A 56,937-nucleotide genomic window follows, 5' to 3' on the forward strand; every position below is an offset into this window, starting at 1 on the left:
TTCTCCCCACTATTGGGCCTCTTTAGTATTGATTGGAGATAGCGGAACGTTATTGCCTGCTAGTAATAATATGATGTTTTTATGGATTGGATTAGCCCTGATTATAATATTTTTTACCGTATACTACTTCTATATTAAGAAAAAGAAATTTTTATAATTTCAATTGACATAATTTACCAATAAAAATTGCTGAAATTTACATCCTAATTTATCCAATACTTATTTTTTTTTAAGAAAAGTAAGTTTTTATAGTAACATTTTACCTTTTAAAGAACATTATACTATAAGAACTAATTAATAGATCTTATTATGAAACAAGTATTAATCTTTTAATTAAAAATTATGTTAAAAAACATTTTAAAAGTAAACGGAGTATCATCAATTAACAAAAACGAACAGCAATCTATTAAAGGAGGAGCTGGAATTAACAGATGTGGTAACTGTTATGAGGTTTTATGGGAAGATCCAATTACTGGAAATCAATTCTGCGGATTTCCTACTGGTGCCTGCTAAGTCTTAAACAAACTTCATTTCTCCTATTGGTAGGAGAAATGAAGTCTGCAAATAAAAATACTATTCCCTTTTAAAATATTAACTAAAAATCTAACAACAACTCTTCTCTTAAACAACCACTATCAACACTCTCATCTTCAAAAAACTTATTTTACACATCAAACCATCTGATTTTTAACAAAAAAGCTATATTTGCTGCTTCACACACTCAGATCGTCATATACATGAAATCTTTACTTTATTTTGCAGTAGGCCTATTTTGCATAGCTACTTGCAGCGCGCAAAGCCTTTATGAAGCTGGTTATTTTATCGATAACGATGGAAACCGAAAAGAATGCTTAATCAAAAAATTGTCATGGAGAAGTAACCCAACAGAATTCGAATGGAAACGAACCATCTCTTCTAGCCCTAAAACTGAAACTATTGAAAACGTTAAGGAGTTTGCTGTAGGAGAAGATTATAGGTTTAAAAGGTATATCCTACAATTTGATCTTAATGGAGATACAGTTGGCAAATCTACTAAATCAAAAGATCCTAATCTTAGGTACCAAAAGATATTTTTAAGAACTATATTACAAAGTAAAACTACCTTATACCAATATTCTGAAAATGGTGTAAATCGTTTTTTCTATACGGATCCTAATACCGTATATCCAGAATTACTTTTATACAAGGTATTTTATACGCCAGACGAAAGTAAAAAACCGGGAAAGAAGATTATCCCTCAGCAAAACAACACCTATCAACAGCAATTACAGGATAAAATAAATTGTGAGAATCAAGATGTTTCTAAACTTACCTACACACAACGGGATTTAAAAAGATACTTCAAAAAATATAACGAATGTAAAGGCAATGAAATAGAATATAGCATTCGTAAAAAAATCAATCAAACCAGAATAGGTATCGTTGCCGCAGCAGATGTAAGTGGTTTTACACACAATTCAATTATAGGCAGCGCTGGTAATGTAAGTTATGATGACGTTTTTGTGCCACGATATGGTATATTTATAGAGACTTTTATACCTTTTTCTAAGGTAGATTTAAGTTTCTTTCTAGAATCTACGTATAAGGCTTTTACCATGGACGGTAGGGATTTCGAAATTTCTAATAGTGAGTTTGAACTAGATTATAAAAGTATCAATGTAGCCGTAGGACCGCGATTTCATATTTACTTAAGTTCTAAGTTTGAGTTATTTCTAGAAGGAGGTCTTACTGTCGATTTTAATATTGGTACAGAATCTAATGTTTTTGCAGAGAATGAAATAGAAAATACTACCACCGATTACTTTTATGGTGGGGGTCTTGGATCAGGTCGATTTAAAATTGGTTTTAGACAATATACAGCTAAGAACATATCAAAAAGCACTTCTATACCAGACTCAGAGTTAACTACTTCTAGCTTATATCTTTCTATGAATCTATTTTAAACCTTAAAAAATTATAATAGCTCAAATAAAAAACTGAATTTTCCCTGTTTATTTAACATCTCTTTAAGCAACAATTATATTATTAATCGTTCTTAATATATTAAATAGACATATACCTTGAGTGTCTATAAATGTTCAGGGCATTATAAATTATTCTTAAAACTAACAATATGTTAAAGAACATTTTAAAAGAAAACGGAGTTCAGGAAATTAAAAAAAATCAACAAAAATCCATTAATGGAGGTAATGGAAATCCTGCTTGTGCTCAAGCAATCTCTATCGATGGAACTCTATGCCTATGTTTAGGTTGGTATCCTCAAAATGGGGTATGCGTAAACGGAAATCAATAAAATACTTCTAAAAAAAGAGAGGATGTAAAAACATCCTCTCTTTTTTATTTCTATAATATCTACTTTAATTAGCTACATCACTAATAAATTTGATACGATACAATCTTAATTCTTCATCATCATAATCTCCATCAAACTCTTCAATCGCCGTATCTATTTTATCATTTTCTGCCTCTATAAAATATTCATGAATTTCTTCTTGTTGATCTTCATCTAATATTTCATCTATCCAGTATGTAATATTAAGTTTAGTACCACTATATACAATAGCTTCCATTTCTTTAATAAACTCTGGCATATCCATTCCTTTAGCTGCAGCGATATCATCCAACGGAAGTTTTCTATCTACATTCTGGATAATATATAACTTAAGTCCACTATTAGCTCCTGTACTTTTTACGACAAAATCATCAGGACGCATAATATCATTCTCATCTACATATTTAGAGATTAATGCTACAAACTCTTTTCCGTATTTTTTGGCTTTTCCTTCTCCTACTCCATGAACATTTCCTAATTCCTCGATACTTATCGGGTATTTAAGGGCCATATCTTCTAGCGATGGATCCTGAAATACCACGAACGGAGGAACTCCTAATTTCTTGGCAACAGTTTTTCTTAAATCTTTTAGCATACCTACTAATCGATCATCAGTGCCACCTGCTTTTCCTACACCTTTAGCAGCGGTTATAATAGAATCGTCCTTAGTCTGATCATATACATGATCTTCTGTCATCATAAAACTCACAGGCGATTCGATAAATTTTCTTCCTTCTGGAGTAATTCTTATCACACCATAAGTCTCTATATCTTTTTTCAAATACCCAGAAACGAGCACTTGTCGGATCAATGCCATCCAATATTTATCTTCTCTAAACTTACCTGTTCCGAAAAAAGGTTGTTCATGAGTTTTATGAGATATAATAAGCGCATTACTTTTTCCGATCAACGTATTTACTAAGTCTTTCGATTTATAAATTTCTCCTGTTCTATTTACAACTTTTAATAAGAGTTGCACTTCTTCTTGAGCTTCATGTTTCTTTTTTGGATTACGAACATTATCGTCCATGTCCGCTCCTTCTCCTGTAACCTCATCAAACTCCTCACCAAAATAATGCAATATAAATTTACGTCTGGATATAGAAGTTTCGGCAAAAGCCACTACTTCCTGTAACAAGGCATGTCCTATCTCCTGCTCTGCAACAGGTTTACCACTCATAAATTTTTCTAACTTCTCAATATCCTTATAAGCATAATACGCCAAACAGTGTCCTTCTCCACCATCTCTACCTGCACGACCTGTTTCTTGGTAATAACTTTCTATACTTTTAGGAATATCATGATGGATTACAAAACGTACATCGGGTTTATCGATCCCCATTCCAAAAGCAATTGTAGCAACTACTACATCAGCATCTTCCATTAAGAACATATCTTGATGCTTTGCTCTGGTCTTAGCATCCAAACCTGCATGGTAAGGAACAGCTTTTACGCCATTTACCTCTAGTGTTTGAGCAAGCTCTTCTACGCGTTTTCTGCTTAAGCAATAAACAATTCCGCTTTTGCCACTATTTTGTTTTACAAAACGAATAATATCAGCATCTACATTTTTTGTTTTCGGGCGTATTTCATAAAACAAATTAGGACGATTAAAGGACGCTTTAAATGTTTTAGCATTACTCATCGCTAAATTCTTAAGAATATCTTCTTGAACTTTTGGCGTTGCCGTTGCTGTTAATCCTATAATCGGAATATCTTCTCCTATTCGTTTAATAATATTTCTTAGATTCCTATACTCTGGTCTAAAATCATGTCCCCATTCACTTATACAATGGGCTTCATCCACAGCCAGAAAAGAAATCTTTTGCTCTTTTAGGAAATCTACGTACTCTTCTTTTGTCAAAGATTCTGGTGCCACATATAACAGTTTTGTTACACCACTAACTATGTCTCCTTTTACTCTTTTGACCTCGGATTTGTTGAGGGAAGAATTTAACACATGTGCTATTCCTTCTTCAGAAGAAATACTTCGAATAGCATCTACTTGATTTTTCATTAGTGCGATTAGCGGAGAAACTACAATAGCTGTTCCTTCACACATTAAGGCAGGAAGCTGGTAGCAAAGGGATTTTCCACCACCTGTAGGCATAATAACAAAAGTATTTTGTTTTCCTAAAATACTTTCTATAACCTTCTCCTGCAATCCTCTAAATTGACTAAAACCAAAGTACTTTTTTAAAGCTCCTTGTAAGTCGGTTTCGTTCAAACTCATTAAATCGTTTAACTTTTATATACCAATTAAATTAAAATCGCTATCACTAAAACCTTTTTCCCCAGTAAAGATTTAGTGGATTGTTCTTTTTTTAAAAGTTACCAAAGATAAGGAAAACTAAAAATAGTAAGCTTTTTTCTGGCACTATTTAAAATTCATAAGGTATTACATACCTTTGCATAATTAAAGATAATAAAATCTTTATTTATAACACGCAAATTTTATAAATTTTGAACACCCTCGATACGATTATTTCTTTTGCCCAAAAAACAATTAGTGAAGAAGCTAAAGCAATTGCAAATCTGGAACAGCTTATAGATCAAGAATTTGCAGAAGCGGTGAATACGATTCATAATTCTAACGGTCGTGTAATTATTACAGGAATCGGTAAAAGTGCTATTATAGCTTCAAAAATAGTAGCAACTATGAATTCCACTGGTACTCCAGCAGTATTTATGCACGCAGCAGATGCAATTCATGGTGATTTGGGTAATATTCTTAAAGATGATGTAGTAATTTGTATTTCAAAAAGCGGAAACACCCCTGAAATTAAAGTGCTGGTACCTCTGATTAAAAACTTTAACAATACTTTAATTGGTATTACCTCTAATAAAGAATCATTTTTAGGGCAAGAAGCTGACTTTGTTTTAAATGCTTTTGTAGAAAAAGAAGCATGTCCTAATAATCTAGCTCCTACAACAAGCACCACTGCACAATTAGTTATTGGTGATGCAGTCGCTGTAAGTTTATTAAATCTAAAAGGATTTTCTAGTACAGATTTTGCTAAATATCATCCAGGAGGAGCTTTAGGAAAAAAATTATACCTGCGGGTAAATGATATTGTATCTAAAAATGAAAAACCTGAAGTAAGTCCAGATTCTGATATCAACGCTGTTATTGTAGAAATGACAGAAAAAAGATTAGGGGCAACCGCAGTAACCGAAGACAATAAAATTATCGGAATAATTACCGATGGTGATTTACGAAGAATGCTCACCACGAACACTTCTTTTGCAGGTTTAACCGCTAAGGATATTATGTCCCCAAACCCTAAACGTATCGATGCAGATGCAATGGCGATAGATGCTCTAGACAGACTGGAGGAGTACGGAATATCGCAGTTATTAGCTGAAGAAAAAGGTAACTATGCAGGTCTTTTGCATATTCATGATCTAATGAGAGAAGGTATTTTATAATGGCAAATAAAACAACAAAAGATCCGCAATCCATGTCGTTTCTTGATCACCTAGAAGAGTTACGATGGCATTTAATAAGAGCAACTTTAGCAATAGTTTTGGTCGCTATTTTTGCCTTTATTTTCATAAAAACTATTTTTACGGATATCATCTTTGCATTAAGAGATCCGAATTTTATCTCTTACAGAGTTTTATGCGGTATTTCTGAAACCTTTGGAATGGAAAAAGGCTGTCTAGAAGAAATGCCTTTTAATTTTATTAGTACAGAAATGGCTGGGCAATTTAGCGCTGCCATATGGACATCTATTACCACAGGATTTGTAGTAGCATTCCCTTATATATTGCATGAATTTTGGAAATTCATTTCACCAGCACTTTATGAAAAAGAGCGAAAACATTCTAGAGGATTTATTATAGTATCTTCTATATTATTTTTTATTGGTGTCCTTTTTGGGTATTATATTATCGCACCGCTTTCGGTAAATTTCTTAGCTACTTTTTCTGTTGCCGAAGTTGTAGAAAACCAGATAAAAATAGGATCTTATATATCATTAGTTAGGGCTTCTGTAATTGCATCTGGATTTATTTTTGAATTGCCTATAATCATATACTTTTTAAGTAAAGTAGGATTAGTAACACCAGAATTTATGAGACGTAATCGAAAATATGCTTTGGTTATTGTTCTTATTCTAGCTGCTGTAATCACACCTCCAGACATCTCTACTCAGATAATTGTTGCAATACCAATACTTATATTATATGAGATAAGTATTTTTATTTCCAAAATGGTTGTCAGAAGAGAAAATAAAAAGAATAAAAAATTAACAACACAAACTAGATGAGTACTATAGTTGAAGAATTTAACGAATATAGAGAGAGAATGAACTCTCGTATTCTAGAAGATAATAATAAAATTATTAAAAGAATTTTTAATCTAGATACGAATGCTTTTATGAAAGGAGCATTGGATGTAAAAACGAAAGAACTATTAGGCTTGGTTGCTTCTGCCGTATTAAGATGTGATGACTGTGTCCGCTATCATTTAGAGACTTGTCATAAAGAAGGTTTAACCAAAGAAGAAGTGGCAGAAACCCTAAGCATTGCAACTTTAATTGGTGGAACAATTGTAATTCCTCATCTTCGTAGAGCATATGAGTACTGGGATGCATTAGAAGCAAATACATCTAAAAATTAAGGTTTAAAAGAAATACTATAAATTTACCTGCTCATTATAGCAACACTTACCATCTAAAGAAGTCATTCTGATTATGAAGTTAAAAGCGGACAACTTAATTAAGTCATACAAAGGTCGAAAAGTAGTAAAAGGGATTTCTCTGGAAGTAAATCAAGGAGAAATTGTAGGTTTATTAGGGCCCAATGGAGCTGGTAAAACTACTTCTTTTTATATGATTGTAGGTTTAGTTAAACCTAACGGTGGAAAAATCACTTTGGACAATACCGATATCACCAAATTTCCTATGTACAAACGTGCGCAGAATGGTATTGGTTATTTGGCTCAGGAAGCTTCCGTTTTTAGAAAATTAAGTATAGAAGACAATATTCTAAGTGTTCTTCAGCTAACAAAACTTTCTAAAAAAGAACAACTTCATAAAATGGAATCTCTAATAGAAGAGTTTGGATTAGGGCATATTAGAAAAAACCGTGGTGATCTTCTTAGTGGTGGCGAGAGAAGACGTACAGAAATTGCCAGAGCACTAGCTACTGATCCAAATTTCATTCTACTTGATGAACCATTCGCAGGAGTAGATCCAGTTGCTGTAGAAGATATTCAACGGATTGTAGCACAACTAAAAAATAAAAATATTGGAATCCTGATTACAGATCATAATGTACAAGAAACGCTTGCTATTACCGACAGAACCTACTTGATGTTCGAAGGAAGTATTCTTAAAGCAGGTATTCCTGAGGAATTAGCAGAAGATGAAATGGTTCGTAAAGTATATCTTGGTCAGAATTTTGAACTTAGAAAGAAGAAATTAGATTTTTAGATATAGTTTTTCTTAGTCGTTTAAAATTTTTGGTGTACATTTTTCTATGCTAAATTCTGAATGATTAAAAACAACATCTTTTTCGCGAACTTGTAACTGCACTAATAACCCTTTAGAGTTAATAGGTTTATTTTGGTCAAAAATAAAATTCCCAATACTATAATAAATTGGTTTTTGTTTATACGACTCTACCGTCTGAATTGTATGAGGATGGTGCCCAATAATACCGTCAGCACCAGCATCTATTAACAAATATGCTTGTTGCTTTTGATACGTTAGTGGAACAACAGTATGTTCTGCTCCCCAATGGAGCTGCACTATAATTACCGAATTAGGTTCTTTACTTTTTAACCCCTTAATCTTACCAGAAATAGCATCAAAAGAATCTTCGCAAACACAAGGTTTGTTTTCTAAAAAAGTCCAATTTTCTGATGGAACTTGAAGAGAAGAAAACACATAAACATTCCTAGGAGTGGTAGCAACTAATTTGGGTCGACAGGCTTTTTCCGTATTCTCTCCATACCCCAAGGCAATCAAACCATTGTTTATTATATTTTTATTAGTATCCACGAGACCGTTTCTACCTTGATCCATCGCATGATTATTAGCCATATTAAGATGTGTTATTCCATGATCTTTTAATGACTTTAACCAAGATGGTTCTGCTCTAAAAATAAATTTTTTATTAATCGGTTCCTCTATCTCGGTAGCCGGGCATTCTAAATTTGCTATAACAATATCATTTTTTTGAAAAACTGAATCTATGGATGAGTGAAATAGGCTATTCATCCCCAAATGTTCAATACGATTCCGCACACCTCTATCCAACAATAAATCCCCAACAAAAACAATACTAATTTCATCAGTTTTTCCTCTACCTGTATTACAAGAAGAGGTTACTATTAAAAAGGTTATTAAATAAAAAACAAACGCACCTAATCGATATTGAGACATCAAGTAATATCTAAATTCTGTTAACATCCGGAACTGTAGAATATTTTTTCATTCGTTTTAGGAACTGGTATTGGTACAATAATATCTTTCATCCAAATTGGTATTCCGGTTGCTTCATTATTTTCTAGCATTTCTTGCCATTCTTCGTCTGTTAAACGATTACCCATTGGTAAATGAAATTCATGATATCCAAACACCGCACCTTTAGTTATGTATAAATACCCTTCAATTTCTACTACTGCATATATATCATTTACATTACCTGTTGCGACGTGTAAGATTCCTTTATCTGGATTGTTCTCGCCATTAGCGGTATAAATATCCGCTACAATAGCAACAGATTTATCTGCACCTTTTACATTATGCCAACCATCAAGATATTGATCTTTTTGCTTGACTAAATCCAACGTTAACCATTCGAATGTACTCCCAATTATTTCTATCTGACCATATTCTTGCACAGATAACTTTTTACCAGCAAGTTCTTTTGTACTAGCTGATAACAAAAACTCTGCATTTTCTCTTAAACCTGTTGTAATTCTAGAAATGTTAGAATTCAATAGTTTATTTCTTTCTAAAACAGATTTGGTAAGATCTATTAATTCGATTACCGTATTCCAATACCCAATATTAGGCTCTACATACCCAACCGTATATGGACTAGGTACCTCTTCTCCAGATCCGCACTCAGCTGCCATAGGTTGTTCTGCATAAAGAATAGAATCATGTTTAAGTTCTGCCCAAGACGCTAATGATGCATTTAAGTTTTTCTTATCCCATTCGGTTGTCTGCATAAAATACGGATAACTATCATTCGGTTTCTGCAACTCCAATAAACTTTGTATCCATTTGGTATACAGAGTTTCATTCCAGTCTAAGTCTTTCATTTCTTTTTGCATATCAGAAAGTAATTCCGGATACTTACTCCATTTCTCACCTTCTTTCAATTCATTCAGTAATAAATTTTCGGCAGATTCACTCCCAAAAGCAGCCATGACATCTAAACCTTGAGGATAAGGGCGTTTAGAAACTTTACTTTTTAAATCTACTAAATTCTGAAGAACATCATTATCTGATAAATATCTTTGTGGAATAAAGTTGATTTTAATTTTACAACTTCCGCCACCTGATCTTATTTTATCTTTGATTTCTGCCATTTTTTTCACTTCCTCCTTCATGCTTTCAATAACAGTAGTATTATGTAAAATCTCTTCTACAGGGAGCTCTTCCTTTTCAATTAAATCTACTAAATCCAAAAAAGACACATTATCTGGTTGGCCTATTATAAAATTAATAGGTTCCATTATTGCTTTATATTTCCGTAATGTTTCTTTTTCAAAATTTGGACTATTCCCTAAAACAGAAGCATTAACCAAAGCTCTTTTAAATTGTAAATCATTATTGAGGCAAAAAGGTGCAGATTGCAGCCACATCATAGCACTAAAATATCGTTTTAACGTTTCTGTACGAGTGTAATGTCCTCTCGGTTTAAATAAGCTATAAGGAAAATTAACTTCTTCAAATTCTAAAAATTTAGAAGTACTATCCTCTGCTCCTTTAATTGAAACTAATTCATTTTCATAGTGTTGTTCATACCCCAAAGGCACTTCTATTTTTTTGTTAGTTAAAACAGTATAGGCTATAGCATAATAGGTATGATTAAATTTTGCTATTTCCTTTATTGATTCATTAGGTGTAGTTTTTGCAATCTCTTGCATATCCTTTATCATAGACTCACAAATCTGTGATAGTATAGCAATAAATTGTTCTTCTTCTATTTGTCTAAGTATGTAACCAAAATACATATGAAACAATTGCATATACATATCGGTAGTTACAAAATTTGGGAACTCAGCATAATCATTTTGTTCATACAAATGAAATAACTGAATATTATTATTAAGAACTATAGCAAACCCATTCTGACTTAACATACTCATCAATTCGGGTGCTGGATCATTTAATTGAAAAAGGTTTACAACATTGTTCACGTTCGCCAATTGTCTATTACCTTTTTTTACTAAATTCTTTAATTTTAATTCTTCTTCTCTCTTCTTTAATTTCTCAATAAAGACTGTTTCTTGGTCCGAATACGAAATAGGTGCTATATCCTTTCCTCCTTCTTCTGCCCAATACCGATTTTCCATTCTTTCATTATACCAACTAGTAGCACCAAAAGTATACCTAAGATCCCCTTTCATAAAGCAATACCCTTGTTTAGCAGCAAAACTGTTTCGTAAAATCCTAATTTCATAAAGACTAAACGAAGAAATGTCCATTTCTAAATTAATATCCTCTCCCAGCTGTTCTATATCCAGTTTTCCATCAATCAGAACAGGATTCTCTACATTCTCGATAATCTGATCATCCTTTTCAGTTACTTCTACAATATCCGGAGAAACTTCAAATTGTTTTTTTTCTTCGGATTTTTTATCACCTCCGCAAGCTATTAGAAACAAAAAGAAACTAGCAAATAGTATTTGTCTGTTCATAATTCTTTTAATTTATATGTTTTCGTTTTTAAGTATGCGTATTGCCCTTAGACTATCAATTTCTCGATGGATATATCTTTTGAATTCCAACCCAAATCTACGCCATTTATATTCTGCTATTAATACCTTTCCACTCTTTTCTTTTTCAACACTTCTAATAAAACTACCTTCTTTATTTTTTATAAAATTAAAGTCTACCAAAGGTTTACCCAACCTGGAACCTAACCATAGTGGACGGACATAACCTTCATAATTTTTAAAAATAAAAAGTCGTTTTCTTTTTATGGAATCAAATCGAGTTGTTTTAATAACTCCTACTAATATATCATTAGATCCATTTTCATCTACATCTCCAATCATATATTGATACACTGGATATTTTAACTCCCAAGTATCTATTAAAGAATCTGATTTGATTTGTATATAAAATAAAGAATCATGTTTTTTGATTAAAGTAATACCACTATCGTATTCTATGGATTCATTTCTAACTTTACTAGAACAGCAAAACATAAAAGATATTCCAACTATAGAAAACAGTACTCTGTAAATATTTTTCATTTACTTAATTAATTGTTCTGCGCAACATCTTTCTCCCTAAAAATTAGGGACATCAAAACATACAACAAGATAACACAAGGTATTGCCATAAACTGAAGTAATACAAACAAAACAATTGTAAGCAATAAGAAAATATATCTGACTTTATTTTCAGCAAAACCCCAAGTTTTAAACTTAAGAGCAAACAGTCCAATTTCGGCATTTAATAAATAACAACTTATCAAAGTTAAACCGATCAAAAACCATTGATTTAAAATAACATCTGACATCCATGGATGCGTCTGATATCTGATGATTAATGGTAAACTTAAAATCAATAGCGCATTTGCAGGAGTCGGTAAACCTATAAACGAGGTAGTCTGACGTGTATCGATATTAAATTTAGCCAATCTATATGCAGAAGCTAGTGTTATAAGCAAACCTACTAGTGGCAAATAATTCAACCCAAAATCACTAAGTATAAAGTCATAAGAAATTACTTGACCAGAACCTTCAGAAACGCCCCGATAGGGGTATCCAAAAATCTTAGCAAGCATCTGGAACATCACTATTCCCGGAACTAAACCACTAGTAACCATATCCGCTAGAGAATCCAGCTGCAACCCTAATTCGCTTTGTACTTTCAAAATTCTAGCAGCAAAGCCATCAAAAAAATCAAAACCAATACCAAGCGCCACAAAAAGTGCTGCTAATTCTAAAGCTCCCTGAACTGCAAAGATGGTTGCAATACATCCACAAAGTAGATTAAGTAATGTAATAATATTAGGGATTTGCTTTTTAAGCCACATATGATTTGATTTTTGTGTAAAAATAGCAAACTATTTTCGTCTATTAACATAGGCTACACAATATGAAATCACAAATAAAGTTTATCATGTTGAAAAATAGTGAGATATTTGTCAAAAATTGCTTGGATTGAAAAGAATTATAATTGCATTACTACTTTTAGTTGTATCGTTTTCTTCGGCACAAACTAGAAAATATTCTAATGAATTTCTAAATATTGGTGTAGATGCTGGTGCTTTAGGGATGGCGAATGCCGTAGTTGCAACATCTGGTGATGTAAACTCGGGCTATTGGAATCCTGCAGGATTAATCCATTTAGAAGACAACCAAGTATCATTTATGCACGCGGCTTATTTTGCAAATATTGCGAATTATGACTACTTAGCTTTTGCGATGCCTTTAGATGAAAAAAGCGCTATTGCTCTTTCCTTAATTCGTTTTGGAGTAGATGATATTTTAGACACAACCAGTCTTGTAGATGCTGATGGTAATATTGATTACACTAGGATCAATTTATTCTCTGCAGCAGATTATGCTTTTACATTTTCTTATTCTAGAAAATTACCTATAGAAGGGTTGAGTTATGGAGCGAATGCTAAGGTAATACGAAGGGTTATTGGAGATTTTGCCTCTTCTTGGGGATTTGGTTTTGACGCAGCATTACAATATCAAAGGAACAAATGGCAATTTGGAATTATGGTACGTGATATCACTACAACTTTTAATGCTTGGAATGTAGAAGATTTTGCTATTGGTGATCTAAACGGAGATGGTATTCCTGATGAAGATCAAATACCTCAAATTAGAGATCAAGAATTACCGGAAACAACAGAAATTACTATTCCCAAATTGCAATTTGGAGCTGCAAGAAAATTTGACATAGGCAAAAAATTCGGTTTAAACACTGAATTGGATATGAATGTACGTTTTGCAGAGACTAACGATATCATTTCCTCATCTGCAATTAGTATTACCCCGGCTTTTGGTTTTGAATTAGATTATTCTAAAATAGTATACCTGAGAGGAGGCGTTGGTAATTTTCAAAATATTGAACAATTTGATGGTTCTGACAACGTAGGATTCCAACCAAATTTTGGTATTGGTTTTCAATATAAAGGAATACAAGTAGATTATGCATTAACAGACATAGGAGATCAAAGTGCCGCTATTTATTCTAATGTATTTTCTATAAAAGTAGACTGGAGTATTTTTAGATAACAATATCACATATTCAATCATAACATTTTTTTAGCTTTGACTTAAAGTTTTGTAACGAAATAAGATTAATTTCGTTACTAAGACAGAACACTCCGTATGAAAAACATTTTACTTGCTATTTTATCTGGTTTATTACTTTCTATTGGATGGCCTACCTATGGTTTTCCTTTATTTCTATTTTTTGGCTTTGTCCCTTTATTAATTATAGAATACAAAACACGTAACAATAAACGTCATAAAACTCAAGTATTAGGCTTTGCTTTTCTAGCATTCTTTATATGGAATATGATTACCACTTGGTGGATATACAACTCTACTCCTTTTGGAATGTGGTTTGCAGAAATCGTCAATACATTATTAATGGCATTAGTATTTCTTATCTATCACATTATTGCCAGAAGATCATCATTTACTATTGGTGCAGTCTTCTTAGTATGCATTTGGATGAGTTTTGAATACCTACACCTGCAATGGCAGTTTTCTTGGCCTTGGCTTAATTTGGGTAACGGATTTGCCAATTTCACTTCTTGGATACAATGGTATGAATACACAGGTACTTTCGGAGGGACACTATGGATTTGGGTAGTAAATATTGGGTTATATAAAAGTGTTTTACTTTATATTGAACACAAAGAAAAGTCTATTTTGTATCGATCCGCGATAAAGAATGGACTTCTTATAATTGTTCCAATTGTAATTTCATTTATAATTCTAAAAACTTATACGGAAGAAGGTAAAGATGTAGAAGTTATTATACTACAACCCAACATAAACCCTTATACCGAAAAATACAACACTTCTGATGATCGTGTAGGCACATTATTAAGCTCTCTTACCGCTAAAGAAATTTCCCAAAAGACAGATTTTATTATAGCTCCAGAAACTGTTTTTGCTGATAATAATAGACTAAAGAATTTTAATAACTCTATTGCAAGAAAAACAGCTAGTAGTATTATTAATGAGTATCCCAATGCTAATTTTCTTTCAGGAATTTCTCTATTAGAAGTATTCAGAAATCCTGCTAAAGTTCGTCCACAAACAAATGAGCATAAAAGTGGTGTATTCTATGATGATTACAACTCTGCCTTCTTAGTAAGACAAGATGGAACAACAGAAATTTATAACAAAAGTAAACTGGTCGTTGGAGTAGAAAATTTTCCTTATCAAAGTGTTTTTAAACCATTAGTTGGCGACGCCATGATAGATTTAGGAGGTACCGTTGCCAAAAAAACAACACAAGATGATCGAGAAGTTTTCTTTACTAAAGAAGGTCTTGGCGCAGGTCCAATCATTTGTTATGAAAGCGTTTATGGTGAGTTTGTTACTGGTTATATAAGGAATGATGCTGATTTTCTTGCCATCATTACTAATGATGCTTGGTGGGGAGTAACACAAGGACATAAACAACATTTGGCCTATGCAAAATTGAGAGCAATCGAAACCAGAAGAAGTATCGCTAGAAGTGCTAATACTGGAATCTCCGCCATTATCGATCAGACTGGTAATATTGTATCTTCTTTAGCGTACAATGAACAAGGAGTTCTAAAAGGAAGTCTTAAAACTAATAAAAAAATTACTTTTTATGTAAAAGCTGGTGATTATCTAGCAAGAGTTGCTATTTTTCTGATGATTTTTATATTCCTATTTTCTATGACCAGACGAAGAAAAAAAATAACTTTTTAGGAAGTAAAGATGTCAAAAAAGAAATCATACTGTTTCCAATCTAATAATTAACCCTATATGTTTTATTTCGGTTAGTAATAACCGTACAACTTATTCTCAATCTCGTTACTCCTGATATTTGAAGTACTGGATCACCAGGTAAGCCTCCATATTCCACAATATATCCTTGAGCAACATAAGCACCTCCTCCTCCAGTGATTGGTAGATCATTCCAAGAATTCTGAATACCAATTGTATCATCCGTTATATGTGCATAATTTTCTTGACCTGGTATTGCATCGTCAGGATAATCGTTAGGTTCATTATTATTCCAAAAAGCAAATTCGCCAGGTACCACGGTTCCTGTTTCATCACCATTCCAGAATATAGTTCCAGCTTCTGGACCTGTTTCCCATCTCCACTCACCTTCTCCAGAGCCAAAATTATCACTAGCTCCAATCCAACCTGTTCCTGTAATTTGATCTCCGGCAAAAGTGGCCTCAATAGTACTGGTAAGTGTAGCCATATATCCTTGAAGTCCAAAAAAGGTTCTTAACTCTGCCTCATCTCTCGCATCATCCCATCGTATTCCTAGAGAAGAAATAAACTCATAATAATGACCTGTTTCTGGCAAATATAAAGGAGATCCTAAAACGATCGAAAATTCCCTTAGAACTCCTAAAACTGGAGGTGTAGATGAAAAAACTGTAGCCAAAACAGCAGCTTCAAAATCAGCAAAAGTAGCTGGTCCAGTTAATGTTAGTCTTCCTTCGGTAACATCCCAGCTGTCTGTAATATTAGGATGTACACCTGTTAATACTAATAAATCGGATCCATTTTGATACCCTGTAGAAACTTGAATCGTAAGTTGTTCTAAATTAACATCATCAGGATCTGTAATAGAAACTGTTTCTACTACTGGAGCAGAATTCGCTCCATTAGGACAAAAATGTTGATCTCCAGTCACCACTATAACAGGAGGTTCATCCGGAAAGATCGCTTCAATTTGTATATTATCAATCTCAGCAATATCTCCTGTACTGGTCCAAACAGTAGTATCTGGATCTAGAAACCTTATTGTTGTATTTGCAGAAATATATGCCGTAATGTCTTCGGTGAAAGTACCTGTAGTAGTACCTGTAAAACTGCCTAAAGTATCAAAACTAATACCATCATCCGATACCTGAATCAATAATTCTTCGTTGGATTCTATATTATCAGTTTCCCAATCAAAAGATAATGTAGCAACTGTTGCTCCGGTTAAATCAGCACTTCTAGAAATAATTTCATCTCCAATTCTAAAGAATCGTAATGTATTACCTGTAATACGTATAAAGCCAGCTGCAGGATCATCATCATCATTTTCCTCATCCCAATCACCGGACCAATTAGAACTCCCATTATTGTTATTATAAGAAACTGTATTAAACTCGTCTCTATATGTATCCTGAGCAGATAAAATATGCGTACATAAGAGCACAATTATTATAAGTAGTTTTCTCTTCATAGGCTAATTATAGTTGACTTGGGAAAATAAAAATACTCAAAAAAAAAGAAAAAAGAATATTTAATTATATTGAAAAGAAATATTATACCACCAGTAAAACCTTTCATAGAATCTATTTCTATTTATCTTTGCGTCAATTTTAAAATTAATAAGTGAATTACGTATCAGTAGAAAATATTGCTAAATCATTTGGAGAACGCATACTGTTTCAGAATATCTCTTTTGGAATTAATGAAGGTCAGAAAATAGGTTTTATTGCAAAAAATGGAACAGGAAAAACATCTCTACTCAACATTGTTGCTGGTGATGAAGAGCCTGATAATGGTCAAGTCGTATATAGAAAAAATCTAAAAGTAGCTTTTTTACCTCAGGAGCCTAATCTAGACCCCAATCTTACTATTGAGCAAACTATTTTTGCTGCTGATAATGATACGTTACGAGTAATAAATACTTATGAAAAAGCGCTGCAAAATCCTGATGATACTGAAGCTTACCAAAAAGCTTTTGAGCAAATGGATGCTTTGAATGCATGGGATTTTGAAACACAATACAAACAAATTCTTTTTAAACTAAAGTTAGAAAACCTAAATCAAAAAGTAAGTTTACTTTCTGGAGGGCAAAAAAAAAGGTTAGCACTTGCTAATATTCTACTCAGTAAACCTGAACTATTATATCTAGATGAGCCAACCAATCATTTAGATTTGGAAATGATTGAATGGCTTGAAGAGTATTTTGCCAAAGAAAACTTCACTCTTTTTATGGTTACTCACGATCGTTATTTTCTAGAAAACGTTTGTAATGAAATTGTAGAACTTGAAAACGGGAAATTATACAGTTACAAAGGAAATTACGCCTATTATCTTCAGAATAAAGAAGCTAGAGTCGCTAATGAAGAAATTGAAACCAACAAAGCTAAACAACTTTATAAAAAGGAGTTGGATTGGATGCGAAGACAGCCTAAAGCTCGAACAACAAAATCAAAATCAAGAATTGATGATTTTTATGAAATAAAAGAACGAGCGCATAAAAGAAGAAATGATCACGAAATACAATTAGAGATAAATATGGAACGACTAGGAAGTAAAATCCTAGAAATCCATAAGGTTTCTAAAAGTTATGAAAACCTTGTTTTGTTAGACAAGTACGAATATGTTTTTCGAAAAGGAGAACGAGTTGGAATTATTGGTAAAAACGGAACCGGAAAGTCAACGTTTCTAAATATGATTACCGGAGCTACCCAACCTGATCAAGGTAAAATAGTAATTGGAGACACTGTAAAATTTGGTTACTACACCCAAAAAGGTATCACTATCAAAGAAGGGCAAAAAGTGATAGAAGTGATCAGAGAATTTGGTGATTATATCCCTTTAAAAAAAGGAAGGCAAATTTCTGCACAACAACTATTAGAACGTTTTTTATTTGACCGCAAAAAACAATATGATTTTGTAGAAAAACTGAGTGGTGGTGAGCGAAAACGATTATACCTATGTACTGTTCTTATACAGAACCCTAATTTCTTAATACTTGATGAACCTACGAATGATTTAGATATTGTTACTCTAAATGTTTTGGAAAACTTCTTATTAGATTTTCCTGGCTGTCTAATTGTAGTATCACACGATCGATATTTTATGGACAAAATAGTAGATCATCTATTTGTATTTAGAGGAAATGGAGTAATAGAAGATTTCCCTGGTAATTATTCCGATTACCGTATTTACGAAAATAGTCGACCACCAGAAAAAACTAAATCGATTGACACGGAACCAAAAACAAAGACATCTTGGAAAAAAGATAATAAGATTGCTTTGTCTTATAATGAACAAAAAGAATATAACCGTATCGAACGTGATCTAAAGAAATTAGAAATTCAGAAAAAAGATATAGAGAAACTTTTCGCTAATGGTTCTTTGGAAGGAGATAAAATTAATGAAGAGTCTGCGAAGCTAAAAGAGATTATAGATAGTATTGAAGAAAAAGAAATGCGATGGTTAGAGCTTTCTGAAAAAATGGAATAGATACTTATACTTATTACTTCATTCATGTTTTTTAAAATCAAGTCATATTTTCGGTTTTTGATTAAATCTACTAACCAACACGGTGTACATTCCCCTTTTATTTATAATTTGGTTACTAAGTGTTTTTATGATTCAAAAAAAAAAGACGCATATCCCAGAATAAAATTAATTCTTAAAAATAATACTGTTGATATAAATTTTAAAAATGCTAAACTTATAAACCGATTAATACCGTATCTAGATTACAAATCAGGTTTAATCCCTGAAAAACCCTCTAATAATATTGCAGAGATTTTAACCCTTAATAATTCCATTTCAATTTCTAATTCTGAAACCAACAACAAAAAATACGATTTCATATATCTAAACATCAACAAACTGCAAGAAAATCCAGAATATTTAGAAACATTATTCTCTAGAGTTCATAATGATTCCCTACTTCTTTTACAGGCCATACATTCATCGAAAGAACATCAACTAGTTTGGGAAAAATTACAAGATCATTACAAGGTTAAAGTTACTATAGACACTTTTGATTTAGGCTTTATTTTTTTTAGAAAAGAACAAGAAAAAGAACATTTTACAATTAGAGTGTAACAACTTCTTCATTGATGCGTCATATAAGCTAAAATCGTATCTTACGGCTATAATTAATTCATCGCATGGAAAACGTTATCGATATTAAAGGTATCATTAGAAACTTTCAATTAGGTCAAGAAACAGTGTATGTACTTAAAGGCATTGATCTAGAAATAAAACGAGGAGATTATATCGCTATCATGGGACCTTCTGGATCTGGAAAATCTACACTTATGAATCTTTTAGGTTGTTTAGACACCCCAACTGATGGCACCTATAACCTTAATGGAAATGATGTTAGCAAAATGACCGATGACGAATTAGCGGATATTAGAAATAAAGAAATTGGTTTTGTATTTCAGACTTTTAATCTTTTACCAAGAACTACAGCCTTAGATAACGTAGCACTGCCGATGGTTTATGCTGGGACCTCTAAAAAAGATCGAAATGCAAGAGCCGAAGAAGTATTAACAGATGTAGGACTAGCAGATCGTATGGATCACAAACCAAATCAACTTTCTGGTGGACAGAGACAACGAGTTGCTGTAGGCCGCGCCTTAGTTAATAAACCTTCTATCATATTGGCAGATGAACCTACAGGGAATTTGGATTCTAAAACCTCTTTAGAAATCATGCAGTTATTTGATGATATTCACGGAGCTGGTAACACTGTAATTTTGGTAACTCATGAAGAAGAAGTAGCTGCTCATGCGCATCGTGTAATACGATTACGTGATGGTGTCATTGAGAGTGATACCAGAAACAGATAACTTATAATTTCAGGTTAGTATCGTAAAAATATTAATTCGTATTTTGGTGTTTTACTAATTCGAATTTTTATATGCAACCCATACATATTCTACTTTTAATCGCCGCTTACTTTGGTGTATTACTTTTAATTTCATATTTCACAGGAAAAAGTTCGGGAAACGAAGCCTTTTTTAAAGCGAATAAACAATCTCCTTGGTACGTAGTTGCTTTTGGTATGATCGGTGCTTCATTAAGTGGAGTTACATTTATTTCTGTTCCTGGATGGGTTGAAGGGGCACAGTTTAGCTATATGCAGATAGTTTTTGGATATCTGGTTGGTAATTTTGTTATTGCATATATCTTAATGCCAATTTACTATAAGTTAAACGTCACCTCTATTTATCAATATCTAGAAGAAAGATTTGGAGTAGTAAGTTATAAAACAGGAGCTTTCTTTTTCTTTATATCTAGAGTTTTAGGTGCTTCTTTCAGACTCTATCTTGTGGCAATTGTATTACAACAATATATTTTTGACGAATGGAATGTACCTTTCGAAATTACCGTTATACTTTCTATACTATTAATCTGGATATATACCTTTAGAGGAGGGATAAAAACAATCGTTTGGACTGATACGTTACAGACATTATTTATGTTAATCGCCTTAGGAACCGCAATCTATTATATTAATAATCAAATAGGATGGTCTTTTTCAGAATTTCTCTCTTCAGAGGAATTAAAAAATTATGATAAAATATTTTTCTTCGATAGCTTTTTAGAAAAGAATCATTTTTTCAAGTCATTTATTGGTGGTATGTTTATTGCCATCTGTATGACTGGATTAGACCAAGATATGATGCAAAAAAATCTAACCTGTCGTAACTTAAAAGAAGCACAGAAAAACATGGTTTCTTTTAGTTTTGTATTGATTGTGGTCAACTTTATTTTTCTTTTACTAGGTGCTTTATTATTCATATATGCTGATCAATTTAATATTGCCACCCCAGTTGTAGATGGAAATGTAAAAACAGATTTGTTGTTTCCAGAAATCGCAATTAATGGCGGATTAGGCATCGTATTAGCTATTGCATTTATACTTGGATTAGTTGCTGCTGCATACAGTAGCGCAGATAGTGCTCTAACATCACTAACAACTTCTTTCTGTGTAGACTTTTTAGGTATCGAGAAAAAAGAAAAGCAAAATCAAGTAGCGATTCGAAAAAAAACTCATATTGCCATGAGTGCCTTGTTAATCATCGTGATTATAGTTTTTAAACATGTATTAACGGAAAATGTAATCAGTAATTTACTAACCGTAGCTACTTTTACTTATGGTCCACTTCTAGGTTTATTCGCATTCGGAATTTTTACTAATTATAAAATCAAAGATAAATACACGTGGATTGTAGCTTTAATATCTGTTCTAATTATTATTGGAGTATGGAAAATACCTTCTGAATTCATTGGTGGTTATAAAATCGGTTATGAATTACTTCCGCTCAATGGATTACTTACATTTCTAGGACTAATACTGATTCGTAGAAAGTAACACCAAAGTACAAGCTACTTCTATATCTATATTCGCTTGTCTTAAAATCTTATAAAACTCTGGGTTTTCAGTTCCTGGATTAAAAATGACTCTTTTTGGATTAAGGCCCACTATATATTTATAGTATTGTTCCTGACGGGTAGGATTTAAATATAAAGTAACTGTATCAACATTTTCGAAATCTACTAAATCTGTTTCAATTTGAACTTCTGATACTTCCCCTTCACGCAATCCAATTGCTATAACATCATGATTAAAACGCACCAGCTTATTTATTGCCAAATTGGAATATCGATTGGATTTTAAAGAAGCACCTAATACTAAAGTTTTTTTGGATGTCATATGTATTAATTTGATTGCAAAATAAAGTTAATCTATCCATTAAAAGTTAAAAATAAAGGCTAAAATGTTAAAAACAAAAAACAGGTGTAACATAAGTCTTACCACTCACGTCTTATAGGTAAAGAAATATGATTTTTCATAAATTTAGTTAGTTAGTTAGTTACTTAATAATCAAATTTTATTCATAGTTGATGGTTAGTGTTACTATTTGATTATTATAAGAAGACCGCCCCTAATAAAGGGGCGGTTTTTGGTTATATAATTTATTGTTAAAAAAAAATATTAGTGTAACAGAATTTAGAATGAATCGTCATATATCAAACACACGATTAATCAACGTGTTTAAAACAGGGAAAACAAATGCTTTTGTATTATGCAATACAAAGTACAATGCTTAGCATAATTATCAATCAAATAAACGTTCGAAATGAAAACAATCAATCCACCTAGCCAACAGGCAGGCCAAAAAGCAATTTTATTATTTTTATTATTTTGCTTTTCTCTTGTCATAGCGCAACCCAGTAATAATGTAATACTAGGAACAATCTCAGGAAAAGTAATTGACAAAAATCTTAACCAACCTATACCGTACGCGACTATTATAATTAATGACGGCGCTGACAAATTAATCAGCGGAGGTATCACTACAGAAGATGGCACATTTTCAATTACAGATATCCCCAACGGAAATTACATTTTAAAAATACAGTTCATAGGATATAAAAGTCATAGTCAACCTATCGAAATTTCTAAGAAAAGTAAAAACATTAATGTTGGCACTGTTTCATTAGAAGAAGAGGCACAAGCTTTAGATGACGTAACTATTATAGCTGAACGTACAACCATTGAACAAAAAATAGATCGAAAAGTAATTAACATCGGAAAAGATCTAACTACTACTGGTGGTACCGCAGCAGAAATAATGCAAAACATCCCATCTGTAAACGTAGATCAAGATGGTAATATAGCACTACGTGGTAACCCAAATGTTCAAGTTTTAATTGATGGCAAGCCAACAAATATCTCGCCAACTCAATTATTGAAACAAATACCATCAACCTCTATTAAATCAGTTGAACTTATAACGAATCCGTCTGCTAAATATAACCCAGAAGGTATGAGTGGAATCATCAACATTGTATTGCGTAAAAACGCTAATATTGGATTTAATGGAAACATAAATCTTGGAGTAAACTGGGATAAAAATGCTAGATTTAACAGTTCTATAGACCTAAATTACCGAAGTGGAAAAATAAATGTCTATGGAAATTATGGTGCAAATATTACAAAAAATCTAAATCAAGGGTTTGTATTTAGAGGTGACCAAAATTATAGAACCGATTTCCGTTTTCAGGATAATAACAAATCACATTTATTCAAAGTAGGTTTTGATTATTATATAAATGAAAAAAACACCATATCATTATACACCAATCAAAACATATTTGATGGGAAAACTATTGGAACCACCGACATTTTGTTTTTTGACAACCCAGAAAATAACATTTTTCAGGATCTAATTAATAAAAGTGACAATTTAGGATCTACTTATAATTTTGATTATAAGCATGATTTTAAAAAAGAAGGGCATAATATAGAATTAGAAGTTGATTATAATGTTTTTGAAGGTGACAGCAATGATGACTTTAATTTTGCAGGAGGATTAACTCCCAATTATGATGACATATTAGACAATGAAAGAACAAATACAACAATCAATCTTGATTATGTAAATCCCTTATCAGAAAAAGCTAAATTAGAACTAGGATATGAGGGGCGATTAAGACGTACAGACAATGAATATCGCTCTACACTTTTTGATGATTCTAAATATCGTTATGATAGAGATATTCACGCTATATATGCTACTTATGGCAAAAATTATGAAAAGTGGTCATATCAATTGGGAGCTAGGTTAGAAAACTATCAAGTAGAAGCAATTTTTAATAATGAAAAAGTATTTGAAGATGATATTTTCACAATATATCCTTCTGCATATTTAACGTATACACCTGGAGAAAAAAACAGTTACCAATTAAGTTATAGTAGACGAGTGGATCGTCCTGGTCTTAATCAAGTAAATCCTATAAGGGAATGGAGTACACCAAGGATTACTTCTAGAGGAAACCCTGAATTAGATCCACAATTTACAAATTCAATCGAATTAAATTATACACGTAAATTGACTGGAGGCTCAATTACAGCAGGTACATTTTATCGTCTAATTAATGATGAAATTAATCAAACCTTACTAGCTGATCCAACTGTAGAAGAAGGTCAGATACTTACTTTTGAAAATTTTGACAATAACTCTGCGTATGGAATAGAAATTTCAAGTAATTATCGTCCTACTAAATGGTGGAATTTTAATGCTAGTTTTGATTTATACGCACAAACACAAAAAGGAATTGTGGAAGATATTGTAGAAGTAAATGGAATGGATGAGATTGTACAAGTCGCTAGTGAAGTTGATGCTGTTGTCTATAATTTTAGAATGAATAATAATTTTAAAGCTACCAAAAACCTTACTTTTCAAATATTCGGATTTTATCGCGGAGAACAGGAAGGTATCCAATTTAAGACAAAACCTTTCTATTTTATTAATACTGGTGCTAGATACAATTTCTTACAAGGGAAAGGAACGGCAAGTATAAACTTCAATGATATTTTTAACACTATGCGTTTTAGATTCTCAGGTGATTTTCCTTTCGAACAAAATGGACAATTCCAAGGAGAGACACAAACAATATTTCTTGGATTATCTTATCGTTTTGGTAGTGGAAAAAACAGAAAAGTCTCAAGGAAGAGAAGAGACAAAAATGAAAAAAGTGGCGGTGGAATCCTCTAAATCAATCAATTAATATGTTAAATTCATAAAATATATCTATAATATTTGTTAAATTTAAGTATTAATTAAAAAAAACGTTGGTTAGTTAAATATTCGTAAAAAACATACTGTTTTTGTAACACTATCCAATTTGTTACGTCTATTATAGTAGTACCATTTGGTTATAAATTATTTGAATTAGCCTTTAAAAAAAAATAACCCAAGTACATATAAAAAATCGCGAAACGATGTTTCGCGATTTTTACTTTATATATTTCCTTATAATACTACCATTTAATAATAGCACTCCCCCAAGTAAATCCACTTCCAAAAGCTGCTAACACTACAAGATCACCTTCTTTAATTTTACCTTCTTCCCAAGCTTCGGTTAACGCAATTGGAATTGAAGCGGCAGTAGTATTTCCATATCTTTGAATATTATTATAAACCTTGTCATCAGATAATTTAAACTGTTTTTGAACAAACTGAGATATTCTGAGATTTGCCTGATGTGGAATTAACATATTAATATCCAAAGGAGTAAGATTATTTTCCTGTAAGCCTTCATTGATAACTTCAGAAAAACGAACTACTGCATTTTTAAACACGAATTGCCCATTCATATATGGATAATAAGGAATGTTCTCTTGATCATTCTCTGCGATGATTTCTGGTACCCAATGATCAGTACTAGGACCTTCTAACGAAAGTTCTTTAGCATGAGCTCCTTCACTATGTAAGTGGGTAGATAATACACCACTTCCATCATCTTTTTCATTTCTAGATAAAACCATTGCTCCTGCTCCATCACCAAATATAACAGAAACTCCTCTACCTCTAGTAGTCATATCCAATCCCCCACTATGATTCTCACTTCCTATAATCAAAACATTTTTATACATTCCTGTTTTGATAAATTGATCAGCCACAGATAATGCATACACAAATCCGCTACACTGATTACGAACATCTAAGGCCGGTACAGTTCCCATATCCATCATATCCTGAACTCTTACTCCACCTCCAGGAAAGTACATATCAGGACTAAGTGTCGCAAAAATAATTAGATCAATATCATCTTTTGACAACTTTGCTCTTTCTAAAGCTATTTTAGCTGCTTTTACTCCCATTACAGAAGTACTATTTCCATCCCCTTTTTTGATATGTCGTCTTTCTTTTATTCCAGTTCGTTCCTGAATCCAAGCATCATTGGTATCCATTACTTTAGAAAGATCGTCATTAGTTACAACATTCTCAGGAACATAGCTCCCTAATCCTGTTACTTTTGAAGTATACATATATTTTTAATATTGAGTGTGTATTGTGTGCAATAATAGCTAAATACTATAGTTGCTAAAAAACTGCAGAGCAAGATATGTATTCTTATGTTTTTGATAAAAGAAACTGCAGTCTTATTGTATGCACGCATAATAAAATCACCATATTCTCCATTTATATATCAAAAGTAGCCTCAAGAAATAATATGTTTATTGACAAAACCTAACACAAAAAAGAATAGTCAAAACTTTAATATTTCTTTCGATATTTTATTCACATTATCAGTAACCTCAACCCTATACATTCCTGAAGGAAAAGGACTTAAAGACAATTTATATCTCCTAGACAAATTATTTTTTGATTTTATAATTTGCCCTTCTTTATTATATAAAACATAAGAAACATTAGCATCCTCTTCATCTAAATCTATATAAATAGCATTGGAAGATTGAACTAAATATACCGAAAATGCATACTCCAAAGTTTCCTTTAAATCATTTTGAAATATAGAATGTGTATTCATATTAAACTATTTTCTTGTTTTAAAACAATAACTATTAGTATTTTAAACAGAACTAATATTAAGAATCATCATGATTAAAACTACTGATTTAAAATATCTGAGAAGAGCGAAAACTTTTTAGAAAAGTCACTTTTTTCGACTAATGACTAATAAAATCTACAAACGTATATCAATAACAACCTTCAATTATCTTTTTCTAAAAAAACAGAAAAACAAATTAAATAATTTTTAGCTTCTAATAGGATAATTAATAAAACACTTCATATCATAATACTAACATTGGAAAAATCCCTCATTAAAAATTTGAAATAAAGTTCACACCTCTTGTGAAACACAAAACTACTTTCTTTCAAATAGTGCGATATATCGACAAAAGAGTTTATAAAATGTTAAAATCCCCGTTTGAACCCATAATACTATTTGTTAAATTAAATATAAAATATCGTTAATTTTACACATTAAATAACTTAATTAAAGGTGATTAAAATATTTAAAAAACATAACAGTACGCTAAAACCATATTTTAATTAAAGTAAAACCATATTTATTATCGAAGTGTAATTCCTACATTTGACCCGAGGCTGTTATCATAGTAAAAATTCAAAAAGAGCAACCAACTCTAAATCATAAACTATGAAAACTATATTAAAGTTTTACCATCTTTATTTAGGCAAATCCAATTCCATTTTAATCAGGAATCACTGGATTCAATCCTATGGAATGTATCATGAATAGATTTGATAAATTCCATCGTGTATTAACCAAAACCTCTTTATTCTTAATTGCCTTAATAATCGTCTTACTTATTGTCTACATCATTCTTCAAGTTTTTTAAGAATAAACTAAGAGAAGATTAAAAACACATATAATGATTCATTAATATATAACACACAGAAAAACCAATCTAGTAAACCCTGAAAATCTGTTAGTTAAGATAGCAGCCTCAATTTTCAATATTTCACAGAATTGGTTCCGGGAACTAGATAATAGTTCCCGGTTTTAAAAAATCACAAACGCAATACTTTATTTTGGTGTTTTAAAGTGCACAGCGGGTTATTTAGTATTGTCGTTTTACCGGAGGTTTTCTATTATTAAATAATAAGCCTCCGGATTTAATTTGTCCCCAACCAAAAAAATATCTTTGAATTAAACTTAACACACAATCATCAAATTTAATTTTAAAAGGTGTTTTCCGGGAGCTAACCCCATAGCTTCCGGTTTTTTTTATAAAAATATCAGAATCATTCTTGATCTTATACCAAAAAAAACGAAAGGCACGCCAACCACAGCATGCCTTTCTAACAACCTAACCAATAAATAAACAAACCAAAGTCAGTCGATTGACCGACTAAAGGTAATTTTCAAAATTTTTAACACGAATCGTCGACTTGAGATCGTGCAATAAATTGTATAAACCGAAAAATGTTCTATTGATATACAAAAAATGCTTACTTCCTCTATTACCATTCATCTTTCTTAACTCTGTATCTTTAGAATATTTTTCACTTAAATCTGTTATTTTATTCCAAAAATCTTCATCCGCAAAATCAAAAACCTCTTCATTAAAAGGTTTAGTGAATAGACTAAGCATTTCATAGAACAACTCCGAGAAAAATGCTTTCTCTTCTGCCGAATCATCTTCTCGGAGTATTTCCAGTTCGAACATCTTTAGAGCAAAAAAATCGGGGTTTTCGATATTTTCTTTATCAGCTAACTCAAAATATGGAGTATAAAACTCTAAAGGAACTTTTTTAACACAACCGAAATCGATTGCTATTAAATTATCGTCTTTATCTACAAGAAAATTCCCTGGATGAGGATCGGCGTGCACGGCTTTCAGTACATGCATTTGATACATATAAAAATCCCAAAGTGCTTGTCCAATTTTGTCAGCTTTTTCTTGATCATTATTTTCTTTTGCAAATTCGCTTAAGTGAACACCATCCATCCAATCCATAGTGATGATCCGCTTACTGGATAAATTTTCATAATAATTCGGGAACCTTAAATTAGGAATCCGCGAACAAGAACCAGTAATATCCTTGCTTTGCTGTACTTCTAAAACGTAATCGGTTTCTTCTAGTAGCTTACCTTCTAATTCCTGAAAATATTTATCAGAATCTTTCCCTTTTAAATTAAACATTCTGATGGCGATGGGCTTTACCATCGCCAGATCAGAACTTATACTGTCTGCAACTCCAGGATATTGAATTTTCACAGCAAGTTTTTTCCCGTCTTTAGATGCCTTATGTACCTGTCCGATACTGGCAGCATTAACAGATTGAGTTGCAAACGTATCATATAATTCTTCCGGATATTTTCCGTGATATTTCTTAAATGTTTTTCTTACCAGTGGCGCAGATAATGGAGGAACGCTAAACTGTGCTAACGAAAATTTCTCCACATACGCACTTGGTAAAATATTTTTTTCCATTGAAAGCATTTGCGCAACTTTCAACGCGCTACCTTTTAAATTTTTTAACCCATCATAGATATCAGCGGCATTACTCTCATTTAATTGATCTCTTGTAATATTAGGGTTTACCGCTTTTTTACTATAATATTTTAGATAATTACCACCTACTTTAACTCCTGTCTTTACAAGTTCGGTAGTTCGTCCAATTTTTGATGTAGGTATTTTATCAATTGTCTTCATATTCCTCTTCTATTCTTTAATTTACTCTAAAACATCTAGTTCCACATCGTTTTTTCTTTCCATAGAAACTTTCCAAAATCCAACACACTACTCAAAGGTGTATTATCGAATAAATCGAAAATTGTATGTACCGATTTTTCTATAGCAACATCCGTTTTTTCGAATCCTGGAGATTCATCTTGCATCCAGAATTTTAATAGAAATAAAAATTGTAACCAAGCTCCCTCTGAATATATAGACACCGGATTTTTGGCTATCCTAAACATTTTATCATCATTATCAACCTCAATTAATTCCTTTGCAAAACTTTTAATATGATTTCGCAAACTTTTTAATTGCCCTAAATTTTTAAGCGGCATTTCATGATATTTCAAAACTAAAAGAACGTAGCTTCTATTTAGCGTTAGTAATTCAAAAAAAGTAAAGAAAAATGTTAGCATTTTATCCTTACTCGATAAAGAATCATATTCTTCATTTCCATTCATAGCATCTATAGTAGTACTAAAAAAAGTATTCCAAATTCCTTTATTTACACTATCTAAACTACCAAAAAACTCATAAAACTCTTCTTCCTTAATTTTTGACTCTTTACAAAATTTATATACCGATTTAGGGTACATATCATGTTCGAGTACATAGTTCATATACTTTGTTATAACATACTGACTATCTACAGTTTGTTTCTTATTAGATGCTGCCATAATTCTCATTTTACAGAGTAAAGATAATCATTGTTTAACTTTTTTAGAAAAAACTTGAACAAAAAAATTGTTAAAGTTGTTTCATAAAAAATGAAACTTAATTCCCTTTCTTTTTAATAGACGAAATTGTATTAATATACTTACGTTTTTGTATTCACAATTTTATTTCAATGTCAGTTTGTCAGCAAAATATAATTGGTATTTTTTTTGACTATAGAGAATCACAATAGTGATAATTAAAACTAAAACATAAAAAAATGGCAACAGGAAGTATTAATGTATCGGTAGAAAACATTTTTCCTTTGATTAAAAAATTCTTGTATTCGGATCATGAGATCTTTTTAAGAGAATTAATATCTAACGCAACAGATGCTACGCTAAAATTAAAGCACTTAACTAATATAGGAGAAGCCAAAGTAGAATATGGTAATCCTAGGATTGAAGTTAAAGTAGATAAAGAAAATAAACGATTACATATTATTGATCAAGGAATCGGTATGACAGCCGAAGAAGTTGAAAAATATATCAATCAAGTTGCTTTTTCTGGCGCTGAAGAGTTTTTAGAAAAGTATAAAGACAGTGCCAAAGATTCTGGTATAATAGGACATTTTGGACTTGGTTTCTACTCTGCGTTTATGGTTGCGGAAAAAGTAGAAATCATTACTAAGTCTTTTAAGGATGAACCAGCTGCTCATTGGACTTGCGATGGTTCTCCTACCTATACTATAGAAGCTCACGACAAAACCGAAAGAGGTACTGAAATTATACTTCATATTGGAGAGGAAGATACAGAGTTTCTTGAAGAGAATAGAATCAGTGAATTATTGGTGAAATATAATAAGTTTATGCCTGTTCCGATTAAGTTTGGAACTAAAACAGAGACTTTACCAAAACCAGAAGGAGCAAAAGAAGAAGATCCTGCACCTACAGAAGAAGTTGACAACATTATTAACAATCCAAGTCCAGCCTGGACAAAACAACCTTCTGAATTAAAAGATGAAGATTATAAAGGATTCTACAGAGAGTTGTATCCAATGCAGTTCGAGGAACCTTTATTTAATATTCACCTTAACGTCGATTATCCATTTAACCTTACTGGGATTTTATATTTCCCTAAGCTTGGTCAGGATATGAATATGCAGAAGGATAGAATTCAATTATACCAAAATCAGGTATTTGTGACGGATAACGTAGAAGGTATCGTTCCTGAATTCCTTACGATGCTTCGTGGTGTTATTGATTCTCCTGATATTCCTCTAAACGTTTCTAGATCATATCTACAAGCTGATGGCGCTGTAAAAAAGATTTCTAGTTACATTACTCGTAAGGTAGCAGACAAATTAAATTCTTTATTCAAAAATGATAGAGAAGATTTTGAAAAGAAATGGAATGACATCAAAGTAGTTATAGAATACGGAATGCTTTCTGAAGACAAATTCTTTGAAAAAGCAGACAAATTTGCATTATATCCTACTGTTGATGATACTTTTTTCACTTTTGATGAATTACAAGAGAAAATTAAAGATAGTCAAACAGACAAGGATAATAAGTTAGTAGTCTTATATGCATCTGACAAAGATGAGCAACATGCGTACATATCGGCTGCAAAAGATAAAGGATATGAGGTATTATTACTAGACTCTCCTATCGTTTCTCATTTGATCCAAAAATTAGAAACTAGCAAAGAGAATATTTCTTTTGTTCGTGTAGATGGTGATCATATTGATAATTTGATCAAAAAAGATGAAGAAACTATCTCTAAATTATCTGATGAAGAAAAAGATAGCCTGAAGGCTGATTTGGAAAAGGTTATTCCTGCTGAAAAGTATACAGTACAGTTAGAAGCTATGGATAGTAATGCTTCGCCGTTTATGATTACACAACCAGAATTTATGCGTCGTATGAAAGAGATGCAACAAACTGGAGGTGGTGGAATGAACATGTTTGGTAATATGCCGGAGATGTACAACCTTATAGTAAATACTAATCATGATTTAATTAGTGAAATAAAGGACACTAAAACTGATAAAAAGAAAGAACGCCTAATCAAGCAATCTCTTGACTTAGCAAGACTTTCTCAAAATTTACTAAAAGGTGAAGAATTAACTGAATTCATCAAACGTAGTTTTGATATGATAAAGTAGTTGTAGAAACACTAACGTTTTTAGAATATAGATTATAACACCGCTTCACTGTCTAATCAGTAGAAGCGGTTTTTATTTCTGATCTATATATGTATTACATATTTTATTATTTTTACAACATCACTCTTTTCTATTAAGATAATAAGACAAAATGAGAACTAAAATTTATCTTTTCATATTAATACTCTGCATTGGTTTTAATACGAATGGACAAGAAATCGTGTCAGGCTATTTACATATAGAAAACCCAAAAGATTGGGAACAAGAAGTACATCTAAGTAAGGTAGAATTAAATGAAAGTAATAACAGCTATACATATACTCCAATAGCGTCATCAGATATTTCTGAAAAAGGATACTTCGCTTTTGATCAAAAATGGTTTAATACTACTGATCATATATACAAAATCCACCTCAACCCTATATCAGAATCAAAAAATAAAGAATTAGTTAAAAATTCAAAGTTATTTATTTTATCAAAAAATGATTCTATTCATTTCGAAAAAGGAGAAACATTATTTTCAAGTTATTCTACCAATAACCAAGCTGATAAAGAATGGCAACAGTTAAAGAAATTTGAATCTAAATTTGAAAGTTTACACGATAACTTTGATACTGAAGAATACTTACTGAGGACAAAAGGATATATAAAAGACTCTTTACAAATACTATTGGTAAAATTAATCAGTATTAAAAAACTTGATGATAAAAAATTACTAGAAAGAGACATCAAAGAAAATACTGCATATTATAACAGCTTATTAAAAGAATTAAAATCTAGCGAAATTGATCCTTCTTTATTTATATATCTTGAGAACAAGCTTTCTTTAGTTGATAAAAGAATTACCGAAAAAAAATATTCTTTAAGTATGTTCTTAAATGGGATTGCTGGGTTAATTATACTAACACTTATCTTTTTAATTATAAGAAAACGAAAAAAAGGAAATAGTACTCCTATAACAGTATTAAGCAATCAAGAAAACACTATCAAGGAGTTAATTATATCTGGAAAGAGTAATAAGGAAATTGCTAATGAATTATTTATTAGTATTAATACAGTAAAAACTCATATCTCTAATATTTACAGCAAGTTAAATATAAGTAGTAGAAAAGAATTATTAGTTAAAAAGTAAAATCATACCCGTACTAGTACTTTATTACGACTTCTAAAATCACACTTTTTTTAATATATACACTTCTTTTGATTACCAAAACAAAGGCAATCAAAACGAATGAATATTTCTCTTTTTAAAAAATGGAATTTAGTACTTGGCTGGACCGTATTTACTATTTCTTTGGTAGTATATATAATAACTGCAGAACCTACAAATAGTTTTTGGGATGTAGGAGAATACATTTCTGCTTCTTCTAAATTGCAAATTGGACATCCTCCAGGTGCTCCTTTATTTCAGATGATCGGTGCATTTGCTTCTCTTTTCGCTACTGCTCCAGAGCAAATAGCATACACCTTAAATATTACCTCTGGAATTGCAAGTGCATTTACTATATTATTTATGTTTTGGTCGATTACCTTGCTTCTTAAAAATCTAGCAATTTCTAGATCAAGTTTTACAACTAGCTCAGCCATAACAATACTAGGTAGCGCCTTTACTGGCTCCTTAGCATTTGCTTTTACTGATAGTTTTTGGTTCAATGCAGTAGAAGCCGAAGTATACGCAATGGCTACTCTTATACTATCAGTTATGTTCTATTTAGGGCTTTTATGGCAGCGGGATATGAATACACCTAAAGGAAACAAATGGATCATTGTAATTTCATTTATTATTGGGCTATCTTTTGGTGTTCATTTTATGGGATTGCTTTCTATTCCTGCAATAGGTTTGTTATATTATTTCAAAAACTATAAAACCGTAACGTTCAAAAATTTTATTGTTGCTAATATTATTGTAATAGCTACATTACTTTTCATTTTTAAAATGTTACTACCTTACACATTAGCATTTTTTGGAACTTCGGAAATATTCTTTGTAAATTCTATTGGATTGCCTTTTCACTCAGGAACTATAATAGCAGGTATAAGCTTGATCATTTGTTTTTATATGGGCCTTCGATTTACCAGAAAAAAAGGGTATCCTTTGATGAACACTTCTCTACTCTGCATTCTTTTTATTCTAATAGGATTTTCTAGTTGGTTAATGATTCCTGTTAGAGCAAATGCAGGTACCGTTATAAATGAAAATAATCCAAATAACGCTCGAGAATTATTAGCTTATTACAATCTAGAACAATACCCAAAAACTCATCTGTTTTACGGACCTCAATTCTCTGAAATATACGGAAACTTAGATGAACAAGAACCCTATTTAGACGACAAACCTAAATATGAAAAAGACATAAATACAAAAAAATATGTGATTGTTAATGATTGGAAAAATGCACGACAAAACTTAGATAATACTCATAAAACTTTATTACCAAGAATGTGGAGCACAGAACATATTAGTAATTATATGTTATTCAGTGGACCTTTAGAGTTCTCTGTTAAAAATGAATATCAAGATCAACAAGAACTGATTGACACAGTCATTGATTTTAGAAAAAAGTATGCGTCTGGCGAATTAGATTATGATGATTATCACAAGTTCTTAGAGTCATTCGGTCAGTTTTTAGATATAAAACCACCCTCTTTCTTTGATAATGTATCCTATTTATTTCAATACCAAATCAACTATATGTATTGGAGGTATTTTATGTGGAACTTCGTTGGAAGACAAGATGATGTCCAAGGCAAACTATCTTCTTTGCATGGAAACTGGCTCAGTGGAATTCCTATTATCGATGAATCTCGTTTAGGTTCTCAAAACAATTTACCAACGGATACATTAAAAAATAAAGCAAGAAACACCTACTACTTTCTTCCTTTAATTTTAGGGTTAGTAGGATTCGTTTTTCACTTCCAAATGGATAGAAAAAATTTCTGGGTATTATTGGTATTCTTTTTATTTACGGGGTTGTCATTAAAAATATATCTTAATGAAAGACCTTTTGAACCAAGAGAAAGAGATTACGCCTTGGTGGGTTCTTTTTATGTATTTGCAATTTGGATTGCATTTGGAGTCTATGCTCTTTTTGATATCTTAAAAAATCAGATTAGTACTAAAAAGGCTGCATATTTAGCTATTGCAATTTCATTACTTGCAGTACCTTCATTATTAATTTCTCAAAACTGGGATGATCATGATCGATCCAATCGATACACTGCTCAATCTTCTGCAAAAACGTATCTATCTTCTTGTCAGAAAGATGCTATTTTATTTTCTATTGGAGATAATGATAGCTTTCCATTATGGTATACACAAGAGATAGAAGGTTATCGGACAGATATACGAATTTTAATTACGAATTTATTGGCTACAGATTGGTATGTTGATCAAATGAAAAAGGCAGCCTATGATGGCAAACCTGTACCATCACAATTAGAACACAATTTTTATGCATATGGAAACAACGATGCTGTTTTCTTTAAAGAGGTAACAAAGGATACCATGCATATTAAAAACTGGATGAGATGGATAACTTCTAATGATCCAAGAACGAAGGGTGAACTTATGAATGGAAAAACAGTATCCACCTTTCCTACTAAAAACATTAGGATTCCGGTTGATAAAGAAAAAATCCTTAAAAATGGTATCGTTTCTGAAAAAGATGCCGATAAGATTGTACCTTATATAGATATTCATTTAAAAGGAAATTACATCCCAAAACATAGATTAGTCATGTTAGATATCATTGCGAATAACAACTGGGAACGTCCTATTTATTTTACAGGAGGTAGTTTTGGCGATGACGATTACATCTGGATGAAAGATTATTTACAGCTAGATGGAATGACCTATAAACTTGTCCCTATTAAAACAAAAGTAAATCCAAACAATCCCTATCAATTAGGAAGAGTGAATACGGATATTATGTATCAAAACGTAAAAGCTTGGGACTGGGGAAATGGAGATAGTACAGAGATTTATCACGATCCCGAAACTAGAAGAAATGGGATATCATACAGGACCAATTTAGGTAGACTCGCAAATCAATTAATAAAAGAAAATAAGTTAATTAAAGCAGAAGAAGTTCTAGATTTAGGAATAGAAAAAATGCCTTTGGAATTCTATGAATATTATACTCCTTTACACGATTTTATAAATAGTTATTATCAGATAAATAAACAAGAAAAAGCAAGGTCTCTTTGGAAACAAGTAGCTAAGAAATATCAGGAACAATTACAATACTTTGCAAATCTATCCTATGAAAATCAACAAGAACATTTCGAAAGTATTATGGACAATGTAACATATTATAGAGATCTTATAGACACACTTGTTGAAAATGAAGATACTGACTTAATCGATACAGAAATAGATTTATTTAACAAGTATATAGGCTTATTTCCAAGATTTTTTACTAGAAGAGAAAAACCTTCATTAGAAGATGAAGAAAACTTATTAAAGGAATTAAAATCAGAACAGGAAATTAGGTGATTTATAAATAAACTAAAACTAATAACAAAATATGCTTTTATAACATCGATACGTTATTTATCATGGATACGACTAAAGTTATTTTGATGTTAAAATTTATAAAAAATATTATTTAATTAGGATTCCTTACTATATTTGTTTCAGAATTTTTTAAACCTTAAAAATTATCAAAATGAGTAAATCAATTTTTTATCATGCAGGATGTCCCGTTTGTGTAAGTGCAGAACAAGACCTTATACATCTAATCGGAGCTTCAAATGTAGAAGTTGTTCATCTAGGAGAGGATCAATCACTAATTAGTAACGCAGAAAAAGCAGGTGTCCAATCGGTTCCAGCGCTAGTGACAGCTAACGGCAACGTATTACATATTAATTTTGGCGCATCTTTATCTGATGTAAAAAAATAAAAAAATTTAAACTAAATAGTTAGGATTCCTAATCAAAAGAATCCTAACTATTCTAAAACTAATAGAAATTATGAGACATATGTTTTTTTTAATACTGATACTATTAAGTAATGTATTATTTGCTTGTGACGAGTGCAAAAAATACGATAATGATAATTTAAAGATCATTGAAGTTAGTGTTACTCATCTAGAGGAACTATCCAGTACCATTTGGGAAATTAAAGTAAAAGGAAAGGCAGGAGAAACCACTCCTGAACCAGTAGGGCAGCTTCATGGGGCTCCAGTTTTGGGATATGTTTTTCCAACTACATTAAAACCTACCGATGTGGGTTTTAATAGTACTGAAGGAATTATTGCCCTGGCATTAACATCACATCCCGATTTTGATGACACTCCTTTATGGGATGAAAACTCTGACAAGAGATATGATAACGATGGTATCGTATGGCATCCACATTGGGTAGTTCTGCATTCGGACAAAAGAGTCAAAGGTGGATTATCAGTAAAGCAATTTAAAAAAGATGATAAAACTATTAAACTTCCTCCTACTAATCCGGGAATGCCAATGTATATGGATTCTCCAGGTTTTCAAGTGATTACTAAAGGAAACTCAATCAAAGTAGTTATCCCCGATTACCGAATAAGCAATCAAACTAATTTCAAATTTGATGCAGTTTCCGCTTATATGCAGGTAAATACTGAAAAAAAAGAGTTTCCTATGCTCGGTGTTTATAAAGTATATAGTGTTTTAAGTACCGATCTCTCACTTCCGTATAATGTTGAATTCAAATAAAAAGAAAATGAAAATAGCTGTTTGGGATACTTATGTAAATCGAAAAGATGGATTGCTAATGCATTTTGACATCCTTGTTTCAAATGAAAGCATGGATGAAGATCAGGTTTTAGCATATGGAAAAAAGTACTTAAGTACTAAAACTTTTAAAACTCTTAGTTTGACTGCTAAAGAATGTAGGTTTTGTCATATTGAAACCGCTTCTCCAGAAATTGTAAATCTTATAGAAACTAAGGGTTATGCTATAATCGAAATGGAAAATTGTAATTAGTAATGAATTAACTAATTAGGATAACTAACTTTGCAAATAAGAAAGCAAAACTTTCTTATTAGTTTTATATGGATAAGAGTATTTTCAATATACCGTTTCAACATGAAGATATCAATGCTAAAATTGTTATTGGTTTAGAACGTATTTCTGAAATTTTCCGTGTTTTGTTATGGGAATATTCTAAAGAACTTAAAATAAGCCCTATACAGATTCAAATCTTGATTTTTGTAGCGTATCACAAGGAAAGTCAATGCACAGTTAGTCATTTAGCTAAAGAATTTAATCTTACCAAACCTACTATTAGTGATGCTGTTAAGGTCTTGGAGCAAAAAAAACTGATCTCCAAAAACAAAACATCCACTGATAGCAGAAGTTATCATATTAGTTTAACATTAAATGGAAAAAAGAGTGTTTCTGAAACAGAGAACTTTGCCAATCCAATTAGGAAACAAATTGATACCCTTAATTTTGAAGAGCAACAATCGCTATTTTCAACGCTTAGTTCTTTAATCTATAAATTAAATAAATCTGGTGTTTTATCTGTTCAGAGAACCTGTTTCGCGTGTAAATTTTATGAAAAGAAATCTGAAACCAATGATTTCTGTAATCTTATTCAAAAGGATTTAAGTTCTAACGATATCCGATTGGATTGTCCTGAATTCGAAAAAAAATAAAAAACCTCCTGACCCAAGTTTTCAGGAGGTTTTTGCTACATAATACATTACTCTACAAGCATATATATATATTAGTAATCGATAAATGATTTTTGTTACTATATTTCTAGTATTTAACAAATATGACTTTACTATTCTAGCCTTATAAGGTTATCTATCTGTTACAATTTTCATAAAGATTACATCACTAGTTATGCTTTTAGTATTTTAGTTTACTGACACAAATAACCTCATTATGAAAAGAATCTTGATAATATTATTAACTATCTCTATATTAAGTTGTAATCAAAACAAAAAAGAAAAACAACCTGCTCCAGAAGTTACTGAGACTAAAGACCCTATTCCTGTGGAACCTAATGGCGGAATAGGTGACGGAGCTTTATCAATCTCAGATCATTTTATTAGCAGTATAGAAAAGGCGCATAAAAAAGAAAAGTTTTTAAATCACAAGGCAGTTAGTTTTTATATTAAAATTCTTTTCAACGGAAAAGAGCATTTAGAGGGTAAAGTTACGATGCTCACAAATTCATCGAAAATAAGAATTGATAAAAAAGATGATAGTAAGCTTATTTATGATGGGGAGAATGTATATCTCTGTCCTGCGGATGCAAATGATAAAGGAGCGCGTTTCGATATGTTTACTTGGACTTATTTCTTTGGGTTACCGTACAAATTAAGTGATCCAGGTACGAAATGGGAAATGCAAGATGATAGAACTCTTAATAATACCATACACAGCACTGCTAAACTTACTTTTGAAGCCGGAACAGGAGATGCACCTGATGATTGGTATGTAATTTATGCTGATCCAGTTGCTAAATCACTACAAGCTGCTGCTTATATTGTTACTTTCGGAAGTGATGGTGATATTTCTAACGCTGAGGCAGATCCGCATGCCATTCATTATAAAGACTTTATTACTATTGATTCTATCCCCTTTGCAACAAGATGGGAGTTTTATGGGTGGACTTCAGAAAAAGGAATGACCGATAAGTTAGGCGAAGCTACTATTAGTGATATTACATTTTTGGAAAACGAGGGCGAACTATTTGATGACCCTGAAAACTCTAAAATCATTGACTAAAAATATTAATTAAACAAAAAACACCGCTTTTAAAGCGGTGTTTTCTTTATTCACAACTTCAGTAAAGTTTACAATCCCGAAATTACGAATTCCTCCCAGTTCCCTATTGATATTCTATTACAAGTCATTGGTTGACCGCCATCTTCTGAACTAATGTACTTACCATTATTACCTTTTAATGCATACGTATTTCCTCCTCTATTCACTAATGTAAATTGTTCCCAAGATCCTATTTGTGATCTATTACAAGTAATAGGTTTAGCACCGTTCTCACTGCTTACATATTTTCCGTTATTTCCTTTAATGGCTATTTTTCCACCACTCAGTGTTACTATTTCAAATTTTTCCCACACTTGTGGATTCGTTCTATTACAATTCATTGGTTTACTCCCATTTTCGCTGCTCACATATTTACCATTACTCCCTTTTAATTCAATCATATTATTAGAAACCTGCGCTGGATACATTTTATTAATACCAATAACATCACTATCAGACAAACCATTACGTTGAGCGTTATACGTATCTCCATTAATCCGAGTTATAGTAGGTTGACCATTTTTAGAAAAAGCATATGATCCATACATCATAATACTCCCAAGATCCAGATTAGAAGTGTATTCATTACCATCCTGACCTTGTTCTATATAAGTTTTAAAATTAAATTCTCTACCGCTTTGAATATTTTCGAAAACTACTCTTATGTATTGATCTCGATCCTTTCTACTTTGTTCATGCCATAATCCAATAGCATGACCAATTTCATGAATTGTATTACCAGTGGAACATCCATTTGCCAACGTAATATCTTGGCGCCCTCCAATACGTCCAACATAAGAAGAACACCCCGATCCATTTTTAAAATACACATAATTGGATTGGTTTGTACGTGGTACAAATCTTAACGCTGTTTTGGATTCCCAATGAGCTATTGCATTTGTTATTCGAGCTTGATTAGGCATTCCACTCTGGATAGTATAATACACGATGTTATTAGGCCATCTCCCACCAGTTCTTCCTACTCCTTTATTTGTATCAGATAATTCTATTTTTATATCACCTTCTAAAATGTAATATTTATTAATACTCTCAACATTTATTTCTTCTCCATTTAAAATGATTTGCAATAATTCTCCTGTTTCATTAGGATATGCCTGCTCTAAGCTAAAATCATCATATACAGTTTGTTGATCATCGGACTGTAATTCTTGCGATTCGCATGACATTAGCAATATGCTTATCATCAATCCTATCCATAAGGGTTTGAAAATTTTAAAATAATCATTCATAATGTGAGTTTGTGTGGCTTTAAAAACAATACTATATTAACCATAACTTTTCTTTTAATTTTATGGAAAATACTAAGTGCCTTAAAACTTTTAAAAAACGACGTATATAAAAAAGTATTCGTTTACCCAGCGCAAAAGGACTTGATAATTGTATTATACTTTCTCTATTTTTTGTATCTTGTAGTAAACACAGGATAACCAAACTTAAATTCAAACTCATGACTCCATTATTCAAAAAATTACAACTACCTCCATCACTTGATGAGATATTAATATTGAATGAACCGGAAGGATTTTGCAAAGAACTAGATTGCCTAAAGGATGTTATAGTAAAAGAATCTTTGATACAAGTATCTGAAGTTGATTTTGCATTAGTCTTTGTTAAGGAACAAAAACAAATCGAAAACCGAATCGAAACTATTTTTCCTAAATTAGTTGGTGATGCTATTCTTTGGTTTGCTTACCCTAAGAAAAGTTCTAAAAAATATAAGTCTGAGATCACAAGAGATCATGGATGGGGAGTTTTGGGTGATTATAACTTAGAGCCTGTAAGACAAGTAGCTATTGATGAAGATTGGAGTGCATTACGTTTTAGAAAAGTAAGTTTCATAAAACATATGAAAAGAAGTAAAGATTTTGCACTCAGCAGTGCTGGTAAGGTAAAAACAACTGGGATTTAATGAGTTGGCATTTGTATATTTTATCCGGTGTTTTTATAATCGCCGGTATTTTTCACCTTATTAAACCAAAGGCATTTATGAGAATTATGCCGCTATATATTCCATATCACAGGCAACTGGTCTACCTAAGTGGTATCGCGGAAATTATTGCAGGTATTGGTCTTTTATTTACTCAGACACGTTTTTTTTCGGTTTGGTCTATTATATGCATGTTAATTTTATTTTTTCCAGTTCATATACACATGCTTATAAATAAAAAAGCAGGTTTAAATTTGCCAAAATCAATTCTAGTATTTAGGTTATTACTTCAATTTGGCTTAGTTTATTGGGCACAATCATATCTTTAAAAAACAAAATCATTGGATCTATTTAGTTCTAAAAACGAACATATTCAGCTAAAAATGCCAGATGGAGATGTACATTATTATCCATTTCTTTTTGAAAAAGTTGAAGCTGATCAATTATTTAACCAATTAAAAGAGTCTATTCAATGGCAACAAGATGACATAAAGGTCTTTGGTAAAACCTATAAGCAGCCACGCCTTACTGCCTTATATGCTAATAATGAAAATACCTATTCGTACTCTAATATCACCATGCAACCTCATTTATTTACAGATAATTTATTAAAGATTAAAAAAAAGGTAGAAGATGTAAGTTCGGAGATTTTTACAACTTGTTTACTAAATCTATATCGCAATGGTCAAGATAGTAATGGTTGGCATTCTGATAATGAAAAAGAACTTGGTCCAGAACCAATAATCGCATCTGTAAGTTTTGGCGAAGAAAGATGGTTTCATTTTAAGCATAAAACTAAAGAACTAAAGCAAAAACTTTTATTACAACACGGTAGTCTACTTCTAATGCGTGGAAAAACACAAGAAAATTGGTTACATCAATTACCAAAATCTAAGAGAATTACAAATCCGCGAATTAATCTTACCTTCAGGATTATTAATTAAAAGGCTTTTAATCCCTATGAATAAAACATAAAATCTATATCATTAGATACATATCTCGAGAATAATCCATAGATTTTAAATTGTAATTATCTTTTTTCCATAATATTAGGGTCAGGATAAATAATCCTATATGTAATATCGACAGTCCTATTGAATTTACGTCTAATAAAAAAAGTGCCAAAAACAAAAACAAAATCGATGCACATATCAGGACTTTTCTTGTAAAATAACCAAGAATTAGAAATAACCCCAAAACAAACTCTTCAAAAGGAACCAGCGGAGCTAATGCTTCAACCAAGTCGTATTTAAATACCGTTGTTTTTGTAAAGTAGGTGTCAACTTCATTCAGAAATTCTGAATAAATAATTACGTTATAGGCACTATGTAGTGCCAAAAAACCTCCAAACAGTATCCGAACCACTGCATATAAATAAACTCTAAACTTCATTGCCGATTTGTGTGAAAAATTTGCAGGGCAAAAGTATAAAGTGTTCCTTACTGTCTACTTGTAGAATTATAGTAACCACTTGTACTTTTAAAACATAATTAGTTAATTATCAGTTAAATAAAGTAAAAATATTCAAAAACACTTGTACAAAACAGTTATTAGGTTTGATTTTATTTTTGTAACTTTAAAACAAAAGAAAAATTGATTATGAATCGTTATACCTTACACGAGACCTTTGTTGTACATCAATATTCATTCGATAAATGGGAAGCGGAACCTCATAATCACAATTATTTTGAGATCATTTTTGTTGAAAAAGGAAGTGGTTATCACACAATTAATGGTATTCGATTTCGGTATAAAAAAAATGACATTTTTCTACTTGCTCCAGAAGACACGCATCATTTTGAAATAGAAAAACATTCTGGTTTTACACACTTTAAATTTACCGAACTTTTATTTTCTAGTAAAGTCAACTTACCCGATAGGAAATATTGGTTACAACGAATTGAACAACTACTACATCATCCTAATATTATCCCTGGAGATGTAATTTCACATGAAGAAGATAGAAGTATTATCTGGGATATCCATAATGTAGTTATGGAAGAATTTAAAAACGAAAAGATATATTATCAAGAGATTATTTCGAATGCAATCAGTACTATATTAAGTATTATAGTCCGTAATATTTCTGACAAATACAGTTCTCATAATAGAAATGTTTCAATAAATGATTCGAGGATAGATCAGATATTAGGTCACATCAGACAGCATGTATACGATAATGACCTTACCAAGATTAGTTATATGGCTAATAAGTTCAATATGTCGCAGAGTTCGATTAGCACTTATTTTAAGAAAGCAACGGGAGAATCTATACATCAATATGTAACCAAATACAAAATGAAACTCGTAGAATATAGGTTACAGAATACCGAATTTACAATTGCAGAAATTGCCTATCAATTAGGATATACTGATGAGAGTCATCTTACTAAGACCTTCAAAAAGTATTTCTCTATGTCTCCTAAGCAGTATCGAAAGGATCTTGCAGTTAGTAAATAAAATCTTGTTTTATTTTAACCAAAAATATCATTCAATACTTTAGCCAAACGTATTCCTCCCTTTTGTAATTGAGTTCTTACAATTGGAAAATTATTATACATATACTTGTACCCCAACTTCTCTCCTACATTTGCAGAGGCGTATACTTTTTTCGCAAGGCTTTGCGACTCATAAATCCAATCTAATACTTCACCTTTTTTTATAGCTTCTATTTCTGATAATGATAATTCGTCTGTATTATTGGCTAATTCTGTATAGCTCATTCCATAATAATCAAGCATTTCACTATCCCAAACTCTATGTAAATTAGACCCATCTCTAAACCAACGTACCTGGATATCATTCCCTCCTTTATCCTCTCCTCTTCCTACATGTAAAGGCTGATGTAAATCACCAATAAAATGAACTAACATTTTAAGATAAAATTCTTTATCTTCTTCAGAAGAATCCTCACTTTTCAAAACCTCTACACATTTTTGAATTCCTTGAACTAAATCTCCATGTTTACTAGGAGTTTCTTCTCCGTATTTTTTATCAAAAGAAAAGTTTACATAATGCCAAGGACTATAGCCTCTATAACGATCATCACTTTTTATTTCATCAGCATAAATTGAAACAAAAGCTAACCCTTTTCCTTTTAATATGTTAGCAATATTTCTTTTTGCCTTTTCTGTAAGGTGGCTATCTGCTATCTCTCCTGTAACCCTATGACCTGTTTTACCCCAATCATCATTAAATGAGAATGCATTAAAGGAAATAGTAAACAGTAATAAAAAGGCAATGTATCGAGTAATCATTAGTATATATTTTGAAGCAAAGATAAAAAAGGGTATGTTAGTGAATCGTTAAATGTTATTTTTAACAAAGATATTTTACCAAAAGAATTTTAGATCAAAAATATGGTAGCATATTTATCGTTTCATAAAGACATATCTTATAAACCCCAATATATATGAAAATAAGATTTTCATTATTTCTGATTGCTTTTACAACATTTTGTTTGGCTCAAGAGAAAGAAGAAAAAGAATACAATTCTGCGACCGTTAGAGTTAACCGTCTTATCGAAGGTACATTAACAACTCCATACTCCGATGATAATGTTCCTCTCGTTATTTTTATTATGGATGCTGGAGCTATCAATAGAGAGGGTAATGACAGAATGTCTAAAAATGATGCTTTTAAATTATTGGCAATAGCATTAGCAAAAAAAGGTGTAGCATCGTATCGTTATGACAAAAGGCTATTTAAAATTGATGCTTATGGAATTAGAGAGCACGAAATTTTATTAGAACATTTTATTCAAGATGCGCAAGCAATAGTTAAATACTTCAAGGAAAATGGTAATTACACAAAGGTTATTTTGGCGGGTCATGGACAAGGTTCTTTAATCGGGATTGTAGCTGGCCAGGAAAACGTTGATGGTTTTATATCAATTGCTGGAAATGCACAATCGGTAGACCAAATTGTAATACAACAATTAGAAAAACAAGCACCTGGGTTGGATAAAAGTGCTGCGGTAGCTTTTACTGAATTAAAAGAAAAAGGAAGAGCTACAGATTACGATCCAGCTTTAGAATCTATATTTGGTTATCAATTACAGCCTTTTATGAAATCTTGGATTAAGTATACTCCTTCTGAAGAGATACAGAACCTAGAAATACCAATTCTAATATTACAAGGTGATAAAGATCTACAAGTAGAAGTCTCTGAAGCAGAAAAATTGAAAGAGGCTGTTCCTAATGCGGAGTATGTGATCATAGAAAATATGAATCATATACTTAGAGAAATAAAAGGTAGTAGACTAGAAAATCATAAATCTTATAACGAATACTGGCTTAAAATTATGCCAGAAGTTACCACTAGTATTGTTAACTTCGTAAAAGACTAACCAATTAGAAGAATCATTAACCCTAAGCTAATTTAATTGAATTCACATCGTATTGTATTTTCTGATATTGACGGAACACTTCTTAACCCGGAAAGAGAACTTTCTGAATTTACTATTTCAGAAATAAAGCGAATAAAAGATACTATCCCTGTCATATTAATTTCTTCTCGTATGCCAAGTGCTATGACACATTTACAAGAAGAATTGGATATTACCCATCTTCCACTAATTTGTTATAATGGGGGGTTAGTTTTAGTAGACAAAAAACCTATTCATTCTACTTTTATACATCCGGATATAATACAGGAGTTGAACAACTTTAATAACAAGAACTCATTTCATATAAGCTTATATCATAATGATGATTGGTTTGTTCCTGAAATGGATTTTTGGGCAAATAGAGAATCACAAAATACTAAAGTAACTCCAGTTGTAAAATCAACAAAAAAAGTTATCGAAGAATGGAAAGTCGAAAATAAAGGAGCTCATAAGATCATGTGTATGGGGGATGAAAAATATATTGAAGAAGCATTTATTTTTTTAAAAACACATTTTAGCGAAACATTACACTTATATAGATCAAAGCCTACATATATTGAAATTGCTCATAAAAGTATTTCAAAATTAACTGCGATTGAATTACTTCTTACTAAGCATTATAAAATTTCTCTATCTGAAGCAGTAGCTTTTGGCGATAATTATAACGATATTGCTATGATAAAAGCCGTTGGTACCGGAGTAGCTGTTGCCAATGCGAAACCTGAAACATTAAAAATTGCTGATGTAATAACACTACCCGGAAAAGAAGATGGTGTTGCTACATATATAAAAAACAATATCTAATACTTGTGCTAAAAAAAATTACTCTGATTAGAATTCTAATATTTCACATTTTTATTATCTACTCTTTTACAGGTTGCAAACCAACAAAATCTGCAATAAAAGTAGATACTACACCAATTATTGCATCCTTAGATTTAGTAAATATAATAGATGATAAAGTAAAGGTAGAATTAAAAATCAATAGCATAAACTCAGATACAATCAGTTATTACCTGCCCAAAATTGTTCCCGGAACATACCAAAACAATAATTATGGAAAATACATCGAAGATTTTAAAGCTTTCGATAATGAGGGTAATGAATTGTCTGTAAAAAAACACGGAGATAATCGCTGGAAAATAAACAGTGCAAAACAATTAAGTTCCATAACTTATTTAGTGAACGATACTTTTGACACAGAAAATGACCATCAAATATTCTCTCCTACAGGAACAAATATTCTACAAAACAAAAATTTCGTTCTTAACCTATATGCTTTTGTAGGATATTTTGACAACAAAAAAGAAAATAAGTACAACCTTTTTATCAAACATCCTATAGATATGGAAGCTTCAACTTCTTTATCTGAATATCTACCAAAAGAGCCTCAAGCAGGAGCTTTATATGATACAGATGTTTTTATTTTTAAGAGATATGCTGATTTAGCTGATTCTCCCATAATGTATTCCATTCCGGATAAAATAACTTTTAATATTAATGAAATTGAGGTTTTATTAAGTGTTTACTCTCCTACCAAACTTCATCGTGCTGCGCAATTAATGCCACAAATGGAACGCATGATCAGAGCGCAAAAGAATTTTTTAGGATATATCAATACGACAAAAAAATACAGTGTTATACTTTACCTTTCTTCTTCTAAAAGTGATGATGCCAAAGGTTTTGGAGCCTTAGAACATAATACTTCTACAGTTGTTGTACTTCCTGAATCGATACCATTACAAAAACTGAATGAATCGCTGACAGATGTTGTTTCGCACGAGTTTTTTCATATCATAACTCCATTAAGTATACACTCCGAAGAGATTCATAATTTTGACTACAATAACCCAAAAATGTCAAAGCATTTATGGTTGTATGAGGGTACAGTTGAATATTTTTCTTTATTATTTCAGATTAATCAAGCACTCATTGAAAAAGAAGAATTTTTTGAAAGAATTTTAGAAAAAGTAAATAATTCTAAAAATTTTGACCAAAGATTTTCTTTTGCAGAAATGAGTAAAAACATATTGCAAGATCCATACTTAGAAAATTATGGCAACGTCTATGAAAAGGGTGCTCTAATTTCCATGTGTATTGATATTATAATGCGAGAAAAAAGTAGCGGAGTTTATGGTATTGTTGATCTTATAAAAGGATTATCAGGAAGATTTGGAAGTGAAACCCCTTTTAAAGACGAAGAGTTGATTGATGTAATAAAAGAAGTTTCTTATCCAGAAGTAGCAGATTTTCTAAAATCTCATGTTATTAATAATACCCCTATCGATTATGGATATTACTTAAAAAAAGCTGGATTGATCTACAATACTGTAGAAATTCCTTCTGAATATTTCATTCATGAACAAGAACCCTTTATCAAAGGTTCTGAAACTACTAAAAAGGTAGTTTTTACTGCTGGGGCAGAACGTAATAACTTTCTTAAAAAAGTAGGAATAAAAAGAGGAGATATTCTATTGGGTATCGATAGTAAAACATATACTATAAAAAACATTTATGATCTTTTTAGTGATTCTAATAAATGGAATATTGGTGATGATGTTGTTTTTACAATCGAACGAGATCAAAATATTTTAAAACTTACTTCTAAAGTAATTCCTCCTGCAGTAGAAAAAATAATTCTTAAACAGAATCCTAACGCTACTGAAGGACAGATAGCAATTTTAAAGAGCTGGATTAATGATTAACTCACATTAGGAAGTTAATTTAATTTTAATCCAAAAATTGTATTTTGCAACGCATCTCACAATATAATGAACTCACACTATGGAAAATGTTCCTTTTTTTACCAATGACACTATTGTTTTTGGAATTCTAATGCTATGCTTAGGGCTTGTTTTTTACACTTCATCGATTAAAACAAGTTTTTGGCAAGGGTTTTATAAATTTGTTCCAGCACTATTACTTTGTTATTTACTCCCAGCTATATTTAACTCCTTAGGAATTATATCTCCTGAATGGAAAGAACTAGGTACTGACGGAGAGATTATCGAAAAATCATCCAATGTATATTATATAGCCAGTAGATACTTATTACCAGCTTCTCTAGTATTAATGACACTTAGTATAGATTTAAAAGCAATCTTTAATTTAGGACCAAAAGCCTTAATTATGTTCGCTACAGGAACTATAGGAATTATAATAGGAGGACCTATCGCTATTTTATTAATCTCTTTGATTTCTCCAGAAACTGTTGGAGGTGCTGGTTTTGATGCGGTCTGGAGAGGCTTATCTACACTTGCTGGTAGTTGGATTGGTGGAGGAGCTAATCAAGCCGCTATGTTAGAAATTTACGAATATAATCCTGATAAATATGGAGGTATGGTACTAGTAGATATCGTAGTAGCAAACCTTTGGATGGCTATTTTACTAATTGGTATTGGAAAAAGTAAAAAAATTGACAAATGGCTAAAAGCTGATAGTAGTGCCATTGAATCACTAAAAGAAAAGGTATCCTCTTATGCAGAAAGCGTTAATAGAAACCCTACGTTAACGGATTATATAATTATGTTATCTATCGCTTTTACAACCGTAGGCTTAGCACATTGGGGAGCAAATGGAATGTCTGGATTTTTATCGAACAATTTCGAAGTATTTAATGACAAAAGCTCTGCCCTATCATCCTTTACATCTCAATTCTTTTGGATGATTACTATAGCAACCGCTATTGGAATTCTATTATCATACACTAAAGCGAAAAAATATGAAGGAGCAGGAGCTAGTAAAATCGGTAGTATTTTTATTTACATTCTAGTTGCAACGATTGGAATGAAAATGGATTTGAAAATGATATTAGAAAATCCTGGATTAATTGGAATTGGGTTGGTTTGGATGACCATACATGCGCTTCTTTTAATTGGAGTTGCTAAATTAATAAAGGCACCCTACTTTTTCCTTGCTGTAGGTAGCCAAGCCAATGTAGGAGGAGCAGCATCAGCTCCAGTCGTGGCAGCAGCATTTCATCCATCACTAGCAACAGTTGGCGTACTCTTAGCTGTGTTTGGTTATGTGGTAGGAACCTATGGTGCTATTCTATGTACAATATTAATGCAAATTGCTTCTGGAAGTTAGTTTTTCAATCTAATTTATAGCATCTTTGTATTCGATTTTTTCAAAATTAAAAACCCATCAATGCGACAATTTTTTACCATATTATTGTTATCTACTCTCATCCTAAGTTGTAGTTCTCCTAAAAAAGAAGGAAATGTTTCTATAAACGGAACAGTAAAAGGACTTAAAAAAGGAACATTATATCTTCAAAAAATTAAAGATACTATCTTAATAAATTTAGATTCTTTAGTTATTGATGGAGATCCTCAGTTTACATTTCAAACTACTGTTCAAGAACCTGAAATTCATTATTTATTTTTAGATAAACATGATGGAACTCAATTTAATGATCGTATTGATTTTTTTGCAGAGCCTGGAGTAATTACGATCAACACTTCTCTGAATGGTTTTGAAAAAGAGGCAATTATTGCCGGAGGCAAAAATCAAACTAAATTGATTGAGTACAACAAAATGAATAAAAGATTCAAAGAAAGAAATCTAAGAATCATAAAAGAAGATTATGAGGCAAAGAAACAGAATGATGATGAAAAATTAGCTAAAAACGATATCGCTTACAAAAATCTACTTCGACAAAAATATTTGTACACTATCAATTTTGCCATCAATAATAGAAAACTAGAAGTAGCTCCATACATAACTCTTCACGAAGTTTTTGACGCCAATATTAAATATCTAGATACTGTAGCAAAATCATTATCTCCAAAAGTTAAAAAATCAATATATGGCAAACAACTAACTGATTACTTAAAAGAGAGAAAAACAAAAGAAGCTGAAAGAGTAGAAAAAGATCAGTAAATATATTTTTCTAAAAACAATAACATCGGAATTTAACCATAAAATATTGACAGAAATACCGCAAGGTACTTAAAACAATTTTTATTAACTTAATTGACTCACAATTAACTCTTTAAACTACAATTATGTTAAAAAAAATTTTAAACTTAAAAGGGGCTCAACAATTAAATAGAAAAGAACAAAAAGGTATTTCTGGAGGAGGACGTCCTGGTTCTGGAGGCGGTGGATGCTGTAATCCTTCATTGTCTTGTTGTACAACTACTGATTTAGTTAATAATCCAGCATGCGGAGCGACTTACATTCCTGGATGTTACTTTCATCCCGCTAATCCAAATACACCAAGTTATCCTTACTATAACTGCTGTATCTAAAAAGTTATCTCACATTTTTTTTGGTGAAAACGTTATTAAAAAATAGTAAGTGATATCACTTAATACATTAATAGCCCTAAACTTCTAAAGAAGATTAGGGTTGTTTATTTAATAGAACGTATTAAGAAAGATATTTAACTCGAACTAAATTTCTATTCTAATTGGAAATTTATCCAATAAAAAAAATCCCAACTCCTTCAGGAATTGGGACTTACACTACTAAGAGCCGATGGAGGGACTCGAACCCACGACCTGCTGATTACAAATCAGCTGCTCTAGCCAGCTGAGCTACATCGGCAAAGCGGTTGCAAATATAATTTCTGAAATCATATTTGCAAATACTTTTTTAAAAAAATTATAATGAATTTACTTTTTCAGCTAAAGACTTCGCTGTTTTTTCTAAATCTTCTTTGATAGATTTAAAGTGCTTTGCCGCATTTTCTACATTACGATCACTAACTCTTGCCATAAAAGCATCAAAAGAATTGATTGCCTCATCTATAATAACTTCTCCTGCCTTTTTATCTTTATCTGGATTATTCTCTTCCCAGATGTATACTTCTTCTATGATATCCCCTAATACGTAGTTAATATCTTTCTTAAGATTTCTTTTATTTGCCATTTTCTAAAATATTTTATGCAAAATTAGTCTTTTAAACCATTTATCAAACGGTTTTACTTTTAAATATAGACTTGTAGTAGTTTTGCCCCTTCAGAAATCAAGTTAATTTCTTTTATCGAAGCGGGAACTAAAATTGTCTCTCCAACAACAATAGTAACTTTTTGAGACCCATTTATTAACTGAGCTTTACCTTTTACACACATATATATTACAAAAGAATCTAGTTTAGTATGTGACATAGAAATTTCTTTATCCACTTCTACAAGGTTCGTAATAAAGTGTGGGCATTGAACTAAATCAGTTATTTGATTTTTTTTTGAAGTATACTCAACTTTATAATCAGAATTATTACTAAAATCAATTGCCTCTAAAGCATCTTGTTGATGTAATTCTCTGTAGTTACCATCAGAATCTTTACGATCCCAATCATAAACTCGATAAGTAATATCAGATGTTTGCTGTATTTCTGCTAACAGCACTCCTTTTCCTATTGCGTGTATCACCCCTGAATACACAAAAAAGGTGTCTCCTTCGGTAACCGACTCATAATGTAAAATATCCTTGATGGTCTTATCGGCAACATGTTTTTGATATAATTCAGAATTTACTTTTTGATTAAAGCCTATTATAATGTTTGCTTCTTTATCAGCTTGCGTAATATACCACATCTCAGTTTTACCTAAAGAATTATGCTTCGCTTTAGCGATTTCGTCACCAGGATGTAACTGTACGGAAAGATCCTGTTTAGCATCTATAAATTTTATTAGTAAAGGAAATTTTGCTCCAAATCTATCAAAGTTCTTTTGTCCTATCAATTCTTCTTGATAATTAGCCAAAAGTTCTTTTAGTGTTTTTCCTTCAAATTCACCATTAATAACAACCGAACAATCTCCTTCTACATCACTTATTTCCCAACTTTCTCCAACAAAAGAGCTCTCAGACTTCTTTCCTAAAAGATTATTTAATTTGGAGCCTCCCCATATTTTTTCCTTTAAAATGGGCTGAAACTTAAGCATGTAAAGTGAATCGTTACTCATTCATTATTTTTTTGACAGTTTTAATAGCTTCTTTTAAATGTTTCGAAGCGTTAATGCTATTAAATTTTAACCTAACTACTCCTTCTTTATCTATAACATATGTTTCTCTTCCTGGTAATACTCCAAACAAACCTGACTTAACACCAAAAAGCTTTCTTAAACTACCGTCGGTATCTGATAAAAAAATAAAAGGCAAACTATATTTAGTCTTAAATCTTTCGTGAGATTTGACATTATCTGCACTTATCCCTATTACTTCTACTCCTTCTTTCTTAAAATCTTCGTAACTATCTCTAAAATCACAAGCTTCTTTTATACAACCAGGAGTGAAGTTTTTGGGATAAAAATAAATTACCAATGGAATTTTACCAATATAATCAACGCTATGAAAATCGTCCCCATCATCTTTGATTGCTGAAAATTGGGGAATTTTGCTTCCTAATTCTAAGGCCATAAATGATTTTATTTACCGTCGTATATTACATAATTCCGTGGAGTTTCGAATAATGTAACCTCGATATCATACCTTAAATCTAGCTTTTTACGAAGTCTATTCCAAATTACAAAGGCGATATTTTCCGCAGTTGGATTTAATTTTTCAAATTCTTTTACCTCTTCATTAAGGTTTTTATGATCCATATAATCCTCAACTTCAGACTTAATATAATCTTTTAAAATTTTCAAATCTATTAAGAAACCTGTTTCTGGATCTACATCTCCTATAACCGCTACTACTAATTCATAGTTATGCCCATGATATCTAGGATTGCTGCATTTTCCGAAAACTTGAGTGTTCTTTTCATCACTCCAATCTTTCCTATACAATCTATGTGCGGCATTAAAATGCGCTTTTCTACAAGCCTTTATTCTCATATTACTATATGTTCATAAAATTTATCAAAAATGATCTTAAACCAAGCCGTATAGCTATTAGGATTCTCAATAATATCCTTTTTAACATCTTCTATATGCATCCATTTCCAATCCGAGACTTCATCTGGATTAATAATAGGATCCTCTTCATACTGACCAACTAACACATGATCCAACTCATGTTCTGTAAGTCCATTATCAAAAGGTGCTTTATATATAAATGATATTGTTTCTTTAAGAGGTGTAGTAAATCCCATTTCTTCCTCTAATCTTCTTGTTCCAGCCTGAATATTACTTTCTCCTTCTCGTTGATGACTGCAACAAGTATTTGTCCATAAACCTGGCGAATGGTACTTGTGATGAGCTCTTTGCTGCAACATTAGTTCTTTTTTTTCATTAAGAATAAATACTGAAAATGCTCTATGTAATATAGCTTTCTCGTGTGCTTCAAGTTTAGGCATCAACCCAATTTGCTCATCATTTTCGTTAACTAAAATGACTTTTTCTTCTTTCATTGCTTTGTATTGGCTCAAAGCTACGAAATCGTAATAGCAATTCATAATCTATGCATTTTTTGACATAAATTAAAGAATTGTTTACCTGTATAATAAAAAAACACCTTACTCTCGTAAAGGTGTTTTTTTAATTTAATTAAGTTTTATTAGTAATCTATGTAAGTATACTATTATTTAACGATTATAAATTCACTTCGTCTATTTAGCTGATATTCTGATTTTTTACAATTAGATTCATTTCCACAATCATTAACAGGTTGTGTTTCTCCATATCCTTTACTGGTTAATCTATTCGCTGCAATTCCTTTAGATACCATATATTTTACGGTAGATTTTGCTCTTTCGTCAGATAACCAAAGGTTGTAATCATCATTTCCATGACTATCGGTATGAGATCTTACATCGATTTTCATATCTGGATATTGATTCATTACTTCGATAACTTTTGCTAATTCTATAGCAGCATCAGGACGAATATAATATTGATCAAAATCAAAGTAAATAGGGTTTAACGATAATACTTTAGCAAGATCATCTCCAACATCAGCAGTTTTGATCTTTTTCTCTAACAATAATGGCACATCTAAAGTTTCTGTTTTTCCTGGAGTACTCACTAGCTTTTCTAATGTTAAATACTCTTCTTTTTCTGCACGTACGAAGTACTTAGAGCTACATTTAACTATATGACTATATGATGCATCATCTCCGACAATAAAGCTTTCTAATAGATTATTACTACTATCATAGATTGAAACCTTCGCTCCAGAAAGTAATTCTTGAGTATCTTTATCCTTAACAACACCTGTAATAGTAATCTCACAGAAACTTTTAAGATCTTCTAACTGCAGAAAACTATAAATATCATCTTTCCCTCTTCCTCCTTCTCTATTCGAAGAAAAATATCCTCTTTTAGACTCATCATCTACAATAAAAGCAAAATCGTCATCAGGACTGTTCACAGGTTTACCTATGTTAACAATTAACTTTTCTTCATCTGTTTGAGGGTTTAATCGAGTTACATAAACATCTAAACCACCAAGTCCAATGTGACCATCCGAAGCAAAGTATAAATCATTGTTAATACTAACGAAGGGAAAAGTTTCTTTTCCTTCTGTATTAATTCTATTTCCTAAGTTTTTAGGTTCTCCAAAACTCCCATCAGAATTAATCGCTATTTCGTAAATGTCTGATTGACCTTCTCCTCCAGGCATATCTGAAGAAAAATACAATGTTTTCTCGTCTAGACTTAATGTTGGATGTGCTGTGGAGTATTGATCACTATTAAATGGTAAATTTTGTGGAGTCGTCCAACTACCTTGAGTATTCTTATAAGAACGATAAATTTTTAATCGATTCGTTCCTTTCTTATCACTACCGTATTTTCTACCATCATAGTTATTTCTAGTAAAATAAACAGTATTACCATCTTTAGAAAAAATAGGTGTAGACTCGTGAAATTTACTATTTATCTTACTATCAAACTTTTCAATTTCAGAAAGTTCTCCATTAGTGGGGTTATATTCTGCTCTATAAAGGTCCAAAAATGGTTCTTCATTCCATTGATGAAGCGTTTTCTTAAATAAAAGAGTATCTCTCGAGGAACTAAAAACTATAAATCTTCCGAAAAAAGCCGAACCAAAATCAGTATATGAAGAATTAATAGAAGAATTCTCAATTTCGAACCTTCCTGATTGGAAATCTATTCTTTTAAGATAGTTAGGTTCTTCTTCAAACAATTGCGCTCTTTGATCATCTGAACTCGCTTCTACAAACTTATTCATAAATACATCTGCATCATCATATCTTCCAACAGATTTTAACGTTTGAGCATATCTGAAATAATATTCAGGTTCTACTTCGCTTGGATAGGAATTTACCAATTCTTCATACCACTTAGAAGCTTCTTCGAATTGACTATTAAAGTAGTAGCTATTTCCTAGATTCTTATAAAGATCTGCACTTTTATATCCTTTCTTAACTACTTTAAGATATGTCTCTTGCGCATTAATATATTCATATTTATCATATTGGCTTTGAGCGGTCCTCAATTTTCTTTCTTGAGAAAATGTAGCACCCACAAAGAAAAACACAACAAAAACAAACACTAACTTGTGTAATAATCCCTTCATTTTATTATGGCTATATATTGTATACTTTAAAAATAACTAATCTAAACTCTATGCTTAATCAGAAAAACTATTAATTCTAATTAAAAGAAACG

The 56,937-nt window shown here is 31.5% G+C and carries 52 protein-coding genes and 1 tRNA gene; 32 read left to right on the plus strand and 21 right to left on the minus strand.

Going from position 1 to position 56,937, the window contains the following annotated elements:
• Positions 1–342 precede the first annotated feature (342 nt).
• From J8L88_RS22595 to J8L88_RS22605, 3 genes are all read left to right on the plus strand, one after another.
• A complete protein-coding gene (locus J8L88_RS22595; protein WP_211061947.1) occupies positions 343–513 on the plus strand; it encodes a hypothetical protein in 171 nt (56 codons plus the stop codon).
• Positions 514–737: 224 nt separating this feature from the next.
• Positions 738–1,943 carry a hypothetical protein gene (locus tag J8L88_RS22600; RefSeq protein WP_027392312.1) on the plus strand — a complete coding sequence of 402 codons (1,206 nt, stop codon included), beginning with the start codon at positions 738–740 and terminating at the stop codon, positions 1,941–1,943.
• Positions 1,944–2,113: 170 nt separating this feature from the next.
• A complete protein-coding gene (locus J8L88_RS22605; protein WP_027392313.1) occupies positions 2,114–2,293 on the plus strand; it encodes a hypothetical protein in 180 nt (59 codons plus the stop codon).
• Between the two features lie 64 nt (positions 2,294–2,357).
• Here J8L88_RS22605 and J8L88_RS22610 read toward each other — a convergent pair whose 3' ends face one another.
• Positions 2,358–4,565, minus strand: a complete 2,208-nt coding sequence (locus J8L88_RS22610; RefSeq protein ID WP_118389672.1) for an ATP-dependent DNA helicase RecQ — start codon at positions 4,563–4,565, stop codon at positions 2,358–2,360.
• 230 nt (positions 4,566–4,795) lie between these two features.
• Between J8L88_RS22610 and J8L88_RS22615 the strand changes: the two genes are divergently transcribed.
• The 4 genes from J8L88_RS22615 to lptB all read left to right on the plus strand — a co-directional run bounded on the left by J8L88_RS22615 (position 4,796) and on the right by lptB (position 7,770).
• On the plus strand, positions 4,796–5,761 hold the full coding sequence (locus tag J8L88_RS22615) for an SIS domain-containing protein (RefSeq protein WP_118389669.1): 966 nt from the start codon (positions 4,796–4,798) through the stop codon (positions 5,759–5,761).
• Positions 5,761–6,603: a twin-arginine translocase subunit TatC gene (gene tatC, locus J8L88_RS22620; protein ID WP_027392316.1), complete on the plus strand. Its 843-nt coding sequence runs from the start codon at positions 5,761–5,763 to the stop codon at positions 6,601–6,603. The genes J8L88_RS22615 and tatC overlap by 1 nt, the downstream gene beginning before the upstream one ends.
• Positions 6,600–6,956 carry a carboxymuconolactone decarboxylase family protein gene (locus J8L88_RS22625; RefSeq protein WP_118389667.1) on the plus strand — a complete coding sequence of 119 codons (357 nt, stop codon included), beginning with the start codon at positions 6,600–6,602 and terminating at the stop codon, positions 6,954–6,956. The genes tatC and J8L88_RS22625 overlap by 4 nt, the downstream gene beginning before the upstream one ends.
• A gap of 73 nt (positions 6,957–7,029) precedes the next feature.
• Positions 7,030–7,770, plus strand: coding sequence for an LPS export ABC transporter ATP-binding protein (lptB, locus tag J8L88_RS22630; protein ID WP_027392318.1), 741 nt, complete (start codon positions 7,030–7,032; stop codon positions 7,768–7,770).
• 12 nt (positions 7,771–7,782) lie between these two features.
• On the opposite strand, the gene J8L88_RS22635 is transcribed toward lptB, so the two are convergent.
• The 4 genes from J8L88_RS22635 to J8L88_RS22650 are packed head-to-tail and all read right to left on the minus strand — an operon-like array spanning position 7,783 to position 12,565.
• Positions 7,783–8,751, minus strand: a complete 969-nt coding sequence (locus J8L88_RS22635) for a CapA family protein (protein ID WP_211061948.1) — start codon at positions 8,749–8,751, stop codon at positions 7,783–7,785.
• Positions 8,745–11,216 (minus strand): DUF3160 domain-containing protein, encoded by a 2,472-nt coding sequence (locus tag J8L88_RS22640; RefSeq protein ID WP_211061949.1) that lies wholly within the window; start codon positions 11,214–11,216, stop codon positions 8,745–8,747. Before J8L88_RS22640 ends, J8L88_RS22635 begins: the two co-directional genes overlap by 7 nt.
• 12 nt (positions 11,217–11,228) lie before the next feature.
• Positions 11,229–11,777: a hypothetical protein gene (locus J8L88_RS22645; RefSeq protein WP_211061951.1), complete on the minus strand. Its 549-nt coding sequence runs from the start codon at positions 11,775–11,777 to the stop codon at positions 11,229–11,231.
• An 8-nt stretch (positions 11,778–11,785) separates the two neighbouring features.
• Positions 11,786–12,565, minus strand: coding sequence for a phosphatidylcholine/phosphatidylserine synthase (locus J8L88_RS22650; protein ID WP_027392321.1), 780 nt, complete (start codon positions 12,563–12,565; stop codon positions 11,786–11,788).
• Between the two features lie 127 nt (positions 12,566–12,692).
• Here J8L88_RS22650 and J8L88_RS22655 point away from each other — a divergent pair, with 127 nt between their 5' ends.
• Together J8L88_RS22655 and lnt are read left to right on the plus strand one after the other, a co-directional pair.
• A complete protein-coding gene (locus J8L88_RS22655; protein ID WP_027392322.1) occupies positions 12,693–13,781 on the plus strand; it encodes a PorV/PorQ family protein in 1,089 nt (362 codons plus the stop codon).
• Positions 13,782–13,877: 96 nt separating this feature from the next.
• On the plus strand, positions 13,878–15,464 hold the full coding sequence (gene lnt, locus J8L88_RS22660; protein ID WP_211061953.1) for an apolipoprotein N-acyltransferase: 1,587 nt from the start codon (positions 13,878–13,880) through the stop codon (positions 15,462–15,464).
• A gap of 40 nt (positions 15,465–15,504) precedes the next feature.
• On the opposite strand, the gene J8L88_RS22665 is transcribed toward lnt, so the two are convergent.
• Positions 15,505–16,950, minus strand: a complete 1,446-nt coding sequence (locus tag J8L88_RS22665) for a hypothetical protein (RefSeq protein WP_211061955.1) — start codon at positions 16,948–16,950, stop codon at positions 15,505–15,507.
• Positions 16,951–17,102: 152 nt separating this feature from the next.
• Between J8L88_RS22665 and J8L88_RS22670 the strand changes: the two genes are divergently transcribed.
• The 4 genes from J8L88_RS22670 to J8L88_RS22685 all read left to right on the plus strand — a co-directional run bounded on the left by J8L88_RS22670 (position 17,103) and on the right by J8L88_RS22685 (position 21,846).
• The gene (locus tag J8L88_RS22670; protein ID WP_027392324.1) at positions 17,103–18,968 is read left to right on the plus strand and encodes an ABC-F family ATP-binding cassette domain-containing protein; all 1,866 of its coding nucleotides are present in this window, start codon (positions 17,103–17,105) and stop codon (positions 18,966–18,968) included.
• 57 nt (positions 18,969–19,025) lie between these two features.
• Complete coding sequence (locus J8L88_RS22675; protein ID WP_211061956.1) at positions 19,026–19,565, plus strand: hypothetical protein; 540 nt, start codon at positions 19,026–19,028, stop codon at positions 19,563–19,565.
• A 65-nt stretch (positions 19,566–19,630) separates the two neighbouring features.
• Entirely contained in the window at positions 19,631–20,317 is a 687-nt protein-coding gene (locus tag J8L88_RS22680) for an ABC transporter ATP-binding protein (RefSeq protein ID WP_027392326.1), read from the plus strand.
• 71 nt (positions 20,318–20,388) lie between these two features.
• Complete coding sequence (locus J8L88_RS22685) at positions 20,389–21,846, plus strand: sodium:solute symporter (protein ID WP_118389652.1); 1,458 nt, start codon at positions 20,389–20,391, stop codon at positions 21,844–21,846.
• Here J8L88_RS22685 and J8L88_RS22690 read toward each other — a convergent pair.
• Positions 21,823–22,188, minus strand: a complete 366-nt coding sequence (locus tag J8L88_RS22690) for a CoA-binding protein (protein WP_211061957.1) — start codon at positions 22,186–22,188, stop codon at positions 21,823–21,825. The two genes, J8L88_RS22685 and J8L88_RS22690, sit on opposite strands and share 24 nt — an antisense overlap.
• 427 nt (positions 22,189–22,615) lie before the next feature.
• Here J8L88_RS22690 and J8L88_RS22695 point away from each other — a divergent pair, with 427 nt between their 5' ends.
• A complete protein-coding gene (locus J8L88_RS22695; protein WP_051336025.1) occupies positions 22,616–25,036 on the plus strand; it encodes a TonB-dependent receptor domain-containing protein in 2,421 nt (806 codons plus the stop codon).
• Between the two features lie 266 nt (positions 25,037–25,302).
• Here the strand turns inward: J8L88_RS22695 and J8L88_RS22700 are convergent, their stop codons facing one another.
• The 4 genes from J8L88_RS22700 to J8L88_RS22715 all read right to left on the minus strand — a co-directional run bounded on the left by J8L88_RS22700 (position 25,303) and on the right by J8L88_RS22715 (position 30,173).
• Positions 25,303–26,313 carry a 3-oxoacyl-ACP synthase III family protein gene (locus J8L88_RS22700; protein ID WP_027392330.1) on the minus strand — a complete coding sequence of 337 codons (1,011 nt, stop codon included), beginning with the start codon at positions 26,311–26,313 and terminating at the stop codon, positions 25,303–25,305.
• Between the two features lie 221 nt (positions 26,314–26,534).
• Entirely contained in the window at positions 26,535–26,816 is a 282-nt protein-coding gene (locus tag J8L88_RS22705; RefSeq protein WP_027392331.1) for a T9SS type A sorting domain-containing protein, read from the minus strand.
• Between the two features lie 1,348 nt (positions 26,817–28,164).
• Entirely contained in the window at positions 28,165–29,472 is a 1,308-nt protein-coding gene (locus tag J8L88_RS22710) for an AarF/ABC1/UbiB kinase family protein (protein ID WP_211061958.1), read from the minus strand.
• A gap of 35 nt (positions 29,473–29,507) precedes the next feature.
• Entirely contained in the window at positions 29,508–30,173 is a 666-nt protein-coding gene (locus J8L88_RS22715; protein ID WP_211061959.1) for a TetR family transcriptional regulator C-terminal domain-containing protein, read from the minus strand.
• A gap of 257 nt (positions 30,174–30,430) precedes the next feature.
• Between J8L88_RS22715 and htpG the strand changes: the two genes are divergently transcribed.
• The 8 genes from htpG to J8L88_RS22755 all read left to right on the plus strand — a co-directional run bounded on the left by htpG (position 30,431) and on the right by J8L88_RS22755 (position 40,040).
• The gene (htpG, locus tag J8L88_RS22720; RefSeq protein WP_027392334.1) at positions 30,431–32,317 is read left to right on the plus strand and encodes a molecular chaperone HtpG; all 1,887 of its coding nucleotides are present in this window, start codon (positions 30,431–30,433) and stop codon (positions 32,315–32,317) included.
• Between the two features lie 151 nt (positions 32,318–32,468).
• On the plus strand, positions 32,469–33,449 hold the full coding sequence (locus J8L88_RS22725; protein ID WP_211061960.1) for a response regulator transcription factor: 981 nt from the start codon (positions 32,469–32,471) through the stop codon (positions 33,447–33,449).
• Between the two features lie 99 nt (positions 33,450–33,548).
• On the plus strand, positions 33,549–36,812 hold the full coding sequence (locus tag J8L88_RS22730; RefSeq protein ID WP_211061961.1) for a protein O-mannosyl-transferase family: 3,264 nt from the start codon (positions 33,549–33,551) through the stop codon (positions 36,810–36,812).
• A gap of 172 nt (positions 36,813–36,984) precedes the next feature.
• Complete coding sequence (locus J8L88_RS22735; protein ID WP_027392335.1) at positions 36,985–37,218, plus strand: thioredoxin; 234 nt, start codon at positions 36,985–36,987, stop codon at positions 37,216–37,218.
• A 70-nt stretch (positions 37,219–37,288) separates the two neighbouring features.
• A complete protein-coding gene (locus J8L88_RS22740; RefSeq protein ID WP_211061963.1) occupies positions 37,289–38,011 on the plus strand; it encodes a hypothetical protein in 723 nt (240 codons plus the stop codon).
• 7 nt (positions 38,012–38,018) lie between these two features.
• Positions 38,019–38,282, plus strand: a complete 264-nt coding sequence (locus J8L88_RS22745) for a DUF2024 family protein (protein ID WP_027392337.1) — start codon at positions 38,019–38,021, stop codon at positions 38,280–38,282.
• A gap of 68 nt (positions 38,283–38,350) precedes the next feature.
• Positions 38,351–38,956, plus strand: a complete 606-nt coding sequence (locus tag J8L88_RS22750; protein ID WP_027392338.1) for a MarR family winged helix-turn-helix transcriptional regulator — start codon at positions 38,351–38,353, stop codon at positions 38,954–38,956.
• 235 nt (positions 38,957–39,191) lie between these two features.
• Positions 39,192–40,040 (plus strand): DUF6503 family protein, encoded by an 849-nt coding sequence (locus J8L88_RS22755; RefSeq protein WP_027392339.1) that lies wholly within the window; start codon positions 39,192–39,194, stop codon positions 40,038–40,040.
• A 68-nt stretch (positions 40,041–40,108) separates the two neighbouring features.
• Here J8L88_RS22755 and J8L88_RS22760 read toward each other — a convergent pair whose 3' ends face one another.
• Complete coding sequence (locus J8L88_RS22760) at positions 40,109–41,266, minus strand: M12 family metallopeptidase (RefSeq protein WP_247666535.1); 1,158 nt, start codon at positions 41,264–41,266, stop codon at positions 40,109–40,111.
• Positions 41,267–41,547: 281 nt separating this feature from the next.
• On the opposite strand from J8L88_RS22760, the gene J8L88_RS22765 reads away from it, so the two are divergent.
• The 3 genes from J8L88_RS22765 to J8L88_RS22775 are packed head-to-tail and all read left to right on the plus strand — an operon-like array spanning position 41,548 to position 42,971.
• On the plus strand, positions 41,548–42,009 hold the full coding sequence (locus J8L88_RS22765; RefSeq protein WP_027392341.1) for a hypothetical protein: 462 nt from the start codon (positions 41,548–41,550) through the stop codon (positions 42,007–42,009).
• On the plus strand, positions 42,009–42,356 hold the full coding sequence (locus J8L88_RS22770) for a MauE/DoxX family redox-associated membrane protein (RefSeq protein ID WP_211061965.1): 348 nt from the start codon (positions 42,009–42,011) through the stop codon (positions 42,354–42,356). The genes J8L88_RS22765 and J8L88_RS22770 overlap by 1 nt, the downstream gene beginning before the upstream one ends.
• Before the next feature lie 12 nt (positions 42,357–42,368).
• Entirely contained in the window at positions 42,369–42,971 is a 603-nt protein-coding gene (locus tag J8L88_RS22775) for an alpha-ketoglutarate-dependent dioxygenase AlkB (RefSeq protein ID WP_027392343.1), read from the plus strand.
• Positions 42,972–43,005: 34 nt separating this feature from the next.
• Here J8L88_RS22775 and J8L88_RS22780 read toward each other — a convergent pair whose 3' ends face one another.
• On the minus strand, positions 43,006–43,419 hold the full coding sequence (locus tag J8L88_RS22780; RefSeq protein WP_027392344.1) for a DoxX family membrane protein: 414 nt from the start codon (positions 43,417–43,419) through the stop codon (positions 43,006–43,008).
• Positions 43,420–43,626: 207 nt separating this feature from the next.
• On the opposite strand from J8L88_RS22780, the gene J8L88_RS22785 reads away from it, so the two are divergent.
• Positions 43,627–44,487: an AraC family transcriptional regulator gene (locus J8L88_RS22785; RefSeq protein WP_211061966.1), complete on the plus strand. Its 861-nt coding sequence runs from the start codon at positions 43,627–43,629 to the stop codon at positions 44,485–44,487.
• 14 nt (positions 44,488–44,501) lie between these two features.
• Here the strand turns inward: J8L88_RS22785 and J8L88_RS22790 are convergent, their stop codons facing one another.
• Entirely contained in the window at positions 44,502–45,284 is a 783-nt protein-coding gene (locus J8L88_RS22790) for a S1/P1 nuclease (RefSeq protein WP_211061967.1), read from the minus strand.
• A gap of 155 nt (positions 45,285–45,439) precedes the next feature.
• Here J8L88_RS22790 and J8L88_RS22795 point away from each other — a divergent pair, with 155 nt between their 5' ends.
• The 6 genes from J8L88_RS22795 to J8L88_RS22820 all read left to right on the plus strand — a co-directional run bounded on the left by J8L88_RS22795 (position 45,440) and on the right by J8L88_RS22820 (position 51,669).
• Positions 45,440–46,375, plus strand: coding sequence for an alpha/beta hydrolase (locus tag J8L88_RS22795; RefSeq protein WP_027392347.1), 936 nt, complete (start codon positions 45,440–45,442; stop codon positions 46,373–46,375).
• A gap of 36 nt (positions 46,376–46,411) precedes the next feature.
• A complete protein-coding gene (locus J8L88_RS22800) occupies positions 46,412–47,218 on the plus strand; it encodes a Cof-type HAD-IIB family hydrolase (RefSeq protein ID WP_118389622.1) in 807 nt (268 codons plus the stop codon).
• A gap of 5 nt (positions 47,219–47,223) precedes the next feature.
• Positions 47,224–49,119 (plus strand): peptidase M61, encoded by a 1,896-nt coding sequence (locus tag J8L88_RS22805; RefSeq protein WP_211061968.1) that lies wholly within the window; start codon positions 47,224–47,226, stop codon positions 49,117–49,119.
• 79 nt (positions 49,120–49,198) lie between these two features.
• Positions 49,199–50,503: a DUF819 domain-containing protein gene (locus J8L88_RS22810; RefSeq protein ID WP_211061969.1), complete on the plus strand. Its 1,305-nt coding sequence runs from the start codon at positions 49,199–49,201 to the stop codon at positions 50,501–50,503.
• Between the two features lie 60 nt (positions 50,504–50,563).
• Positions 50,564–51,298: a DUF4369 domain-containing protein gene (locus tag J8L88_RS22815; RefSeq protein WP_027392351.1), complete on the plus strand. Its 735-nt coding sequence runs from the start codon at positions 50,564–50,566 to the stop codon at positions 51,296–51,298.
• A 125-nt stretch (positions 51,299–51,423) separates the two neighbouring features.
• Positions 51,424–51,669 (plus strand): hypothetical protein, encoded by a 246-nt coding sequence (locus J8L88_RS22820; RefSeq protein ID WP_027392352.1) that lies wholly within the window; start codon positions 51,424–51,426, stop codon positions 51,667–51,669.
• Between the two features lie 224 nt (positions 51,670–51,893).
• Here the strand turns inward: J8L88_RS22820 and J8L88_RS22825 are convergent.
• The 7 genes from J8L88_RS22825 to J8L88_RS22855 form a co-directional block, all read right to left on the minus strand.
• Positions 51,894–51,967 (minus strand) — tRNA-Thr (locus J8L88_RS22825).
• 57 nt (positions 51,968–52,024) lie between these two features.
• Positions 52,025–52,291, minus strand: a complete 267-nt coding sequence (locus J8L88_RS22830) for a hypothetical protein (protein ID WP_027392353.1) — start codon at positions 52,289–52,291, stop codon at positions 52,025–52,027.
• Between the two features lie 59 nt (positions 52,292–52,350).
• Positions 52,351–53,328: a type I phosphomannose isomerase catalytic subunit gene (locus J8L88_RS22835; RefSeq protein WP_211061971.1), complete on the minus strand. Its 978-nt coding sequence runs from the start codon at positions 53,326–53,328 to the stop codon at positions 52,351–52,353.
• Positions 53,321–53,782 carry a peroxiredoxin gene (locus J8L88_RS22840; protein ID WP_027392355.1) on the minus strand — a complete coding sequence of 154 codons (462 nt, stop codon included), beginning with the start codon at positions 53,780–53,782 and terminating at the stop codon, positions 53,321–53,323. The genes J8L88_RS22835 and J8L88_RS22840 overlap by 8 nt, the downstream gene beginning before the upstream one ends.
• An 8-nt stretch (positions 53,783–53,790) precedes the next feature.
• On the minus strand, positions 53,791–54,201 hold the full coding sequence (locus J8L88_RS22845; protein WP_027392356.1) for a 6-carboxytetrahydropterin synthase: 411 nt from the start codon (positions 54,199–54,201) through the stop codon (positions 53,791–53,793).
• Entirely contained in the window at positions 54,198–54,716 is a 519-nt protein-coding gene (gene idi, locus J8L88_RS22850; protein WP_027392357.1) for an isopentenyl-diphosphate Delta-isomerase, read from the minus strand. The genes J8L88_RS22845 and idi overlap by 4 nt, the downstream gene beginning before the upstream one ends.
• Before the next feature lie 170 nt (positions 54,717–54,886).
• On the minus strand, positions 54,887–56,845 hold the full coding sequence (locus J8L88_RS22855; protein ID WP_211061973.1) for an OmpA family protein: 1,959 nt from the start codon (positions 56,843–56,845) through the stop codon (positions 54,887–54,889).
• Positions 56,846–56,937 lie beyond the last annotated feature (92 nt).

Source organism: Aquimarina sp. MMG015, from assembly GCF_018100855.1.
Lineage (GTDB): Bacteria > Bacteroidota > Bacteroidia > Flavobacteriales > Flavobacteriaceae > Aquimarina > Aquimarina latercula.

Bases quoted from the DNA above. Each gene is read 5' to 3' on its own strand.
- J8L88_RS22795 (WP_027392347.1), top strand. From the start codon at position 45,440: ATGAAAATAAGATTTTCATTATTTCTGATTGCTTTTACAACATTTTGT.
- J8L88_RS22815 (WP_027392351.1), top strand. From the start codon at position 50,564: ATGCGACAATTTTTTACCATATTATTGTTATCTACTCTCATCCTAAGT.
- lptB (WP_027392318.1), top strand. From the start codon at position 7,030: ATGAAGTTAAAAGCGGACAACTTAATTAAGTCATACAAAGGTCGAAAA.
- J8L88_RS22780 (WP_027392344.1), bottom strand. From the start codon at position 43,419: ATGAAGTTTAGAGTTTATTTATATGCAGTGGTTCGGATACTGTTTGGA.
- J8L88_RS22700 (WP_027392330.1), bottom strand. From the start codon at position 26,313: ATGTATACTTCAAAAGTAACAGGATTAGGGAGCTATGTTCCTGAGAAT.
- J8L88_RS22830 (WP_027392353.1), bottom strand. From the start codon at position 52,291: ATGGCAAATAAAAGAAATCTTAAGAAAGATATTAACTACGTATTAGGG.
- J8L88_RS22835 (WP_211061971.1), bottom strand. From the start codon at position 53,328: ATGAGTAACGATTCACTTTACATGCTTAAGTTTCAGCCCATTTTAAAG.
- J8L88_RS22600 (WP_027392312.1), top strand. From the start codon at position 738: ATGAAATCTTTACTTTATTTTGCAGTAGGCCTATTTTGCATAGCTACT.
- J8L88_RS22735 (WP_027392335.1), top strand. From the start codon at position 36,985: ATGAGTAAATCAATTTTTTATCATGCAGGATGTCCCGTTTGTGTAAGT.
- J8L88_RS22810 (WP_211061969.1), top strand. From the start codon at position 49,199: ATGGAAAATGTTCCTTTTTTTACCAATGACACTATTGTTTTTGGAATT.
- idi (WP_027392357.1), bottom strand. From the start codon at position 54,716: ATGAAAGAAGAAAAAGTCATTTTAGTTAACGAAAATGATGAGCAAATT.
- J8L88_RS22705 (WP_027392331.1), bottom strand. From the start codon at position 26,816: ATGAATACACATTCTATATTTCAAAATGATTTAAAGGAAACTTTGGAG.
- J8L88_RS22855 (WP_211061973.1), bottom strand. From the start codon at position 56,845: ATGAAGGGATTATTACACAAGTTAGTGTTTGTTTTTGTTGTGTTTTTC.
- J8L88_RS22785 (WP_211061966.1), top strand. From the start codon at position 43,627: ATGAATCGTTATACCTTACACGAGACCTTTGTTGTACATCAATATTCA.
- J8L88_RS22840 (WP_027392355.1), bottom strand. From the start codon at position 53,782: ATGGCCTTAGAATTAGGAAGCAAAATTCCCCAATTTTCAGCAATCAAA.
- J8L88_RS22685 (WP_118389652.1), top strand. From the start codon at position 20,389: ATGCAACCCATACATATTCTACTTTTAATCGCCGCTTACTTTGGTGTA.
- J8L88_RS22770 (WP_211061965.1), top strand. From the start codon at position 42,009: ATGAGTTGGCATTTGTATATTTTATCCGGTGTTTTTATAATCGCCGGT.
- J8L88_RS22845 (WP_027392356.1), bottom strand. From the start codon at position 54,201: ATGAGAATAAAGGCTTGTAGAAAAGCGCATTTTAATGCCGCACATAGA.
- J8L88_RS22640 (WP_211061949.1), bottom strand. From the start codon at position 11,216: ATGAACAGACAAATACTATTTGCTAGTTTCTTTTTGTTTCTAATAGCT.
- tatC (WP_027392316.1), top strand. From the start codon at position 5,761: ATGGCAAATAAAACAACAAAAGATCCGCAATCCATGTCGTTTCTTGAT.
- J8L88_RS22745 (WP_027392337.1), top strand. From the start codon at position 38,019: ATGAAAATAGCTGTTTGGGATACTTATGTAAATCGAAAAGATGGATTG.
- J8L88_RS22710 (WP_211061958.1), bottom strand. From the start codon at position 29,472: ATGAAGACAATTGATAAAATACCTACATCAAAAATTGGACGAACTACC.
- J8L88_RS22715 (WP_211061959.1), bottom strand. From the start codon at position 30,173: ATGGCAGCATCTAATAAGAAACAAACTGTAGATAGTCAGTATGTTATA.
- J8L88_RS22665 (WP_211061955.1), bottom strand. From the start codon at position 16,950: ATGAAGAGAAAACTACTTATAATAATTGTGCTCTTATGTACGCATATT.
- J8L88_RS22740 (WP_211061963.1), top strand. From the start codon at position 37,289: ATGAGACATATGTTTTTTTTAATACTGATACTATTAAGTAATGTATTA.
- J8L88_RS22635 (WP_211061948.1), bottom strand. From the start codon at position 8,751: ATGTTAACAGAATTTAGATATTACTTGATGTCTCAATATCGATTAGGT.
- J8L88_RS22765 (WP_027392341.1), top strand. From the start codon at position 41,548: ATGACTCCATTATTCAAAAAATTACAACTACCTCCATCACTTGATGAG.
- J8L88_RS22730 (WP_211061961.1), top strand. From the start codon at position 33,549: ATGAATATTTCTCTTTTTAAAAAATGGAATTTAGTACTTGGCTGGACC.
- J8L88_RS22625 (WP_118389667.1), top strand. From the start codon at position 6,600: ATGAGTACTATAGTTGAAGAATTTAACGAATATAGAGAGAGAATGAAC.
- J8L88_RS22610 (WP_118389672.1), bottom strand. From the start codon at position 4,565: ATGAGTTTGAACGAAACCGACTTACAAGGAGCTTTAAAAAAGTACTTT.
- J8L88_RS22680 (WP_027392326.1), top strand. From the start codon at position 19,631: ATGGAAAACGTTATCGATATTAAAGGTATCATTAGAAACTTTCAATTA.
- J8L88_RS22725 (WP_211061960.1), top strand. From the start codon at position 32,469: ATGAGAACTAAAATTTATCTTTTCATATTAATACTCTGCATTGGTTTT.
- J8L88_RS22690 (WP_211061957.1), bottom strand. From the start codon at position 22,188: ATGACATCCAAAAAAACTTTAGTATTAGGTGCTTCTTTAAAATCCAAT.
- J8L88_RS22645 (WP_211061951.1), bottom strand. From the start codon at position 11,777: ATGAAAAATATTTACAGAGTACTGTTTTCTATAGTTGGAATATCTTTT.
- J8L88_RS22760 (WP_247666535.1), bottom strand. From the start codon at position 41,266: ATGTCATGCGAATCGCAAGAATTACAGTCCGATGATCAACAAACTGTA.
- J8L88_RS22650 (WP_027392321.1), bottom strand. From the start codon at position 12,565: ATGTGGCTTAAAAAGCAAATCCCTAATATTATTACATTACTTAATCTA.
- J8L88_RS22820 (WP_027392352.1), top strand. From the start codon at position 51,424: ATGTTAAAAAAAATTTTAAACTTAAAAGGGGCTCAACAATTAAATAGA.
- lnt (WP_211061953.1), top strand. From the start codon at position 13,878: ATGAAAAACATTTTACTTGCTATTTTATCTGGTTTATTACTTTCTATT.
- J8L88_RS22595 (WP_211061947.1), top strand. From the start codon at position 343: ATGTTAAAAAACATTTTAAAAGTAAACGGAGTATCATCAATTAACAAA.
- J8L88_RS22755 (WP_027392339.1), top strand. From the start codon at position 39,192: ATGAAAAGAATCTTGATAATATTATTAACTATCTCTATATTAAGTTGT.
- J8L88_RS22790 (WP_211061967.1), bottom strand. From the start codon at position 45,284: ATGATTACTCGATACATTGCCTTTTTATTACTGTTTACTATTTCCTTT.
- J8L88_RS22605 (WP_027392313.1), top strand. From the start codon at position 2,114: ATGTTAAAGAACATTTTAAAAGAAAACGGAGTTCAGGAAATTAAAAAA.
- htpG (WP_027392334.1), top strand. From the start codon at position 30,431: ATGGCAACAGGAAGTATTAATGTATCGGTAGAAAACATTTTTCCTTTG.
- J8L88_RS22750 (WP_027392338.1), top strand. From the start codon at position 38,351: ATGGATAAGAGTATTTTCAATATACCGTTTCAACATGAAGATATCAAT.
- J8L88_RS22695 (WP_051336025.1), top strand. From the start codon at position 22,616: ATGAAAACAATCAATCCACCTAGCCAACAGGCAGGCCAAAAAGCAATT.